Raw genomic sequence first — 57,671 nt, 5'->3', positions numbered from 1 at the left:
GGTTTTCAGCAGGCCTTTGGCATCGGATGCTGAATAGGGCATCACCACCTTTAGGCCGGGGATCTGCATGTACCAGGCGGCAAAGTCCTGCGAGTGCTGGGCACCTACACGCGCGGCTGCACCGTTGGCACCGCGAAACACCATGGGTGCGCCCATCTGGCCGCCGGACATATACAGTGTCTTTGCTGCCGAGTTGATGATCTGGTCAATCGCCTGCATGGCGAAGTTGAAGGTCATGAACTCGACAATTGGCTTTAGTCCACCAAAGGATGCACCCACGGCGATGCCGGTGAAACCATGTTCGGTGATTGGCGTGTCGATCACCCGTTTGGAACCGAATTCGTCCAGCAGGCCTTGGGAGATTTTGTAAGCGCCCTGATATTCGGCGACTTCTTCGCCCATCAGGTAGACGTCTTCGTCACTGCGCATCTCTTCGGCCATGGCGTCGCGCAGGGCTTCGCGAACGGTGGTTGAAACCAGTTCGGTGCCTTCGGGCCAGTCCGGGGTCACGTCAGCAGCGGGGGCTGCTGGTGTGGCGGCGGGGGCTGCAACTGGGGCAGGGGCCTCCACTGCGGCTGGGGCTGCAGGTGCGGCGGCTGGGGTTGCGTCCAAGGCTTCACCCTCTTCGACCAGAATGGCGATAGCGGTGTTGACCTTAACGGCTTCGGTGCCTTCGGCGATCAGGATCTTGCCGATGATACCTTCGTCAACCGCTTCGAACTCCATCGTGGCCTTGTCGGTTTCGATCTCGGCCATCACGTCGCCCGAGTTCACAGTGTCGCCTTCCTTGACCAACCATTTGGCCAGGGTGCCTTCTTCCATGGTGGGAGACAGGGCGGGCATAAGAATTTCAGTTGCCATGTTATATGTTCCCCTTAGGCGTAGATGTCGGTCCAGAGCTCTTCGAGCGCTGGTTCCGGGCTGTTGCGGGCGAAATCTGCGGAGTCGTTGACGACAGCCTTGATTTCCTTGTCGATCGCCTTGAGGTCTTCCTCGGTGGCGTATTTGTTCTCGATCAGCATAGCGCGGATCTGTTCAATCGGATCGCGTTCTTCGCGCATTTTCTGCACTTCTTCGCGGGTGCGATATTTGGCCGGATCCGACATCGAGTGACCACGGTAGCGGTAGGTTTTGACCTCGAGGATGTAGGGGCCTTTGCCAGAGCGGCAGTGGGCGACAGCGCGTTCGCCGGCTTCCTTCACGGCCAGAACGCTCATCCCGTCGACAGCTTCGCCGGGGATGCCAAAGGCTTCGCCACGTGTGTAGATGTCAGGGGTTTTAGAGGAGCGTTGTTGCGAGGTGCCCATGGCGTATTGGTTGTTCTCAATAACAAAGATCACCGGCAAGTCCCATAGGGCGGCCATGTTGAAAGTCTCGTAGACCTGACCCTGGTTAGAGGCGCCGTCACCGAAGTAGGTGAAAGTGACACGACCGTTGCCTTTGTATTTGTCGGCAAAGGCAAGACCAGCGCCGATTGGTACCTGGGCGCCAACGATGCCGTGGCCGCCGTAGAAATGCTTCTCTTTCGAGAACATGTGCATGGAGCCGCCCTTACCCTTAGACAGGCCGCCCTCGCGTCCGGTGAGCTCGGCCATGACGCCGCCAGCATCCATGCCGCAGGCCAGCATGTGGCCGTGGTCACGGTATGAGGTCAGGCGCTTATCGCCTTCCTCGGCTGCGGCCTCTAGGCCAACAACAACGGCTTCTTGGCCGATGTACAGGTGACAGAACCCACCGATCAGGCCCATGCCGTAGAGTTGTCCGGCTTTTTCTTCGAATCGACGGATCAGAAGCATCGAGCGGTAATGCTCGGTGAGCTCCTCGGCAGAAACATTTGTTTTATTAACGCTTTTTCTCGCAGCCATGGTGGCGAACTCCCCCTGAAGGCTAGATAGTTTAGTGTTAAACTATCTAATAGAGGATTTTCCCTCTGGATGCGAGTATTATTGTTGCGCGTACAAAAATCGAGGGGACTTGGCGATGCTTTTAAAGGCGGATCGTTGGGCAGCACCTGTGGCTATCGCATAGAAAAAGAGCCTCCCTGCAGAAAGGCTCTCTAAGATAGTTCTGGTAGGAAGGGTTAGGCTTTCTTTTTACGACGCAGAAAGGCGAACCCGCCCAGACTGGCAAATAGAAGAAGACCAGAGGCAGGAAGGGGCACTGGAGCAATTGTGTCGTATGAGATTGTGCCTTGGAGCAGGTTGACGGGACCGCAACAGTTAACAGCGGAGCTGAAATCGAACGACAGGCTCAAGAAACCGTCAGCAATAAGGGCTGCCATATCGGAATTGGTGATTGTTGCACTTCCTGTCTCGGTTGAGTAGGAGCCAACGTCGCCAGTGAAGTCAAACGGGTCGTTGCCAGTGTTGTTATCAAACACGCGGCCAAGAGAAAAACCGTCTAGGGTAATGTCAATGTATTCGTAGTTCGAATTTAAGTCGCCTTTTACAGTGAAATTAATCGTTGCATCGCCAACAATGCCTGTTGGGGCCGTCAGATTGTCAAAGGAAATCAAAGCGCCGGAAGCGGTTGAGCTGGTTGGTCCGAACGAAATGACTGCGGCGTTTGCTGCGGTTGATGCTGTTAGCAGTGCGGCCGCTGTGAGTAGTCGTAGCATGTAAAGTCCTTTTGATGGTCAATACTATCTTGAAGAACTATGGTAACTATTCATTCATATAGTAACCGAATGAGGGCCCAAAATAGTAACGATACGTTTTTATCCAAATTTTGCTTTTTAACTTGTTATTAACGACACTCGATTCTGTAAAGAAGAATCATGGTTAACGTGCAGCGATCAGAACGGTTTCCCGATGAGGTGAACGCTAAAGGGCCATTTTGGCTGAAGCAGCAGCTTGATCTGAGTTCAGAGCAAGTCGGTCAGGTTTTGTCATATTTTGGGGGGGGAGACCTAGCGGATGACGATTTCGTCAGCGCGTAGCACACCTAGAACCGAGCGGGCCTGTTCGTCAAGCAGGTCCAGATCGAGGAAATCGTCGGACAACCGATGCGTGAGGTTTTCCATCTGAGCGATTTCAAGATTGAGCCGGGAGAGATCGCGGTTTAAGGTCTCTGCCTCTGCCGCGATCTCGACCCTACGAAATAACCCGTAATCCCCTTGAACTGCGGCAAAAGTGAAGTATGCGCTGAGCGCAAACGCCACGGCAAAGAAGGATAGTGAACCAAGAGTGGGTCTGTGGTTGCGGGTCAATTGGGAGTGCCTGTATGTACTGCTCAAGTTTATTTAGCGCCGGTTGATCCAGCGTCTGTCATAGTTATGACACAAGCGAATCGGCTTGTGAATCCCCTTTGAGTCCAATGTTATAAGTTTTTTTTGCCGTCGAGAGATTGGTATGGGTTTGAAAGGGTGGCTCTGCGGGCCACAGCCTCTGGCCGGGACAAGTAGGGCCATATGAAGCGAGGTAGAAGAAATGTTGTTGTGATGACTTGTAGTACCGGTTTAGCGCCAAATACACGCGTCCCAAAGGCTTGTTTGGGACGCGACTAGCCACTGATTGCACTGGTTGATTTGGCTTGGTGTCGTGGCGCTTGTTAACGAGTTAACGCCGCAACACCTGGTAGGGTTTTTCCTTCCATCCACTCTAGGAAGGCTCCGCCGGCGGTTGAAATGTAGGTGAAGTCAGCGGCTGCATTGGCCTGATTGAGCGCAGAAACTGTATCACCGCCGCCAGCAACTGAAGTCAGGCTGCCTGCCTTGGTCAGCTCGGCGGCCTTTTGGGCGGCAGCGTTTGTTGCGGCGTCGAAGGGGGCGATTTCAAAGGCGCCCATGGGGCCGTTCCAGATTAGGGTTTTGGAGGTCGCCAGGACTTCGGATACCGCTGCGACGGTGGCGGGGCCTGCGTCCAGGATCATCGCATCTGCCGGGCAGGCATTAGCGGCGACGGTTTCATTATCGGCACCGGCCTTGAATTCACGCGCCACCACAACGTCGCTGGGCAGTAGGATCTGGCAACCGGTGGTGTTGGCTTTGGCCATGATCTGCAGTGCGGTTTCGGTCATGTCGTGTTCGCAAAGCGATTTGCCGACGTCGATGCCCTGCGCGGCCAAGAATGTATTTGCCATGCCGCCGCCAATCACCAAGTGATCAACTTTTTCGACTAGGTTGCCGAGCAGTTCCAGTTTTGATGACACCTTGGCGCCGCCGACAACAGCCGTTACTGGGCGTTTGGGTTGACCCAGGGCGCCTTCGAGGGCGGAAAGCTCGGCCTGCATCAGGCGGCCAGCGCAGGCGGGCAACAATTGAGCCAGGGCCTCGGTTGAGGCATGGGCGCGGTGGGCGGCGGAGAAGGCGTCGTTGCAGTAGATGTCGCCCAGTTGGGCCATTTCAGCGGCCAAGGCGGCGTCGTTCTTTTCTTCGCCGGGGTGGAAGCGGGTGTTTTCCAGCAAGAGGACTTGACCGGGCTGCAGGGCTGCAACGGCGGCTTCGGCGGCGGGGCCGCGGCAGTCGGCGCAGAAGGATACAGGGGCGCTGAAGGCGGTTTCCAGTGCGCTTTGCAGGGGGCGTAGAGACATTTCGGGGACCACTTTGCCCTTGGGTCGGCCAAAATGCGCCAACAGGATTGGGGTGCCGCCCTGGGCCAGAATGTCGGCGACAGTGGGCACAACGCGGCGGATGCGGGTGTCGTCGGTGACCTGTCCGTTTTCCATTGGCACGTTAATATCAACGCGCAGCAATACCTTTTTGCCTGCCAGTTCCATATCGTCCAGCGTGTTCCAGCCCATGTCCGTCTCCTTGGAAAACCTATGTCCGTTGGAAGTTTGTTTCGGGGCTTTTGGCTGTAAGGTCAATGCTCTCTTGGCAATTGGGGGCGGGGGGACTAATTATCAGCGCAATCAGTTAAGTCAGGAGAGCCAAATGGCCGAGATCAAAGATCCAGAAAACACCGTCATCATCGAGCTGTCGGGCGGCAATGTCGTCATCGAGCTGCTGCCGGATGTTGCCCCGCAGCATTGTGAGCGCATGAAGGAACTGGCGCGTGGTGGTGAGTATGACAATGTCTGCTTTCACCGTGTGATCGATGGTTTCATGGCGCAAACTGGCGATGTGGCCAATGGTGACATGGAAGACGGTTTCAATCTGCGCAGCGCAGGCACTGGTGGGTCAGACCTGCCAAACGTACCGGCCGAGTTTTCCAAGCTGCCGCACGACCGTGGCACTATTGGCGCCGCTCGTTCAGCCAGCCCTGACAGTGCCAACTCGCAGTTCTTCATCAACTTTAGCGACAACCACTTTCTGAATGGCCAGTACACTGTTTACGGTCGGGTCATCGAAGGTATGGACCATGTTGACGCCATTACCCGTGGCGAGCCACCTGCGGAGCCGGATCGTATGATTTCGGTCAAGGTGGCAGCAGATGCTTAAGTTAGCAGCAGCCTTTGCCTTGATGGCTAGCCCTGCGCTGGCGTCAGGCATCGAGATCACCATTGCGGGTGAAGGCGCCAACGGTACGGTTGCTATTGACCTGTTTGAGGATGTCGCGCCTAAGCATGTGGCGCAGATCACCGCGCTGGCGGCTGAAGGCAAATATGACGGGGTGGTGTTCCACCGCGTGATTGAAGGCTTTATGGCGCAGACCGGCGACGTGCAGTATGGTCTGGAAGGCATGAACATGAACCGGGCTGGAACCGGTGGATCTGATCTGGGCAATATCGACGCCGAGTTTTCGGATGTGCCGTTTGATGCTGGCGTTGTGGGAATGGCGCGTAGCCAGAACCCCAACAGTGCCAACTCGCAGTTCTTTATCATGTTTGATGCTGGGCACTTCCTGAACGGACAGTACACCGTTGTGGGTAAAGTCACCGAAGGCATGGATGTGGTGAATGCCATCAAACTGGGTCAGGGCGGCAATGGCGCTGTCATTGGTGCGCCGGACGTTATGAAAACGGTAACAGTAACCGAGTAAAAGGTAGGTCTTCCTGGGGGAAGAACTGCAGCTAAAGTGTGAGCAGTCGGCGTTTGGTCGGCTGCTCACACTTATTTTGGGTGTATGTGATCCCGAAACAGCGCATTCTAGTCCTATGATTGGGGGTGCGGGATGCGGATCAGGTCCTTAATACTTGTAGTGCTGTTGGGATTGGCTGGACTGGCGAGTGCAGAGCCAAGGCAGTGGCAGCGCGAGTGGTCGCAAACCGATTTTTCCAAAACCAGTGTTGAGGATTGGGGGGAGATCCTGTCGGGTGGGCCGCCCAAGGATGGGATACCAGCGCTGAGTGATCCCCAGTTTATTCGGGCAAATAAAGAAACCCGCATTGCTGCGCGAGAGCCGGTGATCACGCTGGAGGTTGCTGGACAGCTGCCGCGTGCCTATCCGCTGCGGTATTTGACCTGGCATGAGATCGTCAACGACAACATTGGCGGGGTTCCGGTGGCGGTGACATTTTGCCCGCTGTGCAATTCAGGCATCACCTTTGATCGGCGCACGTCAGCCGGGGTGTTGACGTTTGGGGTGTCAGGTAAGCTGCGCAACTCGGATATGGTGATGTATGATCGCGAGACCGAGAGCTGGTGGCAGCAGGCGCTGGGGCAGGGCATTGTAGGTGAGCTAACGGGCGTCAAGCTGAAATCATTGCCCAGTTGGATGGAGAGTTGGCAGGAGTTTAGCGAGCGTAATCCGGATGGGCTGGTGATGGCGGAACCTGCGTATAATCGTGCCTATGGGCGCAATCCGTATCGGGGGTACGACAGTTCAGCACGCCCATTTCTGTACAATGGAGAAATGCCACCGCATGGCATTTCGCCGCTGGCGCGGGTGGTGCGGGTCGGCGATCGGGCCTGGCCGTTGCAAAGGCTGGCGAAACTGGGTGAGGTCCGTGAGGGCGGCGTGGTGATTAGCTGGCAAGCTGGGCAGGCCTCGGCACTGGATACCAGCAAGATTGGCGCGGGGCGTGATGTTGGATCAATCCGGGTGCGCGACGGGCAGGGGCGTGATCTGGCGCATGACGTGATGTTTGCCTTTGCCTATCACGCGTTTTGGCCGGATGGACGTTGGATGTTGGGCGGTGGCTGAGACGCTTGTGGCCGTCTCAGCCGTGACAATCGTGGATCAAGACTTGGCCGGTGTTCCCATGCCTAGATCTGGTTCCTTGTTGCGCTTGGCGACTGGCCATTTTGCAAACATGACGAGGTTGCCAAGCATGGTCAGGGTGATGCCAATAACCGCGGTCAGGTGCCACTCATAGCCTTCGAACAGGGTCGACATCAGCAATGCGACAACTGGGAACAGGACGGTTGCATAGGCGGCACGATCAGATCCGATGCGCGCGACCAGCATAAGATATGCGGTAAATCCGACGACAGAGCCAATCACCGCCAGATAGATCAATGCGCCAAGGTACGTCGTGCTGGTTGGCAGGGTGATCGGAGTGCCAGTGAACTGGATGATCGCCAATAGAACCAGAGCTCCGATGCCCATGCCCCAGGCGTTGGCGGTTACTGGCGTCACACCTTCGGCGCTGTTCTTGCGGGACACCATATTGCCAAGCGAAAACAGCATTGTACCAGCAGTTGCCCAGCCGATGCCCTGCAAGACCTGCGGGTCGATGTCGACCGCAAGATCGTTCCAGAACAACAGAACCAGCCCTGTGACACCAATCGCGGCGGCGAGTACCGCACGTGGCTTTACCCGGTCGCCAAAGAACAGTCTGGCGTTGACGGCGTTGAACAGGGTTGCCAGCGAGAAGATGACCGACACAAGGCCCGAGGGCATCAGCATGGTGGCCTTGTAAAAGAATAGGAAGTTGAAGCTGAACAGACACAGCGCTTGCAGTACGACAAACCGCCACTGGCGGGGGAATGTAAGACGACCCAGAAGGGCCAGACCAGCCAGAAAGACAACTGCGGCGAGGGCAAAGCGGTAGAAGACCGAAACGACAACGTCGACTGGCCCGACTTGCCAGGCGATGGCGATCCAGGTGGTGCCCCAGATCAGGACAGTGGCAATGAAAAGTGTAACGTTGAGCATGATAGTGGCCCCTTTCGCGGGCTGGGATAGACCGAAATGGGGCGGGTGTTCTTGCACGATCTTGCGGTAAAGTTTAGCGGCTGTGGTGACATCGCGTGGTGCCGCGCCTAGGTAGGTGGCAAGAGGGATCGATCATGAAACAGCGCGTAGATGATTTTTTGTCCGCCTCCGCCAATGCTCAGCGTGTTGCTGGCCTGGACTTGGGTGGTGGGCGACAGATTGCGATCTGGCAAAACAGCCGGGACGAAGTGCGCTATGACATGACCAAGGGGCATGCCTTTAGTTTCTATTTGAAGGGCGGGCAGGGGTCGCGGCGTGTGGATGGCAAAGTGCGCTCTGGTTGGCCCGGTGCGCTGTGTGTTTTACCCGAAGGTCATTCGTCGGAGTGGCAGATCACCGCGCCGTTTCAGTTTGTGCATCTGTATGTGCCGGATGATGCATTGCGAGGGGCGTATGCACAGACCCATGACCGAGATGCCCGGTTGCTGGATATGAGCGAGCGGACATTCGCCACATCTGAACGCATGGGACGGGCCTTGCAGGTTTTGGCAGGTGCAGCGCTGACCGAGGATGTGCTGGCAGCGGATGCTGGCTATGCAGAGCTGGTAGCTGGTCTGCCAGAGACGAACGCCGGGTTGTCCGGAGGTTTGTCGGCCCGTGTTTTGCGGAATGTGGATGAATGGATCGACACGCATTTGGCGGATGAAATTCGGTTGAAGGACTTGGCATCGCTTGCAGGGTTATCCGAGTTTCATTTTCACCGCATGTTCCGCCAGTCACGTGGAATGCCACCGCATCGCTGGGTTATGCTGTGGCGGGTCATGCGGGCCAAGGTCCTGTTGCCCATCATGCCTGCGGCACAGGTGGCAGCCGAATGTGGCTTTGCCAGCCAAAGCCACCTGTCCCGAAGTTTCAAGGCTCAGATGGGGTTAACGCCCGGGCAGTATCGTCGTGAGATTGCTTCAAATTAAAAAACGCCGCCGGATTGATCCGGCGGCGTTTATGATTGAGAGGATCAGATAGACTGATCCGAAAGTTGATTAGCCTTTGGCTTTTGCAACGGCAGCGGCGGTTGCCGCAGACGGCGCTGGTGCCGGTGTGGCAGCGGCCTTGGGCGCTGGGGCAGTGCGGCCAGGGTTCAATGGATCGTCCTGACGCTGAACAGAGCCTTCAAAATGGGCGCCGCTTTCAATAGCGATGGTCTTGTGGATGATGTCGCCTTCGACGCGTGCAGAGGCTGTCAGGCGGACCTTCAGGCCACGAACGCGACCTACGATGCGGCCGTTGATTACGACGTCATCAGCGGTGACTTCACCCTTGATGGTCGCAGATTCGCCAATGGTCAGCAGGTGAGCGCGGATGTCGCCCTCAACAGTGCCTTCAACCTGAATGTCACCGGTTGTTTTCATGTTACCTGTAACATGAAGGTCCGAGGACAGAACAGATGCCGGTGGTTTGGCCTTGGGTGCGCTGGCCCGGAAGTCGCTTTTTGCGGGAGCAGCAGGGGCACTAGCCGAAGCCGGAACCGCAGGTGTTGGAGTTGTTTCGGGGCTATTAGCGCCGGGTTCGTTGATTTTGCTTTTAGAAAACATTGCGTGCAGCCTTGATATAGATCATCGGGTTAACTGGGTTACCATTGACCCTTACCTCGTAGTGGAGGTGGGTCCCGGTGGACCGTCCGGTGTTACCCATATCACTGATATGATCCCCGCGCGAGACCCTTTGGCCTACGCGAACGCGGATGTTAGAGTTATGGGCGTATCGAGTTTCAATGCCAAAGGCATGTTTGATTGTGACCAGCTTGCCGTAGCCGGATTGCCAGCCCGCGTGGGAGACTACTCCATCAGCGGTTGCAAAGATATCGGTGCCGGTGCGGCCAGCAAAGTCCGACCCTTTGTGCAGGCGGCGGCCGCCGGTTTTCGGGTCGCGGCGATAGCCGTACCCAGAGGTTTGCCGCACCACACCAAGATTAACCGGGGTGGCAAACGGCGCCTGTTGGGCGGCAATGCGATATAGGTTCAGCTGGTCCATCTGATTAAGCAACAGATTGGCGCGAGCTTCATCCGCGGTTGGTTCTTCACCGCGGGTGGACAGGGAAAAAGGGTCAAGCGGACCGCCTTGGCCGCTGTATCCGCGTCGCACCTGTTCAAGGATACGATCTGTGGGCATTCCGGCAGAGCGGAACATTTTGTCGAGCGGTTCGACCGAGATTGCCATGGCTTCTTCCAACTGGCGGAAAATCTGGTCGTTGCGGTCGTCCATCAGTCGGATTTCCAGCTCGAGCGCGTCGCGGGCATCCAATGCGGCCTGGGCGTCAGTCAGGATCTGATCGCGTTCTAACGCAGTTTCAGCCAGAACCGTGGCCACAAAATCCATTTGGACAGGTGATGATGACTCGGGTGCTTGTTCCTGGGCCCCCGCATGCAGGTGGCTCAGTTGTTCGCGTGCAGCCTCGCGGTCCTTCATGGTTTCTCGCAGAGTGTTCTGGATCACTTCGATGCCGGTTTCCAGCTCGTGGCGGCGGGTTTCAGACGCCAGAATTTCAGATTGCATCACCGAAATTTGAGTCAGGGCTGCATTGAAGCGGTCCTGAGCGGCCAGAGCCTCAACCGCGCGGGAATCACGTTCAATGGATAGGGCGTTCAACCGTTCCCGGTAAGTTTCCTGATCGCGCTTGGCCTGTTCGCGAAAGTTGCCTGATCCGATACTGTCCATCAGGACAATGGCGGTGGCGACGATGCCCCAGGCGACGATGACGCAGGTGCCTGCGACGGCAATCAACTGCGTTTCAGGTCGCAGCCGAATAAAGCGTGTATCGGTGTCGGATTTCAGGAAAACGCGGCGCTCGGGAAAGCACCGCTCCAGAAAGCTGTGAATTTTAATAGCCAGACGTGTGCGCACGCGCTGATCCTTGTCCCATCCCATTCTAAAGGGGCCGCTGCCTAGTGGTATCGGTCCCTCGGACGTAAGGAATAGCCAGCCGCAAGGGATTGGGCAAGCCTATTGACCATTTGCGACGGTAAGGTGGGGGAAACCGGAGGGCATGGGCGACAACCCGCCGATCATTCGAACTGGCATCCTCAGAGACAACTAGTCGACTGGTTACCTCGGCGTAGGGTCAATCGGGTCTTCTGTTAGGGGCCAGTAAAAATCAGGCGGTATCCCGGCATCTGCGCGTTTTTCTTCGTTAAATGGCGGTCGCAGTGTGCTGTGGAAATAGCGTCGGACCAATTCGTGAAAGACCTCTTTTGGGTCGACGTTTTCCCGGCCACATAAAAAATGGAACCACTTGCTGCCATAGGTAACGTGGCTGACTTCCTCGGCATAGATGATGTTCATAGCATCAACAATTTGCGGCAACTTGGCCCGGCGGAAGACCTCGATCATGCCGGGGGTCACGTCCAACCCGCGCGCCTCTAGCACCATGGGGACGACAGCCAATCGTCCCATCAGATCTTGGGCGGTGTCCTCGGCTGCGCGCCACATTCCGCTGTGGGCGGGTAGCGCCCCGTAGTGGCTGCCCAATGAATCTAGGCAATCGCAGATCAGGTTGAAGTGTTTGGACTCTTCGTCGGCTGCTTTGACCCAATCGTCAAAGAACCCCATTGGCATAGGTACATGAGAGAAACGCGCAATGATATCCCAGTGGAGATCCACAGCGTTGAGCTCAATATGGGCGACGGCGTGAAGCAGGGCAATGCGGCCCTCGGGGGTGCCTGGCTTACGCTTTGGGACATCACGTGGAGAGAGCAATTCGGGGTGTTCGGGGCGGGCCGGGTGCATTGGCGGCGTGGCGGTGCCGATTTCGATTGCGGCGTGGGTTCCGGAACGGGAGGCCATCCAGTCTGCGGCATGGCGGCGGGACAGGGCGGCTTTTTCAGCGCCGTTGGCAGTGTTCAGAACCTGAGTTGCACGTTCTGCAAGAGAAAGATTGGGCTGGGTCATGTCAGATGTCCGTTCATTGAAGGGACCGCTTGCCCTGAATGTAGGTAATAGTCCAGATCTAGGCACCGCGTGGTTTGAAGCTCGATCTCAATTCTAGCGGCTGGCGCGCCGCGCGTTAGCGCGGCGCCCGGCCCAACGGGAGCAGGCTTTTTGAAAAAGCCTCGCGACGGGCGGGAGCTCCCGCGGCCGCAGGATCAGCGGGGCTGACCCTTGGCGGACTTGGGCGTGGCGCCGTGCTGGCGCACGGCGCAGTAGGGAACGATCAAAGCGCCTGAGTGGCTGCGAGGACTTCCTCGACGTGGCCGTCGACCTTGACCTTGCGCCAAATTTTGGCAATGCGACCTTCGGCATCAATTAAGAAAGTCGAACGTTCGATGCCCCAGTGTTTCTTGCCGTATAGCGTCTTTTCTTTCCAGGTTCCGTAGTCTTCGCAGGTGGTGCCGCCTGCGTCAGAAAGAAGAGGTGTGGTCAGCTCATGCTTGGCGATGAAATTGTCGTGTTTTTTAAGGCTGTCACGCGAGATTCCGTAGACGAGCGCACCTGCATCAGCGAAAGCCTGCAACTGATTGGAAAATCCGATGGATTCCTTGGTGCAGCCCGGCGTATTATCGCGGGGATAGAAAAACAATACGATGGCCTTGCCCCGCAGGTCTGACAGGGAAATGTCACCGCCGTCTTGTGCAAGGGGCAGTGTAAAGTCTGGGGCCGGGTCAGAAGGGTTGAGCATAAGAAACGTCTCCATAGAATTCTATGGGATCTGGCAGCCACAAATGGGTGGTGTCAAGCGAAGGAAAAGCAAAGATTACGCGTGCCGTGAAAATACCGGGGCCAGACCCAGAACCTGTTAGTTCACCCATTGCCAAGAGTGGCAAGGGGCGAGGACGGCGACGTCGGTTGATCTTGCGTTTGTTTGGTTTGGTGTTTGCCGGGGTCTGTGCCGTTCTGGTTGGGGCGATTTACTTTGGTATGGGCCGTCAGTTCGAAGCGCCAGAATGGTTGCGCCTGCGGGTTGAAGCCAGGATTGAGCGGAACCTGGCCGGGATGCAGATTGAATTTGGTCAGATCTACATGGTGGTCAATCATGGCTGGCGACCCAGGGTTGGGCTGCGGGATGTTGTGCTGAGCAAGGCTGACGGCACGGTGATGGCGCAGCTGTCGGATGCGCAGGCCTCGTTAGCGATGAGGCCGCTTTTGTTGGGCCGGGTACAGCCTAAGCGGATCAGCATTAGCGGTTTGTTTGCCACCTTGCGGCGGGACGCGAGTGGCGATGTTGCTTTGAGCCTAACAAGTGGTGATGCACCATTGCGGCAGGCGGCAGGGGTGCCGCAATTGATCGAAGAGTTTGACAGCCTGCTGCAGAGACCGGCCCTGACCGCGTTAGTCGAGATTGAGACCGAGGCGCTGACGTTGCGCTATGAAGATGCAAGACATGGTCGGGCCTGGACCCTGGATGGGGGCCACATGCGGTTGGATCGTGAGGGGCAGAATCTTGATATTTCTGGTGGGTTCTCTGTTTTGAGCGGACGGGACTACGCCAGCTCAGTCGAGGCTAACTACCGTTCGGTGATTGGCGATCCTGCGGCTGAGTTCGGGATACTTGTCAGTGAAGTTGCCAGCGAGGATATTGCTGTACAAAGCCCTGCGCTGGAGTGGTTGCAGGTGCTTCGGGCCCCAATTTCGGGGTCATTACGGGGTGGTGTTGGGAGCGACGGGGTCATTTTACCGTTCTCCTCTAGCTTGTCGATCGGAACTGGTGTTTTGCAGCCGACTGACCAAACCCTGCCGATCCCATTTCAGGGGGCCAGCCTTTACATTTCCTACACGCCGGAAACGCAGATCCTTAGCTTTGACGAATTGACAGTCAACAGTGGTTGGGGAGCAGGAACCATGGTGGGGCAGGCCCATCTGAATGGGGTCGAAACTGGCACGCTGACCGATTTGGTCGGCCAATTACAGTTTTCCGACCTAAGCCTGAACCCCAAGGATATGTACAGCGAACCGTTGGAGCTGACAGGTTTAAACGTGGACCTTAAGTTGGAATTGAACCCGTTTAGACTGCGGTTAGGGGAAATGCTGGTTCAAGACGGTGAGAGTAATATTCTACTTAGCGGTGAAGTGCGCGCCGGGTTCGCGGGGTGGGATTATGATCTGACCGGTAAGGTGGATCAGGTGGATGTAGAACGGGTTAAGCTGCTGTGGCCAGAAGCGGCACCGCCGAAACCGCGTAAATGGGTGCGCGAGAACCTGTGGAATGGCACCGCACGGGACGTCAACCTTGCCCTGCGGGGGCGGGATGGCAAAAAGCCGTTCGTGTATCTTGACCTTGGGTTCGAGGATGGCGTTGTTCAGTTTCAAAAGAATATGCCGCCGTTGCGCGATGCCTCGGGGCAGCTGAGCATCTATGGCAAGCGTTTGGTGGTAACGGCGACAGGCGGCACGGTGACGGCAGATCAAGGTGGGCAAATCGATGTTGCCGGGACATCGTTCATTATCCCGGATACTTCGGTCAAACGGGGTGGGCCGGGGATTGCCCGCGTGGTTGCATCGGGGCCGGTAACGGCTGTGCTGTCACTGTTGAACCGGCCGCCGCTATCGGTGCTGAAGAACAGTAACTTTCCCGTCGATCTGGCTAAGGGGTTGGTACGCGTTGCCGGTACCTTGTCGCTGCCATTGAAAGAAAAGGTGCCGACCGAGGAAATATCCTATCATTACCGTGGTCATATTGATGAGGTGAGCAGCTCTATCTTAGTGCCAGGGCATGAGTTGTCAGCACAGCGGTTGAACCTGAGAGGCACCCATAGTGGTGTCGAAATTCAAGGCGATGGGCAGTTGTCGGGTGTGCCGGTCAAAGCCGCTTGGCGCATGGCGCTTGGCAAGGGGGTTCCTAAAGACAGCCAGGTCGAGGGTACTGTCGAGTTGTCACAGGCCACGGTCGATGCGTTTAACCTGGGGCTTCCGCCGGGATCCATAAGTGGGCGTTCCGAAGGTGCGTTCATTGTTGATCTTGCACCAGAGCAACCGCCGGTATTGTCCTTGCAATCGGACCTGGCGGGTGCAGGTCTGAGAATTCCTTCGTTGGGCTGGTCGATGGGGGCTGAGGCAACCGGCGAGCTAAAACTAACTGCGCAGTTGGGAGAAACCGCGCAGGTGGACGAACTGTCGCTGACTGCGCCGGGACTTTCTGCGATTGGAACAATTAGTACCTTGGTCGGCGGTGGGCTGGAAAGCGCCAAGTTTAGTGCAGTGAAAGTCGGCAACTGGCTGCGCGGATCAGCAGAACTGGTGGGGCGCGGAGAGGCTGGTTTGGCGGTCAATATGTCAAACGGGGTGCTTGACATGCGGAATATGCCGTTTTCCAGCTCTAGCGGTGCAGCTGGCAGCGCAAGTAGTGGACCGATCACCTTAAAACTAGACCGGTTGCAAGTGACGGATAGCTTTGCCTTGCACGGGTTTCGCGGTGATTTCTCAACCTTGGGTGGGTTCAACGGTAATTTCCGCGGTTCCCTGAATGGGCAAACGGTGGTCGAAGGGCAGGTGGTTCCTCAGAACGGTGGCGTCGCCATGCGTCTTCGTTCGGCGGATGCCGGGGGGGTATTCCGATCTGCGGGGGTTGTTCACCATGGTCGAGGAGGGGATTTTGACATGACGCTGGTTCCTGCCAATAAGACGGGTGAGTTTGATGGTCGTCTTAAGGTGAAGAACATCCGCGTCAAAGATGCGCCTGCCATTGCGGCGCTGATCAACTCACTTAGCCTTGTTGGGTTATTTGACGAACTGTCTGGGCAGGGGATTTTGTTCACAGAGGTAGATGCACGGTTCCGTCTTGGGGCTTCGCATCTGGTGGTGCACGAGAGTAGTGCCGTGGGGGCCTCAATTGGGCTGTCTATGGATGGCAATTATGACTTGTTGACTGGCGTTATGAACATGCGTGGAGTATTGTCGCCGATCTATTTGTTGAATGCTATTGGGCGGGTTTTTTCCCGCAAGGGTGAAGGGTTGATTGGCTTTGCCTTTACCCTGCGTGGCACAGCGGATGATCCTCAGGTTAAAGTGAACCCTTTGTCAGGGTTGGCTCCTGGAATTCTGCGTGATGTTTTCCGAGGGCAGGCGCCAATCATACCCGGGCAGGTCGTCCCTGAGCCGGAGGTGCCGGCCGACGGATTGACGCCAGCCCAGCGTAACAGTCAAGGACGTTAGGACGTGTTGGCAATCTGGGCATGGTCAAGCGACTGAGAACCGCCTATAGCGCAGGCATGAAACTTAGTGACTTTGATTTTGATCTGCCTGATGACCTGATTGCAACTCGTCCTGCCAGTCCGCGCAGTTCGGCGCGTCTGCTGGTGGCCGAAGGGGACGTGATTCACGATGGCACGGTTACTGACCTGGTGGATTGGCTGCAGCCGGGAGATCGGTTGGTGCTGAACGACACCAAGGTCATTCCTGCGCGCCTTAGTGGGCTGCGTCATCGCGACAGTGCACAGGGGGCTGTTGCTGCTAAGATCGAAGTTACACTGTTGGAGCCGCGTGCTGATGGCAATTGGAGCGCGTTGCTGAAGCCGCTGAAAAAGATCAAGGTTGGCGAAGATGTTGTCTTTGGTGAAGGGTTCAGCGCCACGCTAGTGGGCATTTCCGAAGGTCAGGGCCTGCTTCGGTTCAATCTTGCAGGTGATGATTTCGATGCGGCGCTGGCTGAGGCCGGTGCGATGCCTTTGCCACCCTATATTGCAGCCAAGCGGCCGGCGGATGCCCAAGACAAACAAGATTATCAAACCGTCTGGGCGCGCAATTCAGGTGCCGTGGCGGCGCCGACGGCAAGTCTGCACTTTGATGACGCCCTGTTGCAGGCATTGGCGGCCAAGGGCGTGGAATTCACCCATGTGACATTGCATGTGGGGGCAGGGACGTTTTTGCCAGTCAAGGTCGAAGACGTGACAACCCACAAGATGCACGCGGAATGGGGGCGGGTTAGCGAACAGGCGGCCACCGAAATTGCGGCAACCAAGGCGGCTGGTGGGCGGGTGATCCCAGTTGGCACTACGGCGCTGCGCCTAATCGAAAGTGCGGCCAGGGGTGGTGAGATTGCGCCATGGGAAGGCGAAACGGATATCTTTATCTACCCCGGCTTTATCTTTCATGTGGCTGACGCGCTGATGACCAATTTCCATTTGCCCAAATCGACTTTGTTGATGCTTGTCTCAGCGCTGATTGGGCAGGACCGGGTGAAGGCGATCTATGATCATGCGGTCAAGGATGGCTATCGGTTCTTTTCTTACGGGGATGCCTCGCTGTTGATACCCTGATGAACGTGGTTCTTGCTGCGTGAGTTGAAAAGGTGCAGGTTTCGCCGCAAAGGAGATTTGCGGTATGGGCGGAATAATTGTTGTCACAGGGGCCACAAGCGGATTGGGGCTGGCCTTGGTTCGCCAGCTAATAGTGGCTGGCTATCAACCCGTTTTGACAGGTCGAAATATAGAGAAAGTAGGATCACTCGCTGCGGAACTGGGCGTGGCTGGCTATCAGATGGATGTTGCTGATGCTGCTTCCATTCAGCAGGTGAGCGCCCAGATTGTCGATGATTTGGGTGCGGTGGACGGGCTGATCAATAACGCAGGAATTTGGTTGGAGGGGGACTTTGAAACCTACTCAACCGCTCAGATCCTGCAGGTGATGGACATCAACACCACGGGCACAATCCTGACCACTCATGCCTTTTTGCCTGACATGTTGAGCCGAGGCAGTGGAACCGTGATAAACACGGTTTCAACCGGGGCACTGTATTGTCGCAAATTGATCAGCGTCTATTCGGCCAGCAAGTGGGCTATCCGTGGCTTTACCGGCTGTATGGAGGTAGAGTGTGCCCCCAAAGGGGTGCGTGTCATGGGGTTCTATCCCGGCAAAATCGACAGCAGTATGTACGAAACAGCAGGTATTGAACGGGATCTGGAGATTGCCATGACGCCCGAACAGGGCGCCGAAATGGTTGTGACCATGCTGCAAAGTGAGGGTATGGTTTGGTCGCAGGTCTCGGGTCGCGCGATTTCGGATTACCAGTAACAATAAAGCATAGCGTGTTAGTTTGCGTCGCTTTTGGATCTAGCATGACGGAAAACTAACAGAATTGGGATTCATTCTTGGCGACAAGCAGCCATCTGCGCGGTCGCAATCTACTTAGGTTGGGCCGGATGGTCTGTCCCTAAAAAAGAAGGAATGCCGGGGATGTTTCAGGTTCTGTCGAGCGCTTGGGCGTTGTTGCTGGGAATGGGTTTGCTGATGGTCGGAAACGGCTTGCAGGGGACCCTGTTGGGTGTGCGCGGAGAAATCGAGGGGTTTACGACCCTTGAGATGTCTTTTGTAATGTCGGCTTACTTCGTCGGTTTTCTGGGCGGCTCCAAACTGGCACCTGACCTGATCCGCCGTGTTGGTCACGTGCGGGTGTTTGCGGCATTGGCATCGTTTATTTCTGCTGTGATGATCCTGTACCCGGCCTTTACCAACCCGGCGGCGTGGATCCTTGGGCGGGTGATCATCGGATTCTGTTTTTCGGGTGTGTACGTCACCGCTGAAAGCTGGCTGAACAACGCGGCTGACAATGAGAACCGAGGCAAGGCGTTATCATTGTACATGATGGTACAGATGGCCGGGATTGTGGGGGCGCAGGGGCTACTGCTGGTTGGTGACCCGGCAGGGTACGAGACCTTTGTCATTGCTTCGGTTTTGGTCTCGATCTCATTTGCACCAATTTTGCTATCGATCTCGCCGACGCCTGCCTTTGACACAGCCAAACCTATGACCTTGAAGCAGTTGTTTGATACCTCGCCTCTGGGTTGTGTTGGTATGTTCCTGTTGGGCGGCGTGTTTTCAGCACAGTTTGGTATGAGCGCTGTTTTTGGGGCTGAGGCTGGGCTGAGCCTTTTGGAAATCTCGATCTTTGTGGCGACATTCTATGTGGGCGCGACCTTGCTGCAATACCCGCTGGGCTGGATTTCGGACCGGATGGACCGGCGTGTGCTTATTCTGATTATTGCTGGGGTTGGTGCCGTTGGTGCTACAATCGGCATGAAATTCGGCCTGCAGTTTGAGATGCTGCTTGTCTCGGCGTTCTTGATCGGTGGTATGACAAGTCCGCTGTATTCACTGTTGATTGCGCACACCAATGACTATCTGGATCATGATGACATGGCGGCGGCCTCGGGTGGGTTGGTGTTCATCAACGGGCTGGGCGCCATTGCCGGGCCGGTCGTCACCGGTTGGCTGATGAGTGAAGGCGTGTTTGGTCCACAGGGGTATTTCCTCTTCATGATTGTGTTGCTGGCTGCCTTGGCTGTGTATGCAGGCTACCGGACAACTCAGCGGGCTGCCATTCCTCTGGAAGACACCGGAATCATGGCCCCAATGTCGCCGACTGCTTCGCCAGTTTCGGTTGAGTTCGCCCAGGAATACGCAATCGAAACTGACCTCGAAGAGCATGATGCTGCTCATGACTTAGGATGATTGCGCTAACTGGGCGTATTCTTGTGCAAGCTTTCACAAATCAGTCACACATGTTGCAAAATGTTACCGTAATAGGCTTGTACAATGGACCCAATTTCGACTGTTAATAAAGGGCAGGCAAAAACTGGAGTATGACCCATGGTTGGTCCCGACGAGGTTCTGGAGTTCTGGCTAGATGAAGCTGGACCGAAGAGCTGGTATTTACAGGATGAGGCGTTCGACGCTGAAATACGAAACCGATTTGAGAAGGCTTGGGAAGGCCTATGCGAAGGCAAGTTCTCGATGTGGCTTACCTACCCTAGCGGGGCGCTGGCCTACCTGATCTTATCGGATCAATTCCCACGCAATATGTTCCGAGGCTCCGGCACGGCCTTTGCCAGCGACCAGCTTGCGCTGGCTGCAGCCAAGGCTGCGATCAGCAAGAAGTGGGATCTAAAGATTGATGAGCCAGCCCGGCAGTTCTTCTATCTTCCGTTGATGCATTCCGAGAACCTATGCGATCAGGATCGGTGTGTGCGGCTGATGAAGGAACGGATGCCGTCCGAAGGTCCGTCGAACCTATTGCACGCCCGTGCTCACCGTGAGGTGATCCGGCTGTTTGGTCGGTTCCCATATCGGAACGAGGCGCTAGAACGTAGCAGTACGGCGCCAGAAGTCGATTATGTCACAGCAGGCGGTTACGGTGAGACCGTGCGAGTTTTGCAGGCCGCGGGCTAGTACGGTCTAGGATGACGGCGGCAAGCAGTTGGCGGGTTGACTTAGTTGATCGGCCAGCGTTGTCGCCGCTGTTTGCGCAGCGTCGTGAATGATTTCGTTAGGCAACTGACGCAGCGCTGACATCTCATGCTGAAGGGATGTCAGGCGCTGGTCCAGCCTATCGAGTTGACCTATTACAACCTGTTCGGGGAGGTTGACGAGGTCACTACGCAGGCCTGCCACTTCAATCCGTAGATCTTGGATGCGGTCCTGAACCGGGGTGACCTGTAGGACGGCCTCTGTCACCCTTACTGTGACGTCCTGTACAGAAGACATCAGCTTCCATCCCAGAAATAAACAAAGCGCCAGCAGTATCAGGGTTGCATTTATCATGGCTTTGAGCAGATCGAAAATGGTTTGCTTCATGGCTGAGGCCTTTGTTTTTAATATGCATCGTGGGAAATGGGGCAGTGATCTTCAGTGCATGGTTTCAGAAAATGCTAGAAAATGCTACCGAGAACGGCGCGAAACAGTGGCCGGGCTTGACGTGACACTGAATGATTGCAGTTGGAAAATAATTAGTTTAATGGTGAACTAGTTTTTAAATTCGCAGTGCTGAGGGAATTACAATGGCTACCAAATCCTTTGATCTGATCGTTATCGGGGCCGGGCCGGGGGGCTATGTTGCCGCCATTCGTGGTGCGCAACTGGGGCTGAAGGTTGCAGTTGTAGAGCGAGAGCATCTGGGCGGCATCTGTTTGAACTGGGGCTGTATCCCAACCAAGGCATTGCTGCGCAGTTCCGAAGTCTTTCATCTGATGCACCGCGCCAAAGAGTTTGGTCTGAAAGCTGACAACATCGATTATGACATTGATGCGGTTGTTAAGCGTTCACGCGGAGTGGCCAAGCAGCTGTCCGGCGGTGTTGGCCATCTTCTGAAGAAGAACAAAGTTACTGTCATTATGGGCGCGGCGATGATCCCGGCCAAAGGCAAGGTCAGCGTTAAGACCGACAAAGGCACTGAAGAGCTGACGGCCAAGAATATCATTCTGGCAACCGGCGCACGGGCTCGGGAATTGCCGGGCCTAGAGGCTGACGGTGATCTGGTTTGGACCTACAAGCACGCATTGACTCCGCCAAAGATGCCAAAGAAGCTGCTGGTCATTGGATCGGGTGCCATCGGTATCGAATTCGCCAGCTTCTACAACACGTTGGGCGTTGATACGACCGTTGTCGAAGTTATGGATCGGGTGCTGCCGGTTGAAGACGCTGAAATTTCGGCCTTTGCCAAGAAGGCGTTCAAGAAACAGGGCATGAAGATCATGGAGAAAGCCATGGTCAAGCAGTTGGATCGTGGCAAGGGCACTGTTACGGCGCATATCGAGGTCGGCGGTAAGGTTGAGAAACAGGAATTTGACACCGTGATTTCGGCTGTTGGCATTGTGGGCAATGTTGAAAACCTGGGGCTAGAGGCTCTGGGTGTCAAAATCGACCGGACCCATGTTGTCACGGATGAGTTCTGCCGCACCGGCATCGACGGGCTGTATGCCATTGGTGATATCGCGGGCGCGCCGTGGTTGGCCCACAAGGCAAGCCACGAAGGTGTGATGGTAGCTGAACTGGTTGCTGACAAACACGCGCGTCCGGTGAAGCCTGAGAGCATCGCCGGTTGTACCTACTGTCATCCTCAGGTGGCGAGTGTTGGTTATACTGAGGCCAAGGCCAAAGAGCTGGGGTATGACATCAAGGTTGGTCGTTTCCCATTCATTGGCAACGGCAAGGCAATCGCGCTGGGTGAGCCCGAGGGCATGATCAAGACCGTGTTTGACGCTAAAACCGGCGAGTTGCTGGGTGCGCATATGATCGGGGCAGAGGTGACTGAACTGATCCAGGGTTATGTGGTGGGTCGCCAGTTGGAAACAACTGAGGAAGACCTGATGAACACCGTGTTCCCACATCCAACGCTAAGTGAGATGATGCATGAAAGTGTGCTGGATGCCTTTGATCGTATGATCCACATGTAGTCCGGGAATGAAATAAGAAGATTGAGTCGCCTGGTACCAGAGATGGTTCCGGGCGATTTTTCTTGGATGGTGGCGACTATTCGCCAATGGGTAAGTGTTTCACTTTCTCCTACAGGACTGCGATCACTAGAGATTCCAAATTCCCAAGTCTGCTATGTTGGGCGACCGATTAGGAGAGCTACAAATTGCTCGACAGTACGTCATCCGGGGGCATAATTTACAGCCGTTGACTGTGTGTTGAGTTGTAAGAGGTGTCCTATGAAATACTTTAGATCTCTCTCTACGGTTGCAGTTGTTCTCTCCATATCTGCAACCTCTGCCTATTCTGAAAACGCTGTCCTGCCTGGCGAAGGCTCTTTCACCAAATTTGGTGAAACCGACGGTTGGACCGTCTTTGTGGATGTCCAACGTCAATCATGCCTGATTGAACGTGTGGACGCTGAGGCCAATGTTGTTCAGATGGGGCTGACCTCGGATCATAAATTGGGTTACCTGGGCGTGTTCTCCAAAACCGCTGATCTGGGTAACGGCGGGAAGGAAGATATCTTTGTTGATTTGGATGGGGTTATGTACACGTCACAGGCAACCAAGATGAGAAAGAACCTAACTGACGGTTACGCAGGCGGATACATTCTTGCCAACAACCCTCAATTCATCGAGGATCTGGCCAAGAAATATACGATGACAGTGTTCCCTGAAGAAGAGCAGTCATTTGTTGTAGATCTCGCCGGAACGTATAAAGCGATGGAGATGGCCCGCGCTTGTAACGCCGAGCAGAATTGAGCCATAATACAATGATTAATAAGGGGCCGTTCCAGTCGCGGCCCCTTTTTACGTCTGAAATTTGAATTGCGACATACTGAGGAATGCCAATGCCCAGCCTGAATCGAATTGCCATGGGGAAGTCCAGTCGCGGTATGATCCGTGCTCTGGGTCCTAAAAAGCTTCATGTGGCCGAGATTTCAGGCAAGTGGGGGCAGATGTTTGATTTTGCCTCGTATCAGCAGTTTCTCTATCCGGAATATGACATCTGCCAAGGGCCAGTTTTGCAGGAAGATGGCAGGCCGAAAAAGTTTGATTTGGTGCTGGCAAATCAGGTTTGGGAGCATCTGGACCGGCCTTATGCGGCGACCAAGAACGTGCGTAGGATGTTGCGGAAGGGCGGGTATTTCTGGTTGGCTGTGCCGTTCTATGTTCCCTATCATGCTGCGCCAAATGATTGTTCACGCTGGTCGGCGCGTGGGCTGACCAACTTGCTGATTGAGTGCGGGTTTGACGAAGATGCGATCCGTGCTGAGCAATGGGGCAATGCCAATGCGGCCCTGCGTAACCTAGAGGCCAAATGGCCACCGGAGTATGACGAAGCATCCGACCCGATGGACAATGATCCGATGATGCCGATTTGTGCCTGGGCCATCGCGCAAAAGACCTAATGCGCGACCATGTTGTGCGAATTTTCACAGAACCGCTGCTGGTTTACGGCTGCGGTTTTGGCTATTGATCCGGCAACTATGACTTGGGGCGGGATGGGCCGCACCCAAGAGTAAAGGCATATCAATGACAACGTCGGATAAAACCCGCTGGGGGCTGATCCTGGTGATTTGGGCGGCTGGTCTGGGGGCCGCTGCGCAATACGGCAAAATCTCGGTGGTTTTTGACCGCATGGCGGAACTGTATCCGCTGGCTGGAGGATCCATCGGGTTTACTGTGTCGCTGGTCGGGCTGTTGGGGATCTTGTTTGGTGTGGTCGCCGGGATGTTCGTTGCTGCCTTTGGCTATCGTCGTACGCTGGTTTGGGCCTTGTGGACCGGTGCCGTGATGTCGGCACTACAGGCGCTTCATCTGCCGTTTCCTGTCTTTCTGGGGACCCGTGTCATCGAGGGGCTTTCTCATCTGGGACTGGTTGTCGCCGGGCCAACGTTGATTGCGCAGGTGAGCACCGAGAAAACTCGTGGTCTGGCAATGACCTTGTGGAGCACGTTTTTCGCTGTGGCCTTTACCCTGTTAGCGTGGTTGGGGCTGCCACTGGTTGCCAAATTCGGGGTGTTGTCGCTGTTCGGGGCACATGCTGCAATCATGGCAGGGTTGGCGGTTCTGTTGGGTCAGGCGTTGCGCAATGTACCGGTGCCGGAACGCCAAGCGGTGCCAAGTCTGGCAAAGTTGCCTGCGTTACACTGGCGGATTTATCGGTCACCGTGGCTGGTTGCGCCGGCCGCAGGGTGGTTGTTCTATACAGCATGCTTTGTTGCGATCCTGACAGTGATCCCGCCGTTTATCGATGAAAACATCCGCGGATTTGTGCTCGGGGTGATGCCGCTGGCCAGCATTGCAGTGTCGATGACCCTAGGGGTGTACCTTCTGCGGTTTGTCCGGGCGGTGCGTTTGGTCCAGACCGGGTTCGCCCTGTGTGCGATGATTGGGGTCTGGTTGATGCTGGTGCCGGGATCGCCACTTGCCTGCATTGCTGTGGCTGGCGCAATGGGATTGGTGCAGGGAGGCAGCTTTGCTATGGTGCCGCAACTGAACGAAACGGCAGCAGATCGGGCACGGTCTAGCGGGGCTATGGCGCAGGCTGGCAATCTGGGCAATACCATCGGCACGCCGCTGATGGTCACGGTATTGTCAACTGCGGGCTATGCGGGAATGTTGAGCACCGTAGTGGTTCTGTTTTCTGCTGGTTTTTTGGTGCACGCCGTACTGGCAATACGCCGCCGGTTTTAAAATGTTCGCTTAACGTTCTCATTTTTTTGTTGGAATGCTGATTGCTTTTCCCTATGAGTAGGGCGTCTTCTGGGGGGCATTATGGCCGAGTTGAAATCTATCGAAGTGCGCGGTGCGCGCGAACACAATCTTAAGAGCATCGACGTGGATATTCCGCGCGATCAGCTGGTTGTCATCACTGGCTTGTCGGGCTCGGGTAAATCCAGTCTGGCGTTTGATACCATCTATGCCGAAGGTCAGCGCCGTTATGTCGAGAGCCTGAGCGCCTATGCCAGGCAATTCCTTGATATGATGGAGAAACCGGACGTGGACCACATTAGTGGCCTTAGTCCTGCGATCTCGATTGAACAGAAGACAACCAGCAAGAACCCACGGTCTACCGTTGGGACCGTGACCGAGATTTACGACTATCTGCGCCTGTTGTTTGCCCGCGCAGGTACGCCCTATAGCCCTGCAACTGGCCTGCCGATTGAGGCACAACAGGTGCAGGACATGGTCGACCGGATTATGAAGTTGGACGAAGGCACCCGCGGCTATTTGCTGGCGCCCATCGTGCGCGACCGTAAGGGTGAGTACAAAAAAGACTTTCTGGAACTGCGAAAGCAGGGATTCCAGCGGGTCAAGGTGGATGGCGAGTTCTACGAGCTGGATGAGCCGCCGACGCTGGACAAGAAATACCGCCACGATATCGACGTTGTCGTCGACCGTTTGGTGGTACGCGAAGGGCTGGAAACTCGGCTAGCGGACAGCCTGCGCACTGCGCTGGATTTGGCCGATGGCATTGCCATTCTGGAAACGGCAGCGGATGAGCCCGAGCGAATTACGTTCTCGGAAAAATTTGCCTGTCCGGTCAGTGGGTTCACCATTCCTGAGATTGAGCCGCGGCTGTTCTCATTCAACGCGCCCTTTGGGGCCTGTCCTGAATGTGACGGGCTAGGTGTCGAGCTGTTCTTTGATGAGCGCCTCGTGGTGCCGGACCAGACGCTGAAGATATATGACGGCGCGCTGGCCCCTTGGAGAAAGGGCAAGTCGCCTTATTTCCTGCAAACAATTGAGGCCATCGCCAAACACTATGAGTTCGACAAAAACACATCGTGGAAGGACTTGTCGCCCAAGGTTCAAAACGTGTTCCTGCGGGGTTCCGGCGATGAAGAGATTATGTTCCGCTATGACGAAGGTGGGCGGGTTTATCAGGTAGAGCGGGTGTTCGAAGGGGTTATCCCCAACATGGAGCGGCGCTATCGCGAGACTGATTCCAACTGGATCCGCGAAGAGTTTGAACGCTATCAGAACAACCGGCCTTGTGGGTCCTGCGAGGGATATCGCCTGCGGGACGAAGCACTGGCCGTGAAAATTGCCGGTATTCACGCAGGGCAAGTTGTGCAGATGTCGATCCGCGAGGCGCTGACCTGGATCGAAGATGTGCCAAACCATCTGACAGTTCAGAAGCAGGAAATCGCTCGCGCGATCGTCAAGGAAATCCGCGAGCGTCTTGGGTTCCTGAATAACGTTGGTTTGGACTATCTGTCATTGAGCCGGAACTCGGGGACTTTGTCCGGTGGTGAAAGCCAGCGTATTCGCTTGGCCAGCCAGATCGGCTCGGGGCTGACAGGTGTATTGTATGTACTGGATGAGCCGTCGATTGGCCTGCACCAGCGTGACAATGATCGGCTGCTAGGTACGCTGAAAAACCTGCGTGATCAGGGTAATACGGTCATCGTGGTGGAACATGACGAAGAGGCGATCCGCGAGGCGGATTATGTGTTTGATATTGGTCCTGGGGCTGGTGTGCACGGTGGGCAGGTTGTCAGCGAGGGTACACCTGCTGAGTTGATAGCTGATGCGGCCTCGATCACTGGACAGTACCTTGCTGGTACTCGTGAGATTGCGGTGCCTGCTAAGCGGCGCAAAGGCAACAAGAAGAAGATCAAAGTGGTCAAGGCCACTGGTAACAATCTGAAAAACGTCACGGCTGAATTCCCGTTGGGCAAATTTGTCTGTGTGACCGGGGTGTCAGGTGGCGGCAAGTCGACACTGACGATTGAAACCCTGTTCAAGACCGCCTCGATGCGATTGAACGGCGCGCGCCAGACGCCTGCGCCCTGTGAGACCATCAAAGGGTTGGAGCATCTGGATAAGGTGATTGACATTGATCAGCGCCCCATTGGGCGGACGCCGCGGTCAAATCCGGCAACTTACACTGGCGCGTTCACCCCGATCCGCGACTGGTTTGCAGGTCTGCCTGAGTCCAAGGCACGAGGCTACAAACCTGGTCGGTTCAGTTTCAACGTTAAAGGTGGGCGTTGTGAGGCCTGTCAGGGCGATGGTCTGATCAAGATCGAGATGCATTTCTTACCCGACGTCTACGTCACCTGCGAAACGTGCCAAGGCGCGCGCTACAATCGGGAAACGTTGGAGATCAAGTTCAAAGGCAAGTCGATTGCCGATGTTCTGGATATGACGGTTGAGGACGCACAGGAGTTTTTCCAGGCGGTGCCGCCGATCCGCGATAAGATGGACGCACTGCACCGGGTGGGGCTTGGCTATATCAAGGTTGGCCAGTCGGCGACGACTTTGTCAGGTGGTGAGGCTCAGCGGGTGAAATTGTCCAAGGAGTTGGCCAAGAGATCAACCGGGCGGACGTTGTATATTCTGGATGAGCCGACCACAGGTCTGCATTTCGAAGATGTGCGTAAGTTGCTGGAAGTGCTGCATGAACTGGTTGACCAGGGCAATTCGGTTGTGGTGATCGAACACAATCTGGATGTGGTGAAAACTGCCGACTGGATCATCGATATCGGCCCCGAGGGCGGCGATGGCGGTGGAGAGATCGTGGCGGTTGGAACGCCGGAAAAGGTTGCCGAAGAGCCTCGCAGCCATACTGGGCATTACCTCAAGGATATGCTGCAGCCTAAGAAAGTCGCGGCTGAGTAACGCACTTGTTGCGACCACTTTCGTTTGAACATGATAGTAACCCCCGCACCAAGCCGATTGGTGCGGGGGTTTTCTTTGCATGGGTTGAAAGATTTCTGCAAAGATTGGGAAATAAACAGTTGTTCAATTCCTATAGGCTCGCGCTATAACACCAGCATTCAGATCAACCGGAGGTCCTGACATGGATTTTGCACCAACCGAGGAACAAACTGCCATTTTCGATATGGCCTTTGCATTCGGACAGGAGCAGATTGCTCCGCACGCCCAGACTTGGGAAGCCGAAGGTACGATGCCCAAGGCGCTGTGGCCTCAGATCGGCGAGCTTGGGTTTGGTGGGCTGTATGTGTCGGATGAATATGGCGGGTCTGGCCTGTCGCGGCTGGATGCTACGCTGGTATTCGAAGCCTTGGCGATGGCGTGCCCTGCGGTTGGGTCGTTCCTGTCGATCCACAATATGTGCGGCGGTATGATCGACAAGTTCGGATCGGAAGAGACCAAACAGAAATGGCTGCCAGACCTGTGCACGATGTCCAAGGTGTTCTCGTACTGCTTGACCGAGCCGGGGTCTGGGTCAGATGCGGCGGCGCTGAAGACACGGGCTGACAAGACAAATGAAGGTTACACCCTGAACGGTACCAAGTCGTTTATCTCGGGCGGTGGCTACTCGGATGCCTATATCTGCATGGTGCGCAGTGGCGAAGACGGCCCCAAGGGGATCTCGGCTGTGGTGGTCGAGGACGGCGCGGAAGGTTTGTCGTTTGGTGGGCTTGAAGCCAAGATGGGCTGGAAGGCGCAGCCGACGGCGCAGGTGCAGTTCGATGATTGCAAGATCCCGGCAGACAACCTGATCGGGGTTGAGGGCAAGGGGTTTTCCTACGCTATGGCGGGGCTTGATGGCGGGCGGCTGAATATCTCGGCAGGGGCGCTTGGCGGTGCTCAGCAGGCGCTGAACCTGACGCTGCAATACATGTCTGAGCGTCAGGCGTTTGGCAAAAGCATCGATCAGTTTCAGGGCTTGCAGTTCCGACTGGCCGAATATGAAACCAAGCTGCAAGCGGCCCGCACGTTCTTGCGTCAGGCGGCGTGGAAGCTGGATACCGGCGCGCCGGATGCTAGTAAGTTTTGCGCCATGGCCAAGCTGATGGTCACTGACGTAGCATTTGAGGTCGCCAATGGCTGTTTGCAGCTGCACGGCGGTTATGGCTATCTAGCTGACTATGGGATTGAAAAGATTGTCCGTGATCTGCGGGTGCATCAGATTCTTGAGGGCACCAATGAAATCATGCGGGTGATCGTGGCACGGCATCTGCTGGCTGAGAACCGCTAAGGAACCAATTACATGAGTGACATCAATATCCGCATTTCGGGCAAGGCAGGCCGAATTACCCTGACCAGACCTGACGCCTTGAATGCGCTGACCTATGATATGTGCATGGCGATCGATGCTGCGCTGGTTGAGTGGGCCACCGATGATGCGGTTCAGGTGGTTATTCTGGACGCAGAAGGGGACAAGGCGTTCTGCGCGGGTGGCGACATTGCCGAGATGTACCATACAGGCATCGCTGGTGACTTGGAGTACGGGCGCAAGTTCTGGCGGGATGAGTATCGGATGAATGCCAGAATATTTGAATACCGCAAACCTGTGGTCAGCTTCCTGCAAGGGTTCACTATGGGCGGCGGTGTTGGCATTGGCTGTCATGGTACCCAGCGTGTGGTGGGTGAAACCAGCCAGATCTCGATGCCCGAGGCGGGTATTGGTCTGATCCCGGATGTGGGCGGTACCTTGTTGTTGGCGCTGGCGCCGGGACGGCTGGGGGAATACCTTGGTGTTACCAATACCCGTATGGGGCCGGATGATGCGATTTTTGCTGGATTTGCCGATCTCTATATCGAGCAGGACAAGTGGCCCGCTCTGATTGCCGCAATGGAGGCAGATGGCGATCCTATTTGCCTACAGGGCGCAGCGAGCGAACCGAGCCGTGGTAAGCTGCGCGATTTGGCGGATGATGTGGACCGGCATTTCGCGGGCGAAACGCTGGGCGATATCCTGACTACTTTGCGTCAGGACAGTAGCGATTTTGCTACAGCTTCACTCAAGCTAATGGGTCGTAATTCACCACTGTCGATGGCGTGTACGGTTGAAATGCTGCACCGGCTGCGTGGGCCGATGATGAATATGCGGACCGCGTTGGATCTCGAGTATCGATTTACGCATCGTTCTATGGAAAAGTCTGATTTCCTAGAGGGCATTCGGGCCTTGCTCATCGACAAAGACCGAAACCCGGCGTGGAAATTTGCAGACATGAACGTCCCCACCAGCGCTGTCAGCCAGATGTTGATGCCGCTGCGTGGCGAGGCACTTACATTTGAGGAGGGTTAACCCATGAAGATTGGATTTATTGGCTTAGGCAATATGGGCGGCCCGATGGCGGCTAATCTTGCTAAGGCGGGTCACGAGGTTGTTGGCTTTGATATGGCTGATGTGGCGATTGACGGTGTATCAATGGTGGCGTCAGGGGCCGAGGCCGCTGCTGGGGCAGAGGTGGTAATCACCATGCTGCCAAACGGGCAGATCCTGCGCGCGGTTGCTGATCAGGTGATCCCGGCGATGGCTGCGGGTGCTGCCTTGGTTGATTGTTCCACGGTTGATGTTGATTCGGCCCGTGCGGTGGCTGCGCAGGCGGCTGAGAGTGACTTGTTGTTTGTTGATGCACCGGTATCGGGTGGCGTTGGCGGCGCGGCTGGCGGCACGTTGACCTTTATGGCCGGCGGCAGTGCCGATGCCTTTGCCAAGGCGGATCCGTTGTTTGATGTGATGGGTCAAAAGGCGGTTCATTGTGGCGAGGCAGGGGCGGGGCAGTCTGCCAAGATTTGCAACAACATGATCCTTGGCGTCACTATGGTCGCCACATGCGAGGCCTTTGCGCTGGCGGATAAATTGGGGCTGGACCGGCAGAAGATGTTTGACGTGGTGTCGACCTCGTCTGGTTACAGCTGGACGATGAATGCCTATTGTCCTGCACCGGGCGTTGGACCGCAGTCGCCAGCTGACAATGACTACCAACCCGGGTTTGCGGCTGAGTTGATGCTTAAAGACCTGCGTCTATCGCAGCAGGCCGCTGAAAGCGCCGATGCGGATACCCCGATGGGGCAGTTGGCGCAGGCGCTTTATGCGCAGTTTGTCGAGAATGAGGGCGGGCAGGGGATGGATTTTTCCGCAATGCTGCCCCGGTTTGAAAAGCGCGGTCGCGATTAAATAGATTTGGGCAGCCCGGCGCAATATACGCCGGGCTGTTTCAGTTATTTGGCTGCGCGCTGGACCATGCCGAACAGGTCGCGTGGGTCATCCGGGTCAGCCAACATATCCAATTCAAAGAAGAAATCGCTGCCTTTGATTTTATCGCGGATATAGCGCAGGGCCGAGAAATCCTCGATTGCGAAGCCGACACTATCGAACAGGGTGATCTGTTCAGCGCTGCTGCGGCCTGTCTTTTCTCCGGTGATCACCTGCCACAATTCAGTGACCGGGAAATCATCAGGCATCTGCTGAATTTCACCTTCGATGCGGGTTTGGGGAGGGAATTCAACAAACACGTCAGAACGCGACAGGATGCCCGCTGCCAGTTCGGTCTTGCCAGGGCAGTCACCGCCGATGGCGTTGATGTGCACGCCAGAGCCCACCATGTTGTCGCTGAGAATGGTGGCGCACTGTTTGTCAGCGGTGCAAGTCGTCAGGATCTGCGCGCCCTCGATGGCTTGTTCTGGACTGGAGCAAGTGACGACGTTTAAACCTGTGCCAGCCAGATTGGCGGCGCATTTGGCGGTGGCGGCAGGATCTTTGTCGTATAGACGCATGGTGGTGATGCCACAGATCGCCTTCATTGCCAGACTTTGGAATTCGGACTGCGCACCATTGCCGATCATCGCCATGGTATCAGCGCCTTTGGGGGCCAGATATTTGGCCACCATCGCCGAAGTCGCAGCGGTCCGCAGAGCGGTCAGGATGGTCATTTCGGTCAGCAGCACCGGATAGCCGGTGTAAACATCAGCCATCAGGCCAAAGGCGGTGACAGTTTGCAGGCCCTCAGATGTGTTTTTGGGGTGACCGTTGACGTATTTAAACCCGTAGGCTTCGCCATCTGAGGTGGGCATCAGTTCGATCACACCAACGTCTGAATGGCTGGCAACCCTTGGGGTTTTGTCGAACAATTCCCAGCGTTTAAAGTCGTCTTCGACGTAGGCTGCCAGATCGCAAAGAACCTGTTCGATCCCGACGTGGTGGATTAGCCGCATCATGTTGTCGACGCTGACAAAAGGGACAAGGGCCTTCTCAGATGGTTGGGTTTGTTGTGTCATTGGTAGCTCCGGGTTGGGCGGTCAAATACCCGTCGACCAAGCGCCGAAGCGCAGAGGTCGACCATCAGATGTGCGGTACGACCACGTTCATCAAGGAAGGGGTTCAATTCGACCAGATCAAGTGAAGTCATCAGTCCCGAGTCATGCAGCATTTCGCACACCAGATGCCCCTCGCGGACAGTAGCGCCGCCGGGCACAGTGGTGCCAACTGCCGGGGCAACAGACGGGTCAAGGAAATCGACGTCCAGTGAGACGTGCAGCATGCCATTGTTCTTTGCGACGTGCTTTAGGAATTCGGACAGGGGGCCGGCAATGCCACCTTCGTCAATTTGGCGCATGTCGTAGCGGCGGATTGAACTGGCCTCGAGTGCCAGGCGCTCTGGTGTATCCACCGAGCGCAGTCCGATCATGCAGACGTTTTCTTGTGGCACGGGGTTTTTAACTGCTGGGAACTCGTCGAAGTCGGACCGGCCGGTAAAGTACCCTACAGGGGTGCCATGCAGGTTGCCGCTGTCGGTGGTGAGTGGGGTGTGAAAGTCAGTGTGGGCATCCAGCCATAGCACGAACTGAGGTCGGTCCTTGCTGGCGGCGTAATTGGCGACGCCGATAACCGAACCTAGTGACAAAGAGTGATCGCCGCCCAAGAAAATTGGTAAACCGCAGTCCATTGCCTGTTCGGCGGTCTCTGCCAGCTTATGGGTCCAGGCGATTGTTTCATTTGGCGCAAAGAGTGGGCCATCTGGTGAATCTGCATCATGTGGGGCAGGGGAGAGATTGCCGAGGTCTTCGACCTTGTGGCCCAGGCCAGTTAAGGCTGATGTCAGACCGGCTGTGCGCAGGGCGTCGGGGCCCATCAGGCAGCCCGCCCTCCGTTTGCCGCTGTCTACTGGGGCGCCGATAAGAATACAGTTTTGTGAGGTCACGAGGAGGGCCTCCATGTTTTGTTTCGTGTTGGCCCTAACAAATCTCCGTTTTGCGGTGGAATCTATCGGTGAAATTGGTCATAAGGTGCGGCGAATAGACGAAGTGGAATGCAAAATGGACGAAACGGATGCGAAGCTGGTATCGGCTCTGCGTCACGATGCGCGAGCCTCTCTCTCGGATCTGGCGTTACAGCTAAATTTGTCGCGGACCACGGTAAGGGCGCGGATTGAGCGGCTTCAGGCGCGTGGGGATATCTTGGGCTTTACCGTCGTGGTCAAAGAGGATGTGCTGCGTGATCCGGTGCGTGGGCTGATGTTGATCGGGATCGAAGGCCGTGGGGCCAATCGGATTACCCGCCAGCTGCAGGGCATTCCCGAAGTGCGCGCCATTCATTCCACCAACGGTCGTTGGGATCTGATCGTGGAACTGGGGACCGAGACGCTGGAAACGCTGGACACTGCGCTGGCCAAGATCAGAACGCTTGATGGGATCGTCAGCAGCGAAACCAATCTGCTGCTGTCGACCAAGAAAGAAACCTAAGAGCGTTTGGCTGCTGCAATCCAGAAGCCAACCAAAACCAGTGATGCGATGGCGTTCCATGAGGCCATCGACAGGGTAAACATCTCCCACGGGATCTCGTCACAGCGCACCAGCGGCGCGCCCATGATCTGTTCCATCAACTGTTCTGGGGTCAGGTCAGAAATAGAGCCGGAAGTGCAGGTTGTGGGGCCTTCCCACCACAGGCGTTCAACGCCTGAGTGATAGATGCCGATACCCGCAGTAGTCAGGGCTGCCACTGCGCCAAGGTAGGGTAGAATTGCGCCGGGGATAAGTAGCGCCAGAATGCCAATGCCTGCTGCGGCGACATGTGGGTATCGTTGCCAATAACACAGTTTGCAGGGCGGCATTTCGCCAATGTACTGGAACCCAAGGGCGCCCAAGAGCAGGGCTGCAGAGCCGCCAGCAGCGGCAAGAATCAAAAGTCGGCGCATAGTTTAGAAGTACCTAAGTGCAAGAAATCCGCCGAACAGCAGCACGATAAAGACCGTAAAGACAAGCCCCAAACGTTTTTCAATGAAGTCACGAATTGGTGTTCCGAACTTCCACAGCAAAGCAGCAACAAGGAAAAAGCGCATTGCTCGTGCGAGGATTGCCGTGGCGACAAATGTTCCAAGCGGCATGCTGGTCCAGCCGGACATGATTGTGATGACTTTGAAGGGGAACGGGGTGACCCCAGCGCCCAGAACCGCCCAGAAGCCAAAGTCGTTGAACTTGGTGTTAAACGCCTCCATCGCGTCACCTTTGCCCATCGCTTCGAGAATCGGTTGCCCGATGCTGTCGTAGAAAAAGGCACCAATTGCATAGCCCAGCAGCCCTCCTAGAACCGAAGCCACCAGTGCCACCAGGGCAATCAGCCAGGCGCGCGATGGACGGGCTAATATCATCGGGATCATCAGAACATCTGGGGGGATCGGAAAGAATGAGCTTTCGATAAAAGCAACAAGCGCCAGCCACCAAAGGGCATGCGGATGGTCTGCCAGATTCATAGTCCAGTTATAAATGCCGCGCAGCATATGATCGATGTCCTGTTTCTGGGTTTTCAGGGTTGAACACCGCCGGTGGGCTTAGGTCAACAGTTGCGATCGAAATCTGTCATAGTGTTGCGAACAGAGGGCAATTTGCCAGTCGCAGCAAGTCACCGTCGCCCATTAGGGCAGTGTTCTGACACTGGTTGATTGCGTGAGTTGGTACCGATACCCGGACTCGAACCGGGACGCCGCGAGGCAGGAGATTTTGAATCTCCCGTGTCTACCATTCCACCATATCGGCACTTAGCGGTTGTCTAACTTGTGATTCAAAAATCATCAACCGGAAAGGTGAGGCGAGGAGGAGAAAAATCTGGAGCTAAACAGTGTCTGGGTTTGATCATGGTCCTAGCCAATTTCCGCGGTGACTTGTTCTGGCCGTCCCATTCTACATATGAGCAACTTGTTGAAGTCAATTTGTGTTAGCGGAGGCAACAGGGGAGGCCGGTAAATAGTGGTCAGAAGTCTTGAACCGGATCATGTAGTTAGAGGCATCTTCTGAATAAAGAAATAAAAGAGCCGACTGCTTTCCCGGAGGCTGCAATCGGCTCTTCGTAAGATTTAGTACTGTTGACTTTTGGTTGTATTAAAAGTCTTCCCAGGTATCAGCTGCGTTGGAGTGACCGTTCACCGCCACTGCACGGGGCTGGACTTCGGGTTCTGAGTCCCAGTCCATTCCATGCGCAGTTGGTGTTGTCGGTTCTACGACACTGGCTGGTTTGGCCTCAGCGCGCTTGGTACCATCAATGTTGAAGTGCGAAACCATTTCAGACAGTTTGTTGGCGTCGGTGTTCAGCAAGTGGCTGGCAGCGGTGGCTTCTTCAACCATGGCTGCGTTCTGCTGGGTCACCTGATCCAACTGTGTCACACCAAGGTTGATTTCACCCAGTCCAGTGGACTGCTCTTCTGTACCGACAGCGATTTCCGACACCAGACGAGAGATGTTGGTAACGCGGTCGATGATGTTGGTCAGCGCAGATCCCGCTTTCCCGACGAGGTTCACACCCTGTTCAACCTGTTTAGAGCTGTCACCGATCAATGTCTTGATCTCCATCGCAGCATCCGAGGACCGCTGTGCCAGCGCCCGAACTTCAGAGGCCACCACGGCAAAGCCGCGACCTGCTTCTCCTGCGCGGGCGGCTTCGACACCAGCGTTCAGCGCAAGTAGGTTGGTCTGGAAGGCAATATCGTCAATCACGCCGATGATCTGGCTGATGTGGGTCGATGAGTTTTCGATCTCGGTCATCGCGGCCACGGCGTTCTGAACCACGGCGCCACTTTCCTCAGCCTCTACTTTGGCTTCGTTGACGATGTTCTCAACGCTACGTGTGCCATCGGCTGCTGATTTGACACTGGTGGTCATCTCTTCCAGCGCTGCCGCGGTCTGTTCCAGCGTAGCTGCCTGGCTTTCAGTACGCTGCGACAGGTCATCCGACGCCTGGCTGATTTCCGAAGCACCATTGCGGATACTGTCGGCTGAGCTGATCACCTCGACAATGGTCGAGCTGAGCGTTGTTAGCGTGCGGTTAAAGTCGCTGCGCAGCTGCTCATATTCCTCAGGGAAGGCTGTGTTCAACGGTTTTGAGAAGTCCCCGGCGGACAGGTTGACCAAGCCAACGCTCAGCTGCTCGACGACTGCGTTCTGCTCACGTTGCTGTTCGGCACGTTGCTCTTCGGCGCTGCGTGCCAGTTTCAGGTCATCACGCAGGCTAACCAAAGTTTTACCGATCTGTCCCAGCTCATCGCCACGCTTAGAGGACGGGATTTCACCTTCCATATTACCTTCTGCGACTTCATTCATGCTCTCGCAGATCCTAGCGATAGGACGGGTGATTGTGCGAGCAAACAGCCATCCTAGAAACGACATGCCAGCTGCAAGAAGGGCAGAGGCAATCAGCATTTTGTTGCGAGCTGCATTCACCGGGGCCATGACTTCGCTCCAGTCTTGTTCGGCGACAAGTGCCCACTGTACATTGTGGAACTGAATATCCTCAGAGAAGGCGATCACTTTTTGACCCTTTAGGCCGGTGGTGTCATGGTAGAACTCTTTGCGACCTTCCATGGCAGATTGGACCTGTTGACTAGGTTTCAGGTCGTCCAATACTTGGTAGCCATCTTCAAACCGTGAAGTCGTGCGGGACCTGTTGTCAGTTCCAACCAGGTAGATTTCTACACTGTCGCCTAGTCCTTCGGTGTTATTGGTGATGTTGGTTAACAAGTCCACCGGCAGTTGGAAGGCCAGAACGCCAATTGGTTCTCCGATTTCATCAAGAACAACTGTTGCTACAAAGGCGGCAGCGGCTCCATGGCTGGGTGCATACCCTTCCATGTCAGAGAAGAAAACTTCTCCTGGTTTCGCATCAACAGCGGACCGAAAGACCTGCGCTAGCCCTGTATCTTTGTAGGGACCTGTCATCAGGTTGGTGCCATAGTCCAGCTCTTTGAATACAGAGTAAATGATGTCCCCCTCTAGGTTCATCATAAAGACATCATAATAGCCTTTTGCTTCCATCAGGGTGCGGAAGGAGGGGTGAACTCCCTCGTGAAGCCCGTGGTAAGAAGATTTTCCTTCGGCTCGATCAAGAAGGTGCTTATGGCCTAGGGGATTAGGGTTGTCATTGACATAACCCTGACGCAGGGCTTCGCCCGCATCACCGCTTCTGGCAAGACCGTTCCAGCTCATTGAAAAGCGTTCTACAGCAGTTCCTGTCGAAGGTGATGCTGCGACTGTTATGATGTCGGAATCGACACTATCCAAAAAGCTTCGTAATGCCATATCACGACCGGCGACTAGTGCCATAAAGTTCTCTTCAGATTTGGCAATTGTGTTGTTCTTAAAGCTGATGGTGCTGAACGTCACCAGAATGACGGCCATAAGAGCACCAAAACCTACAAGAAATATCGGCAGCTTATGTGCAAGCTTGATTGTATTGAAAGTCTTCATCGGGGTCTCCAAGAGGAACAGGTTTCGGCGTCTTAGACGAGGGGATTAGGTGCCGGTTTCAAAAGAAGCGAACGGCCCAAGGATCGTGCTTTGTTTGCTTTGAACGTGCATGCGTGGGTCGCAATGCGAGCTCGTAAGGCGCGTTTTTACTGTTGCGTGATATGCGTTCTTGCCGCTTGCCCGACTGCTGGTTTGTTGAGTAACCAGCACTGAACCATCAAAACTCATGGTCAACTTTTTCGTCATCTTCATTTTGGCGCCACCCCTTCAGGCTAGTGTTGCTCGTTCGTTTCCAAGTCCAATTGCCAGTTGTGCTACAACCAACCACCAAGGAACTTTCGGTGTGAGGAAGTATCAATGTTGCCGATGGCGTCTCTTGGGCGGACGCTAGTTTTTTCGCTCAATCCTGTGCCCTTGTGGTAGGGCGCAGGTCGGACGATCATTTTCCTCATAGAAAGTGCCCGCAGATTTATCTGTCGTTGGGCATTCATGTCGGCGTTCCAGCGATTTATGATCTGGGCTCTGGCCCAGCCGCAAGGATCGGAGGTTTCATCATTATTCTCTTCTTTTGGTGTGCTCCGAAGTCATGATCGCTTCCTCCGAATCACTACTGTGTGGGTGTCGACAGTGACTCTGGACAATTAAATTCTCGTAAAATGAGGCTGTCTGGGAGTGAACTCACAGCTAATTCACTGGAAATATGGGTTTGGTTTTAAATTTGATTTCTGAAATAATTCAGGAGTTTGACACTCTATGAGTGTGCTTGCCTAGACGTTTTCAGGTGTCTGAACAGTATACTTTTACGGTACCAAAGAGGAAGTTGGCTGACTTCGCGTCAGAGCCAGTTTTATTCACTAATTATTAGGGTAAGAGTGCCGATTAAGGCTTGGTTTCTGGTTCGGAGGCAAGGGCCGCGAGCTCTCCCAGAGGGATTGGTTTGATGGGATTTCGCGCGCGCGGTTGGGCAGGTGGTTCCGTCGTTTTGTTGGCCGATAGGATGCCACGCACGGTCAAGTCACACATGCGGCCCTGACAGGGGCCCATGCCCGCTCGGGTGGCGGTCTTGATGTGCCTGGGTCCGGTTGCTCCTTCCGCCACTGCGGCCCGCAATTCCCCAGCGGTAATCTCTTCACACCGACAAACTATCGTTTCATCGGTCAGGGATTGGAACGCTTCTGTGGGTGCATAAGCGGTATCAAGGAATGGGCGGATCGCCAGCGCACGCCACAGTGCACCACGATCAGAGGCTGAGGTCTGGTCGCGTGTACCTGCACTGATCAGTCTCAATTGGTGCAAAATATCCCGGGCTGCCAACCGACCTGCAATTGCGGCTACCTCGGCGCCAGCAATGCCTGCACCGTCTCCTGCTACATGCAGTCCGGGCTGATCGGTACGCCCCCATAAATCGGATGTTGGATGAAAACACTCCTGTGTGGCCTTCCACTCATGCGCAATGCCTGCCGCCCGTGTCATATGTGTAGAGGGCACGACTCCCTGATGCGTCAGCAACAGCCCGCATTCATGATGATGAGCTTTGCCGCTGGCATCAAAGCTGAATTGGATAGTCCCACCATTTCCGGTTTCAGCGCGAAAAGCCGTTGCACCAGTAAACCGGGGAATCCGATGTTTGCGGATTTTGTGCAGTAACCCCAAGCCTTTCAGAAGCAAAGGCAAGGCAAACGCTGCACGTGGCAGATGTCGTGCGCTGCGTATCGCCATTGATCTGGTCTGGGTTTCGACCAGCGCCTTGGGTGGGGTACCTGCGTCGATCATCTGTGCTGCTACAAGGTAAAGCAGCGGGCCAGATCCTGCCAAAATAGCGTCACGTGGCAGCAAGGTAGATGTTTTCATCAGGATTTGCGCAGCCCCGGCGGGCATCACTCCGGGGAGAGTCCAGCCTGGAAAGGGAACCGGACGTTCCTGGGCTCCGGTGGCAAGCAACAGGTATGGGGCGCTGGTGACTTGGCTGTGGCCGTTCTGCGACCAGCATACTGTCGGACCTGGATCACTCCGCCAGACTGTAGCGCCAAATTCACAGTGAATATTCGGATGGTCGAGATCGTCTACCAGTTCGGTTCCGGCAGCATAGCCCTTGCCGAGCCAGCCCAATCTGTCGCGGTTCTCTCCGATATTGCGATAAATCTGACCGCCGGGGCGGGGTTGCTCATCCAATATCAGAACCCGCGCGCCACTTCTGGCAGCGACTGATGCAGCAGCCATTCCGGCAGGCCCAGAGCCAACAATGATTAGATCGGGATCAGTCATTTCTTCCTCTCATCTCAGGCAATCCCGATTGAAGGCGAACCACCATGCCCTCGCGGACTTGGGTCATGCAGGCCTGGACATTAGCGTGCCCGTCAACCTCGACAAGGCAATCAAAGCAAACACCCATCATACAATAGGCAGTGCGGGGTGTATCCAGTCGTGTAGTGCGGCGCGATGCTTTGGCAGAATGAGCCAAAAGCGCTGCTGCAAGACTATCGCGCTCTTGTGCGGTGATCGGTGTGCCATCCACTGTCAGCGTCACTGTTCGGGTGCCTGCGTCAGACAGTCTGTAAAAACGGGAAACGACTTTCATCGAATGCCTCCAAGTTCGGGGCGTCACTGGTGTTAGCGATCCATTTGGCCAGTGGCCCAGCATGGTTCGGGGCGAGCGTGATGCCGCTGTGACACGTCACGAGGAAGGCACCGGGGTGATCGGACGATTGTGCGTAGACCGGATAACCGTCGTCGGACATAATCCTCAGTGCGCCCCAGCTGCGCAGAATGCGTGTTTTTTCCAGCTGCGGGAATACTTCGACTGCATGTTGGGCCAGTCGAGCAGTGAATTCTAGCGTGTCGCCATCATCCAATCCGGCGTCAGCCTTGGTGCCGCCGATCTGAATGCCGCCTTCGTCGACCTGCCGGATGGTGCTGGACAGAAAGGGTAGGGGGCTGCCGATTTTCTCGGTGATGAGCAATTCGCCCCGCTGCGCGCGAACACGGGTGCGAAAACCCAGTTGAGGGGCCAGCGCCATCGCACCCAATCCGGCACAAAGAACAATCTGTTCGGCGCCAAATGTTTGGCCTGATCTGTCAATCAGAGAGAACCCGCCGCTGGGTGTCGGCGTTATGTTGGTGATTGTTGCATTGGAAATGATTTGACCACCTAAGCGCGTAACGGCGATCCGCAGCGCGCGCAGTAGTTTTAGCGGGTTCACATGACCGTCGCGGGAACAAAAAGTGGCGCCGACGACCTTTGATCCCAGCTCTGGAAACCGGTGGCGCATGGCCGCACCAGTAAGGATCTCGGCGTCCAAATTCTTGCCCAAGGTTTTCCCTTGGTTCTCTAGTTCAACCAAAAACTCGTCAAATTCGGACTGTTCGGTGAAAACTTCGTATCCGCCGGGTTGCTCCAAATGAACATCAATGTCGGATAGATCCGTCAATAAATCAGCAAAGTCAGCCCAGTCCGAAACTGCTTCGCTGGTCCAGCGGGCATAGGCTGGGTAGTTCGAGCCCTTGCCCTGCAGCCAGACCAGACCAAAATTCCCTTGGCTAGCTCGTAGATCGCTGTCAGCACCGTCGAGCACGGTCACCTGCTGCCCTGTCTGTAATAGACCCAGCGCAACTGAGAGACCAACAACGCCTCCTCCGATGATCGTGGTTTCGGTGCTTTGCAATGGCATTCGGTTCCTCCTTCGCCATTCATGCCACACTTCTAGTAATAGGAAAAATCGATTGTTTTTGCTTACTCATGCAATTTTGTTATATGCGACCCATGATTACACGATTGACGCACAGACAACTCGAAGCTTTTCGCGCAGTGATGACCAAGGGCAAGGTCACACTGGCTGCTGAAGTGCTGAATACAACTCAGCCCACTGTAAGTCGTCTGATTTCCGATCTTGAGTCGACTGTCGGGTTTGAACTGTTCGAGCGCCGTGGGCGCAGTGTGATCGCCACGCCCGAGGCACAATCACTGTATGAAGAGGTTGAAAGGTCCTTTGTTGGCCTGTCCGAGATCAGTAGGGTGATTGAGGACATCCGCGATTACCGCCGCGGTAGTCTGCTGATCGCTGGAATGCCGGCCTTGGCCTTGCAGTTCTTACCTAGGGTCGTTGCCGAGTTTGTCGCTGACGAGCCTGGGATCCGGATTTCCCTGCGGGCGCGCAGTTCGCAGGCGGTATTGCAGCATGTGAGCTCACAGCAGTTCGACCTTGGTTTTGCTTCGATTGACGCGGAACATCCAGCGGTCGAGAAGCGTGTAATGGCAACGGGCAAGATGAAAGCGGTTTTGCCCGCTGATCACCCTTTGTGTGAGAAATCAGTTTTGCAGATTACCGACTTTGACGGTCAGTCCTTTGTCGCCTTGGGCGAGGAAATTTCCACGCGGGCAGAAACGGACGTCTACTTTGCCGCCGGCGGTGCCCGCCCCAGAGTTGTCGCAGAAGCGCAGCTTTCTGCGTCCATCTGTGAAATGGTTGCCTGCGGCGCTGGTATTTCGATCGTAGAACCGGTGACGGCCGCGAATTTCTTAGCCGCCGGAAAGGTCACTGTTCGCGATGTGGAACCAGCGCAACCTTTTTCATACGAGGTGCTTATGCCGACGCTGCATAAGCCGTCGCGTGTTTCTATGGGCTTCCTGAACCTGGTTGAGACGCGTTTAAAAGATCTGCTCGACAATCCGTAAGGGATATTTGGATTTGGTAGCTCTTCTGGGAAGAAATTGATGCCTCCCAGAACTTTTCGTTGGTCGAGAGGCGCCTCCGACAATGCAAGGTAAGGCGCCCCTAGAACAGGTAGGTGTGGTCTAGGTTGTCAAGGTTTTGACCTCAGAAAATATTAGCCCAGATGGAGGTGCGGTTACTCTGCGGCGTTCAATCCTTCGGTGGACAAGTCATCCAGCTTTGGCATCAAATCCAGAAGTTCTTTTGCGTAGCTGGTTTGTGGGCTGGCGAATAGATCGTCTGTGTTCTGAAGTTCAACAATCTTGCCCTCTTTCATGACCGCGACCCTGTCACACATTTGGCGCACCACCGGCAGGTCATGGCTGATGAACAGCATGGTCAGTCCTAAGTGCTCTTGAAGGTCTTTCAGTATGTTGAGGATCTGGGCCTGAATTGAAACATCAAGTGCGCTGGTTGGTTCGTCGCAGATCAGGAAACGCGGCTGGGTGGCCAATGCCCGTGCAATTGAGATCCGCTGCCTTTGCCCGCCAGAGAACTCATGCGGGTATTTTTGCCCGGCCCCAGATCCCAGCCCAACCTGATCAAGCAGTTCGTCTACGCGCTTCTTGATTGCCTTACCCTCCATCAACCGGTGGTGGCGGATGGGCTCCGCGACAATCTCGTCGACCCGCATACGAGGGTTCAGCGAGGAGAAGGGGTCCTGAAAAATCATCTGGATGTCTTGGCGATAGGCATTTAGTGCAGCTTTGTCACTTAGGTCACTAACGAGTTTGCCATCGAACGTGACTGAACCGTCGTCAACCGGATGAAGACCGGCGATCATGCGGGCCACCGTGGATTTTCCGGATCCGCTCTCTCCGACGATGCCAAAGACTTCTCCGGCTTGAATGTCAAAACTTACGTCGTCGACAGCTGTGAAATAGTCACGGTCCCAAGGCAGCAAACCCCGGCGTTGCAGGAAACGTTTGGTGAGGTTTCGGATCTCGAACAGTGGTTTGTCCGGGTCGTTTTCAACCTTGGGCCAATGGCTGGCCAAGTCCTCGATGGCGAACCGCGTCTCGCGTCCGCCATAGCTGATCTGTGGAAAGCGGTGCAGCTTGATGGTGGGGCGTGGGACCGCAGCGATCAGGGATCTGGTGTAGGTATGTTGTGGGTTGCCCATCACCTGCTCGGTGGGCCCGCTTTCAACCACTTTGCCTGCGTACATCACGGTCACGCGGTCTGTTGTGTCGTCGATCACACCCATGTCATGGGTGATCAGGATCACGCCGACCTGCCGTTCACGGGCCAGCTCTTTGATCAGATCCAGGATCTGTGCCTGTACCGATACATCCAGCGCTGTAGTCGGTTCATCAGCGATGATCACATCTGGTTCGGTACACAGGGCCAAGGCAATAACGACACGCTGGCGCATCCCGCCGGAAAACTGATGCGGATACTGGTCCATCCGGGTATCAGGATCAGGGATACCAACACGGTCAATCAGATCTCGTGCACGCTGCTTGGCCTCACTCGGCGTCAGGTCTAGATGCGCCTGGATCGTCTCGGTCAGCTGCTCACGCACCGTAAACAGCGGATTGAGCGAGGTAAGAGGATCCTGAAAGATCATCGAGATCTTCTTGCCGCGAAGGCCACGCATGGCGTCCGCATCCAATCCGCTGATCTGCTCTCCTTTGAGCATGATTTCCCCGCTGGCAATCCTGCCAGGGCGCTCAAGCAGCCCCATAACGGCCGCACCAATGGTAGATTTGCCGGCACCAGATTCGCCAACCAACCCATGGATCTCGCCGGGTTCAACGGACAGATCGGCTTTGTCCACCGCCGTAAACAACTGACGGCGCGTGGGGAATTCAACAGAGAGATTCTGAATGGTAAGAAGACTCATGAGTGTCACCGCAATTTCGGGTTCAAGGCGTCACGCAGCCAGTCACCCAGCAGGTTCACTGACAGGGCAAGACCAAGAAGCGTGCAGGCAGGGAAGAAGAGGATCCACCATTCGCCAGAGAATAGGAAACCCTGTCCAACACGGATCAATGTGCCCAGCGAGGGCTGTGTTGGCGGCGCGCCGACGCCTAGGAAGCTAAGCGTTGCCTCGGCAATAATTGCCAGAGCGAGGGAGATCGTTGCGATCACCAGAACCGGGCTCAGCACATTGGGCAGGATGTGGCGGAACATGATCGGAATTGAACCCCGACCGATTAGTCGTGCCGCCTGTACGTACTCTTTGTTTTTCTCAACCAGAGCCGCCCCACGGACAACGCGGGCAAATTGCACCCAATCTGAGAGTGCGATGGCGACGATAAGGACCCAGATGGCCATTTCATCGCGGTACTCAGGCGGTGTAAAGCCTTTGGCGACGCCAAAGATCAGCATGGCAACCAGGATCGCAGGGAAGGTCAGCTGAACGTCGGCAATGCGCATGATGATCGTCTCGGCCCAACCGCCAAAGTAGGCGGCCACAAGCCCCAAAATCACCCCAATAATCATAGCCAGAAATACTGCCGAAGCGCCAACGAATAGCGAGATGCGCAAGCCATATAGAATGGTCGAAAACACGTCGCGCCCTTGATCATCTGTCCCCAACAAGAATGTTTCCTGCGTGAAGGCGTTTGGAGTACCCGGCGCGGTGAACCCGTTCATCAGGTTCAAGGTCGCAGGGTCAAACGGATTATGCGGAGCGATCAGTGGCGCAAAGACAGCGGCCAGAACAAGAAGCAATACTACCAGCGCGGCGATGATGGCCACGGGTGAGTGCCGGAATGCCCAGGCGAAGTCACTGTCCCAGAACTTGGCAAAGCGGGATTTGGGCGCGGTGCTGGGGGTGTCTGTAGCTTGGGTCATGTTGTTTTCCCCTCAGTGCGCAGTCGCGGATCGATGGCGTAGTAGAGCAAGTCCACGATTAGGTTGATCGAGACAAACATGACCGAAATCAGCATCAAGTAAGCGGCCATTACTGGGATATCGACAAATTGGATTGCGTTGATGAACAGTAAACCAACACCCGGCCACTGGAATACAGTTTCCGTAATGATGGCAAAGGCGATGATCGAGCCCAGTTGTAGGCCAGTGATTGTGATCACGGGTACCAGTGTGTTTTTCAAAGCATGGCGGAAATTGATTACGCGGTCGTTCAGACCGCGCGCCCGGGCAAACCGGATATAGTCAGCACGCAGAACCTCTAGCATCTCTGAGCGAACGAGGCGCATGATCAGCGTCATCTGATACAGGCCTAGGGTAATCGCTGGTAGGATCAGTGCCTTGAGCCCAGAAGCAGTCAAGAAGCCGGTAGACCAACCGCCGATCATCACTGTTTCGCCGCGCCCAAAACTAGGCAGCAGGTTTAACTCAACCGAGAAGACATAGATTAATAAAATCCCAATAAGGAAAGTAGGTAATGAGACGCCTACCAAGCTTATGGTCATGATAGCATTTGCTGCGAAGCCTCGCCGTCGAATGGCGGTAAAGACTCCTAATCCAATGCCTACGGTTATCGCAAGAACACCGGATACCAGTGCCAGTTCCAAGGTAGCCGGAGCACGTTCTTTGATAATTGTCGAAACCGGCCGTCCCTGACGATAGGACACTCCGAAGTTGCCCTGAGCAGCCCCTTGCAGGAACTTAAAATATTGCACCGGGAAGGGCAGATCGAGGCCCAGTTCGCCACGCAGCCGCTCAATATCAGCTTGGGTTCGTTCTTGGCCCAGCATGTTGTCAATCGGATCACCGACAAATCTGAACATTGAAAAAGCTACCAGTCCCACGACCAGAAGCACGACGAAGGACTGAAAAGCCCTTCGGACAATATATGCTAACATATAATTTCCCCGTTGGTTCTACAGTCTTGGCAACCCAAACCCATGTGGTCAAGGGGGTGCAGACATGGTTGCCGCTATCTAGCGGCAACCATAGAACAGGATCAGCTCACTGTGACCCAGCGCAAGATGAAGAAGTTATCAGGGCGCTGTGTTAGTGTGACGTTGCTGCGAGCTCCCCAAACCAGCGGCTGGACATAGAGCGGCACGTAGACCTGCTCATCCTGGATGATCTGAGTGGTCTCATCGAGCATCATCTGGCGTTTTCCGGGATCAATCTCGGATTGGATCATCGGCAACAATTCATCGACACGGGTGTTTGAGAACCCACCGAAGTTCCAACTGCCCAGTTTTTTCTCAGCATTCGGTGTGGTTACGAGGAAACGGAGTGGATGTTCGGCATCAAAGGTGCCGGGGCTCCATCCTAGCAGATACATGTCGTAGTTATCTTCCCGCAACTCAGGCCAGTAATTGCGAACCGGCATTGCATCCAGTTCGGCAGTGATACCCACCTGGGCTAACATGCCAACCACAGCCTGACAGACGGCTTCGTCGTTCAGGTAGCGGTCATTAGGACACTTCAGGCCAAAGGAAAATCCATCGCTATACCCGGCCTCGGTCAACAGCGCTTTGGCTTTTTCAGCATCAAAAGCAGGACGGGCAGCGTTTGCAGCTGAATATCCACTCATCGCCGGGCTCACAAGTTGCGACGCCTCTTCGGCGTTTCCGCGCATAATGGTTGCCAGAATTGCAGGCACGTTGATTGCACTTGCTACAGCCTGGCGCACTCGAACATCACGGAATGGGTTCGGTTTACCAACGTCAGCTGCATACTTTAGGGTTTCAGCTTCGTGGCCGAATCCAAGCATAATAACCCGCGCTTCGATACCTTGGATCACCTCGACACCGTCGCTGCTTTTCAACCGTGCTGCATCTTGGATTGGGACTGGATTGATCAGATCGACATCCCCGGACATAAGCGCTGCAACTGCGGTTGCCGGGTTTTGAATTGGTGTGAATTCTGCACGTTCTATGTTGTGCTCTACTTCGTCCCACCAGCCGCCAAAGGGTTCAAGCACGGTGCGCAGTCCCGGCTCGCGGGCTGTTACCTGAAACGCACCGGTCCCATTGGCGTTGATAGTGGCGAAATTGCCTGCTTCTTTATCAGGCAGGGCGGCATTGTTAGCTTCGGCCCAGCCCTGGTCCATGATCATCCAGTTGGCGATCGACGACGGAAATAGTGGGTTGGGCGCACTTGTCATGAAGTCGACGGTATAATCGTCAACCACTTTGACATCGCTCACTGGCGCAAACCAACTGCGGGTATCGGAAACTTCGTTCGATGCACGCTGGTACGAGAAAAGCACGTCTTGCGCGTCGAAGCTGCTGCCATCGTGGAAGGTCACGCCTTCGCGCAACTTGAAACGCCAGCCTTCGCCATTGCCGATTGGCTCCCAGCTTACCGCAAGTGCGGGTTCTACATTCATATCCTTGCCACGACGGACAAGGCCTTCGTAGACATTATTCAAAAAACCGAGCACAGGGGCAGAATTCACTGCATGTGGGTCCATGGTTTGTGGATCGGTGGTAGATGCCCATTTGAACTCCGCGGCCTGCGCGGTGCCTGCTAGCAATAGTGCTAGCCCTACGGCGCTGCTTCGTAATCTCATTGCGTTTCTCCCCGTGTTTCCGTGATCTGATCGCCAGTCTTGTTGTTTTTTATCTTGGCGTAAAGATAGGTTAGGCCAGTCTTCACGGTACCGTGACCAGCAACAGTCCACGAATAGGGGGCCGGGATGGGTTTAGAGGTTGGATTTTGGGGAAAGCGTTCGCTAATCGCGATAAATTGGGCATGGGGCGCAGCCTAGTTACTGCGCCCCGCCAGTTGTTTAGTTCAAGGTGAAGTACTTGAATTTCGCTGTGTCGTCCGGTGCAACGCCAGTGCCAACATTCGAGGCCATGCCCCAGTTCAGCACCTGGTGGTGGATCGGAATATACAGCTGCTCGTCCTGAACCACCTGCCAGATTTCACCAATCTTGGCATCCCGTGCAGCCAGATTGGTTTCCGAAGCCAAGCCTTCGATCTTGGCGTCCAGATCACCATTGCCGAAACGCGTTCCGTTCCACGATCCGTATTTCTCACCCTTGGAGTGAACCAGGAAGTTGAAGATGTATTCCGAGTCATATGTCGGCACACCCCAACCCAGCATGTAGAAGTCGGTTTCCAGGTTGTTGATCAACGGGAAGTGCTGTGCTTTGGGTTTGGCATCCAGGTTCACCTTCACCCCAATCTGGGCTAGCATGCCAACAGATGCCTGGCAGATCGCTTCATCATTGATGTAACGGTCGTTCGGGCAGTTCAGCGTGATTGAGAAACCGTCACCATAGCCAGCTTCAGTCATAAGTGCCTTGGCGGCCTCGACGTCTGTAGCGGACGAGCCGTCCATTGCCTTGTCCCAGCCGTTTACAAACGGTGGCGAGATCATACCAGCCGGGGCCGACTGACCACGCATAACCACTTGCTTGATAGCATCGCGGTTGATCGCCATCGACATGGCCTGGCGGACACGTACGTCAGCGAGAGGGTTCTTGCCGTCAATGTTGTCGGATTTCAGGTCAGCATCACCCTGGTTCATACCAAAGAAGATCACCCGGTTCTGTGGTGCGGTACGAACATCCAAACCATCCGTGCTGGACACGCGGTTCAAATCCTGCACTGGCACGTCTTGGATAAAATCAACTTCGCCAGACAACAGCGCAGCAACGCGGGTCGACGCATTTTGAATAGGGGTGTAGACAATCTCGGTCACTTCCATTGGGAACTCACCTTTGCCCCAATAGCTGTCGTTGACCGCCAGAACCGTTTTCACGTCCGGCTCGCGGCTAACCAGCCTATAGGGGCCGGTGCCGTTTGCGTTCTTGGCTGCAAAGGTGTCTTCGCCGCCTTCATAGTCCTGCACCTTGACCGCATTGTTCGCCTCAGCCCAATCCTGGTCCATCATGAACATGTTGGTCAGGTTGTTCGGCATGATCGGGTTCGGGCCGTCGGTTTCGATTTCAACGGTGTATTTGCCAGTGGCACGCACTTCCTTGACCGAAGCCAGCAGCTCTTTGTAGTCAGAGTCCTTGGTCATCGCGCGGTTCAGCGAGAAGACCACGTCTGCGCTGTCAAAATCAGCACCATCGTGGAATTTCACACCTTCGCGCAGCTTGAAGGTCCAGACATTTGGGTTGTCAGCCGAGGGTCCCCATTCAGTCGCCAGCGCAGGCACCATCGCTCCGGTCATGTCTCGCATTACCAGCGGTTCCATAATCTGGTGCGCCAGCGCGGAGGTCGGCCCTTCGTTTTGCGCATGAGGATCCAGCGTCAGTGCATCACCTGCGCGGGCCCAGCGAAGTGTGTCGGCCGATGCGCCCGCAGCCAGTATGGCTGTTGCGCTTGCCGCAAGCATAAGTTTGCTCAAATTCATATTTTTCTCCCTTAATGTTTGTTTTGGCATCGTATCGTGCGTGGTTGGTTTGCCAACCTTAGAAGTCCCATCATCCAAATGATTGGGAAATAATCAATATTAGAGTCCACTTTCACGTTGGAATGGCCAGATCACTCACCGTAAAGCAGATCGTTGCCGTTCAATGTACGAAATTGGATTTGTGAAGGACGTGGTGATTTCCGTTTCTTTACTGATGTTTAGAAGTCGAACATATCACTAGTTGCGAAATAGTAAGGCAGTGATACAGCGTATGTGGAATAAGGGGCAATCAGGTAGGTCTTGGATCTGCGCGGTGAATCTCGACTTTGCTATTGGTCTTGAGGAGTTCTGTGACGGGATTTCATGGTCGGGGCATCTGTTCGTACGATTTTTTCGGAATCGAGTTTGATCGGGTTTGAACCCCAAACCGGTAGTGATCCGGCTGAATGGGGGATAACCGACGGGGTAAGGCGGAGGCCTAACAGTCTTTGAAATGGGGCGCTGGAACTTGGCGCGAGAAAAGTGCTACACGGCGCCATCGGTGCTACATTCTGTAGCTCTGCACTGCAAAACGGGGCTAAATCAGGCCGAAACGGGGTAAGCGCGGAAAATGGCGAATCCAAAAAGCCAAGAAATTTCAGGGTTTTTCGACGTTCGGCGGGCCGCACGCCTATCCGTCGCTCCCATGATGGACTGGACTGACCTAGCTTAAATCGGCTTATTTATTTGGTTTTTTGTTGGTCCATTTGTTTTTGGCATACTTTTGGCATACCGGTTCATAGTAACGGTGATAAACCGATGATCTGAATGCTAGAGCAAATGTGTTTTGTGCGCAAATGGATGGCAACAACATTCAATCTAGAAGTGCAATTTGAGCTATCTGTTCGGAAGGAGACACACACGTCATGAAACCGAGAACTGTCATATAGTATTGCAGTCAAAGTTCATTAGCTATGGAATTGATTTGCGACCTCAAAACTATCTGGCCCCATGCAGAAATACCAGAAGGTGAGCGACCAGAGCAGAGATGTGGTTAATGCAATGCGGATCTCTTTGGACACGCCTGAAATTTCTTCCTTAATGTTAGATTTTACCATAAGAAACGGACCACTTTTCGGGGGCATTCCAGAACACGCTATTTGAGTATCCTCTCATGGGTTCCAACCCTCCGACTTCCAGTCGGACCTGCTTTAGCAAGAAGAATCGTGTTATGGGTTTCCCCCTCCAGAAAATGAGCCGCAGCCGGAGTGGAGGCTCATTTTCTGGAGGGGGAAACCCATGCAATATGACACTGGAAAGCACTGCGTTTTCTACCACCGCTACCATCTCGTCTGGTCCACCAAGTATCGCTACAAAGTATTGACAGGTGCATTGCGCTTGCGGGTTCGGGACATCTGTCGCCAGGTCTGCGCTGAGAACGGTGTCGACATCTTGCGCGGGGTGCTGTCGAGCGATCATGTGCATCTGTTCGTGTCGGTGCCGCCGAAGCTCGCCATCTCGGATCTGATGCGCAAGATGAAGGGCCGTTCGTCATTCAAGGTGCAACGGGAGTTTCCCGCGATCCGTAAGCGCTATTGGGGGCAACGCTTTTGGGGGCGTGGGTATTTTTCAACCACCAACGGCGCCATTACCGAAGACATCGTACTTCAGTACCTCGACAATCACATCGCCGATCCTACCGGCGCCAGCCGGTAGTCGTTCAGTTGAAAAAGTTTCATGGATATTTGCTTTCTATTTCTTGAATTGTCCCATTTTCTTGCATTTTTAGAATTTCTTGATTGAATTGTTCGATGTAGGGATAGCAGGGTGATTTTCTGGAAAACAAGAAATAGACATGGTTTTCAGTCAACGGGTGCGAAAGTATTGATAGCTTCCCTTCATAATTTTCATCCTGCACAAATTTCGTCATAGCTCTTATAGAACCAATCCCATAATCCATTCGCTCTCCAACTAGCATATCAAACATCTGATTTTCATTATTGACCTCATATAAATCTAAATTCTGTTTAGAAAATGCTTCGAATTCTTTACCGTGAGTTGCTCCACTGAAATGGACACCTTTCTTTCCCAGTAGGTCTCCAAATTTACTAAAAGGAAATTCTCTGCCCGATTTCACAACTATATGAATATTATTCGTTGTCACTGGAAGGCTATAGCCATACTGAATTTCATTTCTATAGTCATTATAAACACCCGCAAGAATGTCAAATTGGCCACGTTCGAGATTTTTCAGCAGACGTTTCCATGGAAATCTCTGATTGCTAACTGTCGTTTTTATGCCAGTATTGTGAGCTGCTTCATTCGCAATTTCCGTCATGATTTGAAATAGAGGATACCATCGGGGCTCTCCATTAATTACACATGTCGACGCATTTGCATTACTTGTAGTAATAGTACACATAACCAACAAAGTTACTAATTTGGCTTTCATCTAAATACCTCCATATTAACCTCATTCCAGATCAATTTTGACCGATATTTCCCAAGTAGCTTGGTGTTGAGTGGACCGATATTCCCCAAGTGGAATGCCTTCTCTTGCATTTTGTCGCAGTTTTGGGCCCAAATCAAGCCGGTTGGACCTGCTGTGCCGTGATAAGAGCACCTGCCACATGACTTGAGGATGACTTCTGGTCCCGGAGGCGGGATTGATCCGGTTTTGATCTGTTCGACACCCGTTAGGTCACACCTGTGGAGCCGCGTTCGCTCAGGTTTTTTCGCTGGCGCAGTCATATGGGAACCGGCGGTGCACGCAGCCGCTGGATCGCCGCCAAGATGCTATTGAACAAATCTCCACTGATCGCAACTTCAGCAAGCTGGAAGGTAATGGCTCGGGCATGTCGAACGACCCTTGCACCGATTTTGATCAACCGGGCTTGTAGGCTGGTCAACGACCAGTCGGCTATCTCCTCGGGCAACTCGGCCCCTTGCAGAAAGACACCGAGATTGTAGGCCTGTGCATGGAGTTGCAGGCGGACCTCGTTCTGCGCCATGCCTTTGCAGGAAAGGCGTGTCCGTTGGTGTCACCGCCGGTTATGGTTACCCCGAGGATTTTCAGAATGCTGACTTTTTTGTCCGAGAGGAGTCCGAAACGCTTTCTCTGAGCTTGCGAAAATTGATATTTGGCCGAACTAACGTCATCGTTGCTGAGGAGATTGCCGCACGTTATGCTGTTGCGGCGGAATACCCGGATGCGGTGGACAACTTGAAGTACTCTGAGATGGCGCTGCAGGAAAACCCCATGCATGTCGCTTTTTCCAGAGAGCGCCCAGATCATATCGAAGTTAGAGATCGCTTCAACGAAGCTCTTGCCGAGATGCGTAAAGACAAAACCCTGAAAGAAATACTCGAGTTCCACGTTGTTTCGAAATTGATGCAGTAGTAGAAGCTTGAACCTCCATACCAAAGCAGCACCGAGACCCCAAACGATGAAAAACCAGAGAGAAATGGAAGCGGTTGATTATTAGCATCGACGAAATGTTGAGGAAAGAATGACCGTACGGCTCACCAATCGTCTTTCGTTCAAACAAGTGCGGCTGGCTGTCTTTCTTGCCTTCTTTCTGGGGGTGTTTCTGAGTGGGTTGCAGATTTGGCTAGATTTCAGAGGCGAAAAAGAGCGGGTAGATGCGACTGTTTCTCAACTTTTGAATGCAGTACGAGACTCTGCCGCCCAGGCTGCTTTTGGCTTTGAGAATCGATTGGCTTCCAGAGTTGTTTCCGGTTTGTTTGAGTACAAGGCTATCGTGCAAGCCGAGATCGAGACCGATTTTGGTGACACACTTGCAACAATGGAAACCGCCAAGAAACAACCAACAAAGCTCTGGTTCGAAGGTCTTGTTCTTGAGAGCCGTCCAAGAATTCACTCTATTGAGCTCTTTGTGGAAGGGCATTCAGATTCAGTTGGAACCTTAAAAGTCTGGGTGGCCCCCTATCTGGCCTATGGCAACTTTTTCAATCGAATCTGGTTAATTGTTCTTTTCGGAGTGATCCGGAGCCTGATTCTGGCAGCAGCCCTGATGGGGGCATTCTATTTTCTTTTGACTAAACGTCTTGAAAGGATTTCAAAGACCGTTGAAGAATTTGCACCAAGGGCATCGGTCGATCCGACTCGTGAAGAGAACTCCAAAGACAAGCGCGATGAGTTGGATATCCTTGAGGCCTCTATTCACAACTACCAACGCGAAAAAAGCAAAGACCTGGATGTTCTGGAGGCAAGGGTAACGGAGAGAACGCAAGAGCTGAGAGAAGCGGCCCATAAGGCAGAGGCTGCCAATAGCGCGAAATCTTTGTTCCTTGCCAATATGTCCCATGAAATCCGTACACCAATGAACGGTGTCGTCGGTATGGCTGAAGTTCTCTCTCAAACCGAGTTGCAGCCGGAGCAGTCGCGGATGTTAGCTACTATTAGTAAGTCATCTCTGTCGCTTCTGCGGATCATCGACGATATTCTCGACCTGTCTAAAATCGAAGCGGGCAAAATATCGCTTGAAACTGTACCGGTCAATGTTCGCGATCTTCTTGAAGGGGTCGTCGATACCCTACGGCCAATTGCATTAGGATATAACGTCCGGATTACTTTTCGTTTGGACCCCAGAATTCCACGATTTATTCTCGGCGACCCAGTGCGTCTTCGCCAGGTGTTTGTAAATCTGTTGAACAATGCCCTAAAGTTTTCCAGCCGGGACGCTGGTCAGCCACCTGGCCGCGTAAGGTTACTGGCCAATCATTCCGAGAAAAATCTGTTGAAAGTCGCCGTGTGCGACGACGGTATTGGAATGACCGAGGACGTACTGACTAATCTGTTTCAGGCGTTTACGCAGGGCGAAGGCTCCACCACCCGGCGTTTTGGCGGCACCGGCTTGGGGCTGGCTATCTCCCGAGACATGATTGAATTAATGAATGGGACAATAGCCGTCGAAAGTACAGTAGGCGAGGGTAGCATATTCGAAGTGACCTTGCCTTATGTGGAAACGAATGGCGTAGATGAGGACCCCGACATCTCTGGGTTGAGTGTGCTTGCTCTTGTCGATGAAGGAATTGATCGCAAAACGCTCACGGACTACATAGAACATTATCAATCGCGTATAACTTATGCTGAGACCGAAGCTAAGCTGCGAAACTTGATTTCAGAGGCAACGAACGAGATTATCGTCCTGTTGTCGCTCGATAACCTGTCCGAAAACGAGCGCGTTCGAAAGGCCGTTTCCACTGGCGTTGATCCCATTCGATTTCTGTTTTTGGTCGCAGACCAAGAAGAGGTCGACCGTTGCAACCTGCCGGACTGCGTCGCGGTTCAAAGATATCCGTTGCTTCCATCCGAATTTAGCCGGGGCGTTGCAGCTCTGACCGAACGGGTGAACACTGTAGCTGATCAGCAAAAGGCTAAGGCAGTTGTCGCGAAACCAGCCACTGAGAAGGATGTTGGATCAAAAGTCCTACTCGTTGAAGACAACGAAATCAATCAAGATGTGATTTCCAGACAACTCGTGTCTCTTGGCTTTAGTCCAGTGGTCGCAAAGAACGGTCTCGAAGGTCTGGAAAAATGGAAGGGCGAAAATCTCAAACTGGTTCTGACGGATTGCAATATGCCTATAATGGACGGCTTTGAAATGACCAGAAGTATTCGAAACCTCGAAAAAACAGAGAGGCTCGCTCATACCAAAATTATCGCGATAACCGCTAATGCGATGGGTGGAGAAGCCGAGAAGTGCCTTGCTGCTGGTATGGATAATTATCTCTCGAAGCCGACTACACTTCAGCAGTTGCGTAAAGTGCTGAAGACAACCCGCTCAACTACGCAAAAGACTTGGAGCTCTCGCACACCTGATGAAATAGACGTGCAGGCTACATCAAAACCCGCGCCTGTCGATACATCTGTTCTTGTGGAAATACTTGGGTTTGAGGACAAGGTGTATTTTGCACAAACACTGCAAAAGCTGATCGCCAGTACTGGACCGGAGATTCAGGAACTTCAAAAGGCATTGCGAGACAACGACAGAAAGGCTGCTGGGTTGCTAGCGCATAAATTCAAGTCGTCCATGAGGCTCGTCGGAGCCATTGAATTCGGCGAACTTTGCGAAAGTATCGAACGGCAGGCGCTTGGCGGGGGAGTGTTTGTAGGGCAAGACTTCATCAAGCCGGTCGAACAGGGCTTCGATGCCGTCAAAGAGTTCGTCGAGGCTTATGCAGAAGAATGAATTGAGTTGTAAAGTTTCCGCCTTTTTCTGACCCTTAAGTTGGAGAACAGGCTATGCGCAGGTGGAGGACTTTTCAGGGAGCCGATCAGGGCACGTAGGTACGCCTCAAGCGAATGAATTACTCTATTCAAAGACTAGTGCTTGCCTAATTGTTCAGCGTTTTCACAGCAAAATACCGCTTCCCGCTACGTCACGTGGATATCCTATTGCGGCCCTGCGTCTTGTACGAATGTCTCAATTGGGCTTATTCTGTTGAAAAACTCTTGTTGATTTAGGGATGTCTGACTGATTCAATTTCCTTATTGATATGAGAGGTTGGAGCGATGTTGGGGCCTAGACAAGAAGCACAAAGCGCGCTGTTTTTTGACTTTTCGATGGAGGATCACATCCCGTCCGACCATGTCCTGCGGGCTATTGATGGCATCATTAATTTGTCCGGCGTGCGCCAGCATTTGGCTAAGTTTTATAGCTCAACGGGGCGTCCTTCGATTGATCCTGAGCTGATGATGCACATGTTGTTGGTTGGCTACATCATGGGCATTCGTTCTGAACGGCGCTTGTGTGATGAGGTTCATCTCAATCTGGCGTATCGTTGGTTTTGCAAGCTGGATTTGACAGACGCTATTCCGGATCACTCGACGTTTTCCAAGAACCGGCATGGTCGCTTCCGCGATAGTGATTTACTCCGGCATATGTTTGAAACCGTTGTAGCGCAATGCATCGATGCAGGTCTCGCAAGCGGGCAGCGATACGCTGCAGACGCAAGCATCATTGCCGCCGATGCCAATCGCCAACAATCTACGCCGAAGGCTGATTGGAACCCTGAGGCAATCAATCCTGATGATGCACCCCGCGCGGTTCGCGAGTATTTGGAAACACTTGATGATGCGGCGTTTGGGGCCGCCAGCCCCGTGGTTCCGAAGTTCATCTCACATGCAGACCCAGCATCGCAGTGGACGGGAGCACATGGTGGACCTGCATATTTTGCGTATTCCACGAACTATTTGATCGATACAGACAACGCAGTCATCCTTGATGCGGAACCTACGCGGTCTGTCCGTCAAGCTGAGGTAGATGCCGTCAAAACCATGATTGATCGTGTGAAAACGGTACATAACTTGAAGCCCGAGCGCCTGATTGCAGATACGGCGTATGGGTCCGGCCCCATGTTGGATTGGCTTGTGGAGAAGCGTGGGATCGCGCCGCATATTCCTGTCATTGATAAATCTGGCCGATAGGATGGCACGTTTGAACGTGCTGACTTCACATATGATGCCGATAATGATCTTTATATTTGCCCCGGCGGCAAAGAGCTGAGAAAGCCGCTACGTACATATAAAACAGGAACAACTGGCGCAAACAAGGATGAGACAATTCGTTACCGAGCGCGTAAAGCAGTCTGCGATTTGTGCGATCTAAAGGAACGCTGTTGTCCCAAATCGCCACAGCGTAAAGTTACGCGATCCATCTATGAGACCTCTCGTAATATCGCACGTGCTTTATCGCAAACGCAGCAATATGCCATCTCAAGTAAGCTGCGCAAGAAAGTCGAAATGTCATTCGCCCATCTAAAACGTATTCATGGCTTAGGTCGGCTCCGCTTACGTGGACCATGTGGTGCTCATGACGAATTTATCCTCGCCGCAACCGCACAGAACCTCAAAAAGTTAGCCAAACTAGCTCCAAACCCTAGTCTGGCCAGAACCGTCCCGTGAAACCGAGGTGGAAGCCATTCATCCTATGATGCAGTGCCACCAAAACCGTGAGTTTTTCAACAGAATAGGCTGAAACCAGCCCTTGGACGAGCTTTGAATCAATGTCGGCAATGGGCCAATGTTGTTGAAAAACTCTTGTTGATTTGAGGGTATATGACTGATTCAATTTCCTTATTGGCGTGGGGGGATTGGTGGCGATGTTAGGACCAA

The 57,671-nt window shown here is 54.4% G+C and carries 49 protein-coding genes, 1 tRNA gene and 2 pseudogenes (1 of these 52 running past the window's edge); 23 read left to right on the top strand and 29 right to left on the bottom strand.

Features of this window, described 5'->3' with window-relative positions; genetic code table 11:
- The 5 genes from DL239_RS11510 to DL239_RS11490 all read right to left on the bottom strand — a co-directional run.
- Positions 1 to 861, bottom strand: partial view of a pyruvate dehydrogenase complex E1 component subunit beta gene (locus DL239_RS11510; RefSeq protein ID WP_167684249.1) — the 5' portion only. Its footprint begins 501 nt before the window's first position; 861 of the gene's 1,362 nt are visible here — the first part of the coding sequence; it begins with the start codon at positions 859 to 861; its stop codon lies beyond the left edge, outside the window.
- A gap of 14 nt (positions 862 to 875) precedes the next feature.
- Complete coding sequence (pdhA, locus tag DL239_RS11505; RefSeq protein WP_167684248.1) at positions 876 to 1,865, bottom strand: pyruvate dehydrogenase (acetyl-transferring) E1 component subunit alpha; 990 nt, start codon at positions 1,863 to 1,865, stop codon at positions 876 to 878.
- Between the two features lie 215 nt (positions 1,866 to 2,080).
- Positions 2,081 to 2,617: a VPLPA-CTERM sorting domain-containing protein gene (locus tag DL239_RS11500; protein WP_167684247.1), complete on the bottom strand. Its 537-nt coding sequence runs from the start codon at positions 2,615 to 2,617 to the stop codon at positions 2,081 to 2,083.
- A 291-nt stretch (positions 2,618 to 2,908) separates the two neighbouring features.
- Complete coding sequence (locus DL239_RS11495) at positions 2,909 to 3,208, bottom strand: FtsB family cell division protein (RefSeq protein ID WP_167684246.1); 300 nt, start codon at positions 3,206 to 3,208, stop codon at positions 2,909 to 2,911.
- Between the two features lie 341 nt (positions 3,209 to 3,549).
- Positions 3,550 to 4,740 (bottom strand): phosphoglycerate kinase, encoded by a 1,191-nt coding sequence (locus tag DL239_RS11490; protein WP_167684245.1) that lies wholly within the window; start codon positions 4,738 to 4,740, stop codon positions 3,550 to 3,552.
- Positions 4,741 to 4,873: 133 nt separating this feature from the next.
- Between DL239_RS11490 and DL239_RS11485 the strand changes: the two genes are divergently transcribed.
- The 3 genes from DL239_RS11485 (at position 4,874) to DL239_RS11475 (ending at position 7,025) form a co-directional block, all read left to right on the top strand.
- Positions 4,874 to 5,380, top strand: a complete 507-nt coding sequence (locus tag DL239_RS11485) for a peptidylprolyl isomerase (protein ID WP_167684244.1) — start codon at positions 4,874 to 4,876, stop codon at positions 5,378 to 5,380.
- Entirely contained in the window at positions 5,373 to 5,921 is a 549-nt protein-coding gene (locus DL239_RS11480; protein ID WP_167684243.1) for a peptidylprolyl isomerase, read from the top strand. Before DL239_RS11485 ends, DL239_RS11480 begins: the two co-directional genes overlap by 8 nt.
- Before the next feature lie 132 nt (positions 5,922 to 6,053).
- Complete coding sequence (locus DL239_RS11475; RefSeq protein ID WP_167684242.1) at positions 6,054 to 7,025, top strand: DUF3179 domain-containing protein; 972 nt, start codon at positions 6,054 to 6,056, stop codon at positions 7,023 to 7,025.
- Positions 7,026 to 7,061: 36 nt separating this feature from the next.
- Here the strand turns inward: DL239_RS11475 and DL239_RS11470 are convergent, their stop codons facing one another.
- A complete protein-coding gene (locus tag DL239_RS11470; protein ID WP_167684241.1) occupies positions 7,062 to 7,979 on the bottom strand; it encodes a DMT family transporter in 918 nt (305 codons plus the stop codon).
- A 134-nt stretch (positions 7,980 to 8,113) separates the two neighbouring features.
- Between DL239_RS11470 and DL239_RS11465 the strand changes: the two genes are divergently transcribed.
- Positions 8,114 to 8,950, top strand: a complete 837-nt coding sequence (locus DL239_RS11465; RefSeq protein ID WP_167684240.1) for a helix-turn-helix transcriptional regulator — start codon at positions 8,114 to 8,116, stop codon at positions 8,948 to 8,950.
- 69 nt (positions 8,951 to 9,019) lie between these two features.
- Here DL239_RS11465 and DL239_RS11460 read toward each other — a convergent pair whose 3' ends face one another.
- The 4 genes from DL239_RS11460 to DL239_RS11445 all read right to left on the bottom strand — a co-directional run bounded on the left by DL239_RS11460 (position 9,020) and on the right by DL239_RS11445 (position 12,651).
- Positions 9,020 to 9,571, bottom strand: coding sequence for a bactofilin family protein (locus tag DL239_RS11460; protein ID WP_167684239.1), 552 nt, complete (start codon positions 9,569 to 9,571; stop codon positions 9,020 to 9,022).
- Positions 9,561 to 10,880: a DUF5930 domain-containing protein gene (locus tag DL239_RS11455; RefSeq protein ID WP_167684238.1), complete on the bottom strand. Its 1,320-nt coding sequence runs from the start codon at positions 10,878 to 10,880 to the stop codon at positions 9,561 to 9,563. The genes DL239_RS11460 and DL239_RS11455 overlap by 11 nt, the downstream gene beginning before the upstream one ends.
- A 201-nt stretch (positions 10,881 to 11,081) precedes the next feature.
- On the bottom strand, positions 11,082 to 11,924 hold the full coding sequence (locus DL239_RS11450; RefSeq protein ID WP_167684237.1) for a ferritin-like domain-containing protein: 843 nt from the start codon (positions 11,922 to 11,924) through the stop codon (positions 11,082 to 11,084).
- Positions 11,925 to 12,186: 262 nt separating this feature from the next.
- Positions 12,187 to 12,651, bottom strand: a complete 465-nt coding sequence (locus DL239_RS11445; protein WP_167684236.1) for a peroxiredoxin — start codon at positions 12,649 to 12,651, stop codon at positions 12,187 to 12,189.
- A gap of 167 nt (positions 12,652 to 12,818) precedes the next feature.
- On the opposite strand from DL239_RS11445, the gene DL239_RS11440 reads away from it, so the two are divergent.
- The 5 genes from DL239_RS11440 (at position 12,819) to DL239_RS11420 (ending at position 20,132) form a co-directional block, all read left to right on the top strand.
- Positions 12,819 to 16,121, top strand: coding sequence for a YhdP family protein (locus DL239_RS11440; RefSeq protein ID WP_240931846.1), 3,303 nt, complete (start codon positions 12,819 to 12,821; stop codon positions 16,119 to 16,121).
- Positions 16,122 to 16,177: 56 nt separating this feature from the next.
- Positions 16,178 to 17,224 carry a tRNA preQ1(34) S-adenosylmethionine ribosyltransferase-isomerase QueA gene (gene queA / locus DL239_RS11435; RefSeq protein ID WP_167684234.1) on the top strand — a complete coding sequence of 349 codons (1,047 nt, stop codon included), beginning with the start codon at positions 16,178 to 16,180 and terminating at the stop codon, positions 17,222 to 17,224.
- 64 nt (positions 17,225 to 17,288) lie between these two features.
- The gene (locus tag DL239_RS11430; RefSeq protein ID WP_167684233.1) at positions 17,289 to 17,978 is read left to right on the top strand and encodes an SDR family NAD(P)-dependent oxidoreductase; all 690 of its coding nucleotides are present in this window, start codon (positions 17,289 to 17,291) and stop codon (positions 17,976 to 17,978) included.
- 162 nt (positions 17,979 to 18,140) lie between these two features.
- Positions 18,141 to 19,415, top strand: a complete 1,275-nt coding sequence (locus tag DL239_RS11425; protein ID WP_167684232.1) for an MFS transporter — start codon at positions 18,141 to 18,143, stop codon at positions 19,413 to 19,415.
- 138 nt (positions 19,416 to 19,553) lie between these two features.
- A complete protein-coding gene (locus DL239_RS11420; protein WP_167684231.1) occupies positions 19,554 to 20,132 on the top strand; it encodes a DUF924 family protein in 579 nt (192 codons plus the stop codon).
- A 6-nt stretch (positions 20,133 to 20,138) separates the two neighbouring features.
- On the opposite strand, the gene DL239_RS11415 is transcribed toward DL239_RS11420, so the two are convergent.
- Positions 20,139 to 20,537 carry a hypothetical protein gene (locus tag DL239_RS11415; RefSeq protein ID WP_167684230.1) on the bottom strand — a complete coding sequence of 133 codons (399 nt, stop codon included), beginning with the start codon at positions 20,535 to 20,537 and terminating at the stop codon, positions 20,139 to 20,141.
- Positions 20,538 to 20,740: 203 nt separating this feature from the next.
- On the opposite strand from DL239_RS11415, the gene lpdA reads away from it, so the two are divergent.
- From lpdA to mmsB, 8 genes are all read left to right on the top strand, one after another.
- Positions 20,741 to 22,135: a dihydrolipoyl dehydrogenase gene (lpdA, locus tag DL239_RS11410; protein ID WP_167684229.1), complete on the top strand. Its 1,395-nt coding sequence runs from the start codon at positions 20,741 to 20,743 to the stop codon at positions 22,133 to 22,135.
- A 258-nt stretch (positions 22,136 to 22,393) separates the two neighbouring features.
- Positions 22,394 to 22,918, top strand: a complete 525-nt coding sequence (locus DL239_RS11405) for a hypothetical protein (RefSeq protein WP_167684228.1) — start codon at positions 22,394 to 22,396, stop codon at positions 22,916 to 22,918.
- An 89-nt stretch (positions 22,919 to 23,007) separates the two neighbouring features.
- Positions 23,008 to 23,568, top strand: a complete 561-nt coding sequence (locus DL239_RS11400; RefSeq protein ID WP_167684227.1) for a methyltransferase domain-containing protein — start codon at positions 23,008 to 23,010, stop codon at positions 23,566 to 23,568.
- Between the two features lie 124 nt (positions 23,569 to 23,692).
- Positions 23,693 to 24,856: an MFS transporter gene (locus tag DL239_RS11395; protein ID WP_167684226.1), complete on the top strand. Its 1,164-nt coding sequence runs from the start codon at positions 23,693 to 23,695 to the stop codon at positions 24,854 to 24,856.
- A gap of 81 nt (positions 24,857 to 24,937) precedes the next feature.
- Positions 24,938 to 27,790: an excinuclease ABC subunit UvrA gene (gene uvrA, locus DL239_RS11390; protein WP_167684225.1), complete on the top strand. Its 2,853-nt coding sequence runs from the start codon at positions 24,938 to 24,940 to the stop codon at positions 27,788 to 27,790.
- 181 nt (positions 27,791 to 27,971) lie between these two features.
- Positions 27,972 to 29,117 (top strand): acyl-CoA dehydrogenase family protein, encoded by a 1,146-nt coding sequence (locus DL239_RS11385; protein WP_167684224.1) that lies wholly within the window; start codon positions 27,972 to 27,974, stop codon positions 29,115 to 29,117.
- Positions 29,118 to 29,129: 12 nt separating this feature from the next.
- Positions 29,130 to 30,170: an enoyl-CoA hydratase/isomerase family protein gene (locus DL239_RS11380; RefSeq protein WP_167684223.1), complete on the top strand. Its 1,041-nt coding sequence runs from the start codon at positions 29,130 to 29,132 to the stop codon at positions 30,168 to 30,170.
- Positions 30,171 to 30,173: 3 nt separating this feature from the next.
- Positions 30,174 to 31,046, top strand: coding sequence for a 3-hydroxyisobutyrate dehydrogenase (gene mmsB, locus DL239_RS11375; protein ID WP_167684222.1), 873 nt, complete (start codon positions 30,174 to 30,176; stop codon positions 31,044 to 31,046).
- A 44-nt stretch (positions 31,047 to 31,090) separates the two neighbouring features.
- Here the strand turns inward: mmsB and ocd are convergent, their stop codons facing one another.
- Positions 31,091 to 32,146, bottom strand: coding sequence for an ornithine cyclodeaminase (ocd, locus tag DL239_RS11370; RefSeq protein WP_167684221.1), 1,056 nt, complete (start codon positions 32,144 to 32,146; stop codon positions 31,091 to 31,093).
- Positions 32,143 to 33,069 carry an arginase gene (gene rocF, locus DL239_RS11365; RefSeq protein WP_167684220.1) on the bottom strand — a complete coding sequence of 309 codons (927 nt, stop codon included), beginning with the start codon at positions 33,067 to 33,069 and terminating at the stop codon, positions 32,143 to 32,145. Before rocF ends, ocd begins: the two co-directional genes overlap by 4 nt.
- A 115-nt stretch (positions 33,070 to 33,184) precedes the next feature.
- On the opposite strand from rocF, the gene DL239_RS11360 reads away from it, so the two are divergent.
- Positions 33,185 to 33,610, top strand: coding sequence for an Lrp/AsnC family transcriptional regulator (locus DL239_RS11360; RefSeq protein ID WP_167684328.1), 426 nt, complete (start codon positions 33,185 to 33,187; stop codon positions 33,608 to 33,610).
- Here the strand turns inward: DL239_RS11360 and DL239_RS11355 are convergent.
- From DL239_RS11355 to DL239_RS11320, 8 genes are all read right to left on the bottom strand, one after another.
- Positions 33,607 to 34,062 (bottom strand): disulfide bond formation protein B, encoded by a 456-nt coding sequence (locus DL239_RS11355; protein ID WP_167684219.1) that lies wholly within the window; start codon positions 34,060 to 34,062, stop codon positions 33,607 to 33,609. The two genes, DL239_RS11360 and DL239_RS11355, sit on opposite strands and share 4 nt — an antisense overlap.
- A 3-nt stretch (positions 34,063 to 34,065) precedes the next feature.
- Positions 34,066 to 34,644 (bottom strand): YqaA family protein, encoded by a 579-nt coding sequence (locus tag DL239_RS11350; RefSeq protein ID WP_167684218.1) that lies wholly within the window; start codon positions 34,642 to 34,644, stop codon positions 34,066 to 34,068.
- A gap of 172 nt (positions 34,645 to 34,816) precedes the next feature.
- Positions 34,817 to 34,900 (bottom strand) — tRNA-Leu (locus DL239_RS11345).
- A 342-nt stretch (positions 34,901 to 35,242) separates the two neighbouring features.
- A complete protein-coding gene (locus DL239_RS11340) occupies positions 35,243 to 37,600 on the bottom strand; it encodes a methyl-accepting chemotaxis protein (protein ID WP_167684217.1) in 2,358 nt (785 codons plus the stop codon).
- A 45-nt stretch (positions 37,601 to 37,645) separates the two neighbouring features.
- The gene (locus tag DL239_RS11335) at positions 37,646 to 37,852 is read right to left on the bottom strand and encodes a hypothetical protein (RefSeq protein WP_167684216.1); all 207 of its coding nucleotides are present in this window, start codon (positions 37,850 to 37,852) and stop codon (positions 37,646 to 37,648) included.
- 627 nt (positions 37,853 to 38,479) lie between these two features.
- On the bottom strand, positions 38,480 to 39,865 hold the full coding sequence (locus DL239_RS11330) for an FAD/NAD(P)-dependent oxidoreductase (RefSeq protein ID WP_167684215.1): 1,386 nt from the start codon (positions 39,863 to 39,865) through the stop codon (positions 38,480 to 38,482).
- A complete protein-coding gene (locus tag DL239_RS11325) occupies positions 39,858 to 40,178 on the bottom strand; it encodes a (2Fe-2S)-binding protein (protein WP_167684214.1) in 321 nt (106 codons plus the stop codon). Before DL239_RS11325 ends, DL239_RS11330 begins: the two co-directional genes overlap by 8 nt.
- Positions 40,144 to 41,268: an NAD(P)/FAD-dependent oxidoreductase gene (locus DL239_RS11320; RefSeq protein ID WP_167684213.1), complete on the bottom strand. Its 1,125-nt coding sequence runs from the start codon at positions 41,266 to 41,268 to the stop codon at positions 40,144 to 40,146. Before DL239_RS11320 ends, DL239_RS11325 begins: the two co-directional genes overlap by 35 nt.
- On the opposite strand from DL239_RS11320, the gene DL239_RS11315 reads away from it, so the two are divergent.
- Positions 41,262 to 42,272, top strand: a complete 1,011-nt coding sequence (locus DL239_RS11315; RefSeq protein ID WP_369410561.1) for a LysR substrate-binding domain-containing protein — start codon at positions 41,262 to 41,264, stop codon at positions 42,270 to 42,272. The genes DL239_RS11320 and DL239_RS11315 overlap by 7 nt on opposite strands.
- A 173-nt stretch (positions 42,273 to 42,445) precedes the next feature.
- On the opposite strand, the gene DL239_RS11310 is transcribed toward DL239_RS11315, so the two are convergent.
- The 5 genes from DL239_RS11310 to DL239_RS11290 form a co-directional block, all read right to left on the bottom strand.
- Complete coding sequence (locus tag DL239_RS11310; RefSeq protein WP_167684211.1) at positions 42,446 to 44,155, bottom strand: ABC transporter ATP-binding protein; 1,710 nt, start codon at positions 44,153 to 44,155, stop codon at positions 42,446 to 42,448.
- Between the two features lie 5 nt (positions 44,156 to 44,160).
- On the bottom strand, positions 44,161 to 45,111 hold the full coding sequence (locus DL239_RS11305; protein WP_167684210.1) for an ABC transporter permease: 951 nt from the start codon (positions 45,109 to 45,111) through the stop codon (positions 44,161 to 44,163).
- Complete coding sequence (locus DL239_RS11300) at positions 45,108 to 46,085, bottom strand: ABC transporter permease (protein WP_167684209.1); 978 nt, start codon at positions 46,083 to 46,085, stop codon at positions 45,108 to 45,110. The genes DL239_RS11305 and DL239_RS11300 overlap by 4 nt, the downstream gene beginning before the upstream one ends.
- Positions 46,086 to 46,186: 101 nt before the next feature.
- Positions 46,187 to 47,752: an ABC transporter substrate-binding protein gene (locus DL239_RS11295; RefSeq protein ID WP_167684208.1), complete on the bottom strand. Its 1,566-nt coding sequence runs from the start codon at positions 47,750 to 47,752 to the stop codon at positions 46,187 to 46,189.
- 219 nt (positions 47,753 to 47,971) lie between these two features.
- Complete coding sequence (locus DL239_RS11290) at positions 47,972 to 49,552, bottom strand: ABC transporter substrate-binding protein (protein WP_167684207.1); 1,581 nt, start codon at positions 49,550 to 49,552, stop codon at positions 47,972 to 47,974.
- Positions 49,553 to 50,830: 1,278 nt separating this feature from the next.
- Here DL239_RS11290 and tnpA point away from each other — a divergent pair.
- The gene (gene tnpA, locus DL239_RS11285; RefSeq protein ID WP_167684206.1) at positions 50,831 to 51,247 is read left to right on the top strand and encodes an IS200/IS605 family transposase; all 417 of its coding nucleotides are present in this window, start codon (positions 50,831 to 50,833) and stop codon (positions 51,245 to 51,247) included.
- A gap of 19 nt (positions 51,248 to 51,266) precedes the next feature.
- Here the strand turns inward: tnpA and DL239_RS11280 are convergent, their stop codons facing one another.
- Entirely contained in the window at positions 51,267 to 51,869 is a 603-nt protein-coding gene (locus tag DL239_RS11280; protein WP_167684205.1) for a substrate-binding periplasmic protein, read from the bottom strand.
- 409 nt (positions 51,870 to 52,278) lie between these two features.
- A pseudogene (locus DL239_RS11275) lies at positions 52,279 to 52,563 on the bottom strand (transposase); the annotation flags it as partial.
- On the opposite strand from DL239_RS11275, the gene DL239_RS11270 reads away from it, so the two are divergent.
- From DL239_RS11270 to DL239_RS11260, 3 genes and pseudogenes are all read left to right on the top strand, one after another.
- Positions 52,560 to 52,931: a substrate-binding periplasmic protein gene (locus DL239_RS11270; protein ID WP_167684204.1), complete on the top strand. Its 372-nt coding sequence runs from the start codon at positions 52,560 to 52,562 to the stop codon at positions 52,929 to 52,931. The pseudogene DL239_RS11275 and the gene DL239_RS11270 overlap by 4 nt on opposite strands.
- Before the next feature lie 109 nt (positions 52,932 to 53,040).
- Positions 53,041 to 55,746, top strand: a complete 2,706-nt coding sequence (locus tag DL239_RS11265; protein ID WP_167684203.1) for an ATP-binding protein — start codon at positions 53,041 to 53,043, stop codon at positions 55,744 to 55,746.
- Positions 55,747 to 56,069: 323 nt separating this feature from the next.
- Positions 56,070 to 57,461, top strand: a pseudogene (locus tag DL239_RS11260) (IS1182 family transposase).
- Here DL239_RS11260 and DL239_RS21455 read toward each other — a convergent pair.
- A partial coding sequence (locus DL239_RS21455; protein WP_206188434.1) for a hypothetical protein occupies positions 57,436 to 57,671 on the bottom strand: 236 nt, incomplete at its 5' end. The pseudogene DL239_RS11260 and the gene DL239_RS21455 sit on opposite strands and share 26 nt — an antisense overlap.

This window comes from Parasedimentitalea denitrificans (assembly GCF_011813015.1).
Classification (GTDB): domain Bacteria; phylum Pseudomonadota; class Alphaproteobacteria; order Rhodobacterales; family Rhodobacteraceae; genus Parasedimentitalea; species Parasedimentitalea denitrificans.
This window is presented reverse-complemented; position numbering and strand designations above follow the sequence as displayed.

Coding starts and splice junctions, on each gene's coding strand:
- DL239_RS11330 (WP_167684215.1), bottom strand. CDS start 39,865: ATGACTGATCCCGATCTAATCATTGTTGGCTCTGGGCCTGCCGGAATG.
- pdhA (WP_167684248.1), bottom strand. CDS start 1,865: ATGGCTGCGAGAAAAAGCGTTAATAAAACAAATGTTTCTGCCGAGGAG.
- DL239_RS11470 (WP_167684241.1), bottom strand. CDS start 7,979: ATGCTCAACGTTACACTTTTCATTGCCACTGTCCTGATCTGGGGCACC.
- DL239_RS11350 (WP_167684218.1), bottom strand. CDS start 34,644: ATGCTGCGCGGCATTTATAACTGGACTATGAATCTGGCAGACCATCCG.
- DL239_RS11465 (WP_167684240.1), top strand. CDS start 8,114: ATGAAACAGCGCGTAGATGATTTTTTGTCCGCCTCCGCCAATGCTCAG.
- DL239_RS11300 (WP_167684209.1), bottom strand. CDS start 46,085: ATGTTAGCATATATTGTCCGAAGGGCTTTTCAGTCCTTCGTCGTGCTT.
- tnpA (WP_167684206.1), top strand. CDS start 50,831: ATGCAATATGACACTGGAAAGCACTGCGTTTTCTACCACCGCTACCAT.
- DL239_RS11290 (WP_167684207.1), bottom strand. CDS start 49,552: ATGAATTTGAGCAAACTTATGCTTGCGGCAAGCGCAACAGCCATACTG.
- DL239_RS11485 (WP_167684244.1), top strand. CDS start 4,874: ATGGCCGAGATCAAAGATCCAGAAAACACCGTCATCATCGAGCTGTCG.
- DL239_RS11315 (WP_369410561.1), top strand. CDS start 41,262: ATGGCATTCGGTTCCTCCTTCGCCATTCATGCCACACTTCTAGTAATA.
- DL239_RS11355 (WP_167684219.1), bottom strand. CDS start 34,062: ATGCGCCGACTTTTGATTCTTGCCGCTGCTGGCGGCTCTGCAGCCCTG.
- DL239_RS11490 (WP_167684245.1), bottom strand. CDS start 4,740: ATGGGCTGGAACACGCTGGACGATATGGAACTGGCAGGCAAAAAGGTA.
- DL239_RS11310 (WP_167684211.1), bottom strand. CDS start 44,155: ATGAGTCTTCTTACCATTCAGAATCTCTCTGTTGAATTCCCCACGCGC.
- mmsB (WP_167684222.1), top strand. CDS start 30,174: ATGAAGATTGGATTTATTGGCTTAGGCAATATGGGCGGCCCGATGGCG.
- DL239_RS11320 (WP_167684213.1), bottom strand. CDS start 41,268: ATGCCATTGCAAAGCACCGAAACCACGATCATCGGAGGAGGCGTTGTT.
- DL239_RS11380 (WP_167684223.1), top strand. CDS start 29,130: ATGAGTGACATCAATATCCGCATTTCGGGCAAGGCAGGCCGAATTACC.
- DL239_RS11415 (WP_167684230.1), bottom strand. CDS start 20,537: ATGAAGCAAACCATTTTCGATCTGCTCAAAGCCATGATAAATGCAACC.
- DL239_RS11430 (WP_167684233.1), top strand. CDS start 17,289: ATGGGCGGAATAATTGTTGTCACAGGGGCCACAAGCGGATTGGGGCTG.
- DL239_RS11325 (WP_167684214.1), bottom strand. CDS start 40,178: ATGAAAGTCGTTTCCCGTTTTTACAGACTGTCTGACGCAGGCACCCGA.
- DL239_RS11295 (WP_167684208.1), bottom strand. CDS start 47,752: ATGAGATTACGAAGCAGCGCCGTAGGGCTAGCACTATTGCTAGCAGGC.
- DL239_RS11480 (WP_167684243.1), top strand. CDS start 5,373: ATGCTTAAGTTAGCAGCAGCCTTTGCCTTGATGGCTAGCCCTGCGCTG.
- DL239_RS11445 (WP_167684236.1), bottom strand. CDS start 12,651: ATGCTCAACCCTTCTGACCCGGCCCCAGACTTTACACTGCCCCTTGCA.
- DL239_RS11450 (WP_167684237.1), bottom strand. CDS start 11,924: ATGACCCAGCCCAATCTTTCTCTTGCAGAACGTGCAACTCAGGTTCTG.
- DL239_RS11385 (WP_167684224.1), top strand. CDS start 27,972: ATGGATTTTGCACCAACCGAGGAACAAACTGCCATTTTCGATATGGCC.
- DL239_RS11360 (WP_167684328.1), top strand. CDS start 33,185: ATGGACGAAACGGATGCGAAGCTGGTATCGGCTCTGCGTCACGATGCG.
- queA (WP_167684234.1), top strand. CDS start 16,178: ATGAAACTTAGTGACTTTGATTTTGATCTGCCTGATGACCTGATTGCA.
- DL239_RS11405 (WP_167684228.1), top strand. CDS start 22,394: ATGAAATACTTTAGATCTCTCTCTACGGTTGCAGTTGTTCTCTCCATA.
- DL239_RS11340 (WP_167684217.1), bottom strand. CDS start 37,600: ATGAAGACTTTCAATACAATCAAGCTTGCACATAAGCTGCCGATATTT.
- DL239_RS11475 (WP_167684242.1), top strand. CDS start 6,054: ATGCGGATCAGGTCCTTAATACTTGTAGTGCTGTTGGGATTGGCTGGA.
- DL239_RS11425 (WP_167684232.1), top strand. CDS start 18,141: ATGTTTCAGGTTCTGTCGAGCGCTTGGGCGTTGTTGCTGGGAATGGGT.
- lpdA (WP_167684229.1), top strand. CDS start 20,741: ATGGCTACCAAATCCTTTGATCTGATCGTTATCGGGGCCGGGCCGGGG.
- DL239_RS11305 (WP_167684210.1), bottom strand. CDS start 45,111: ATGACCCAAGCTACAGACACCCCCAGCACCGCGCCCAAATCCCGCTTT.
- DL239_RS11420 (WP_167684231.1), top strand. CDS start 19,554: ATGGTTGGTCCCGACGAGGTTCTGGAGTTCTGGCTAGATGAAGCTGGA.
- DL239_RS11335 (WP_167684216.1), bottom strand. CDS start 37,852: ATGAAGATGACGAAAAAGTTGACCATGAGTTTTGATGGTTCAGTGCTG.
- uvrA (WP_167684225.1), top strand. CDS start 24,938: ATGGCCGAGTTGAAATCTATCGAAGTGCGCGGTGCGCGCGAACACAAT.
- DL239_RS11280 (WP_167684205.1), bottom strand. CDS start 51,869: ATGACGGAAATTGCGAATGAAGCAGCTCACAATACTGGCATAAAAACG.
- DL239_RS11400 (WP_167684227.1), top strand. CDS start 23,008: ATGCCCAGCCTGAATCGAATTGCCATGGGGAAGTCCAGTCGCGGTATG.
- DL239_RS11265 (WP_167684203.1), top strand. CDS start 53,041: ATGACCGTACGGCTCACCAATCGTCTTTCGTTCAAACAAGTGCGGCTG.
- ocd (WP_167684221.1), bottom strand. CDS start 32,146: ATGACACAACAAACCCAACCATCTGAGAAGGCCCTTGTCCCTTTTGTC.
- DL239_RS11460 (WP_167684239.1), bottom strand. CDS start 9,571: ATGTTTTCTAAAAGCAAAATCAACGAACCCGGCGCTAATAGCCCCGAA.
- DL239_RS11500 (WP_167684247.1), bottom strand. CDS start 2,617: ATGCTACGACTACTCACAGCGGCCGCACTGCTAACAGCATCAACCGCA.
- DL239_RS11395 (WP_167684226.1), top strand. CDS start 23,693: ATGACAACGTCGGATAAAACCCGCTGGGGGCTGATCCTGGTGATTTGG.